This window comes from Faecalicoccus sp. LCP19S3_E2 (assembly GCF_052121255.1).
Classification (GTDB): domain Bacteria; phylum Bacillota_I; class Bacilli_A; order Erysipelotrichales; family Erysipelotrichaceae; genus Faecalicoccus.
The window spans coordinates 1-41,643 of sequence record NZ_JBQKEP010000015.1 but is presented as its reverse complement, the minus strand read 5'-3'; the positions used below and the strand labels follow the sequence as shown (position 1 = coordinate 41,643).

At 38.9% G+C, this 41,643-nt stretch carries 46 protein-coding genes and 4 tRNA genes; 42 read left to right on the top strand and 8 right to left on the bottom strand.

Translation table 11 applies throughout. The annotated features are described in order from the left end of the window. Positions 1-189 precede the first annotated feature (189 nt). Complete coding sequence (locus ACTQX6_RS11115; protein WP_441657521.1) at positions 190-1,035, top strand: class II fructose-bisphosphate aldolase; 846 nt, start codon at positions 190-192, stop codon at positions 1,033-1,035. 98 nt (positions 1,036-1,133) lie between these two features. Here ACTQX6_RS11115 and ACTQX6_RS11110 read toward each other — a convergent pair whose 3' ends face one another. Together ACTQX6_RS11110 and ACTQX6_RS11105 are read right to left on the bottom strand one after the other, a co-directional pair. After that, positions 1,134-1,379 carry a family 1 glycosylhydrolase gene (locus ACTQX6_RS11110; protein WP_320863517.1) on the bottom strand — a complete coding sequence of 82 codons (246 nt, stop codon included), beginning with the start codon at positions 1,377-1,379 and terminating at the stop codon, positions 1,134-1,136. After that, positions 1,380-1,631 (bottom strand): family 1 glycosylhydrolase, encoded by a 252-nt coding sequence (locus ACTQX6_RS11105; protein WP_320863516.1) that lies wholly within the window; start codon positions 1,629-1,631, stop codon positions 1,380-1,382. 152 nt (positions 1,632-1,783) lie between these two features. On the opposite strand from ACTQX6_RS11105, the gene ACTQX6_RS11100 reads away from it, so the two are divergent. The 7 genes from ACTQX6_RS11100 (at position 1,784) to ACTQX6_RS11070 (ending at position 6,273) form a co-directional block, all read left to right on the top strand. Beyond that, a tRNA-Pro gene (locus ACTQX6_RS11100) sits at positions 1,784-1,860 on the top strand. 72 nt (positions 1,861-1,932) lie between these two features. Next, the gene (locus ACTQX6_RS11095; protein WP_320863515.1) at positions 1,933-3,246 is read left to right on the top strand and encodes a CCA tRNA nucleotidyltransferase; all 1,314 of its coding nucleotides are present in this window, start codon (positions 1,933-1,935) and stop codon (positions 3,244-3,246) included. Beyond that, complete coding sequence (gene rmuC, locus ACTQX6_RS11090) at positions 3,247-4,197, top strand: DNA recombination protein RmuC (protein WP_320863514.1); 951 nt, start codon at positions 3,247-3,249, stop codon at positions 4,195-4,197. Continuing rightward, positions 4,194-4,733: a macro domain-containing protein gene (locus ACTQX6_RS11085; protein ID WP_117446605.1), complete on the top strand. Its 540-nt coding sequence runs from the start codon at positions 4,194-4,196 to the stop codon at positions 4,731-4,733. Before rmuC ends, ACTQX6_RS11085 begins: the two co-directional genes overlap by 4 nt. Next, entirely contained in the window at positions 4,714-5,259 is a 546-nt protein-coding gene (locus tag ACTQX6_RS11080) for a tRNA (mnm(5)s(2)U34)-methyltransferase (RefSeq protein WP_117446604.1), read from the top strand. Before ACTQX6_RS11085 ends, ACTQX6_RS11080 begins: the two co-directional genes overlap by 20 nt. After that, positions 5,252-5,743, top strand: coding sequence for a flavodoxin (locus ACTQX6_RS11075; protein ID WP_320863513.1), 492 nt, complete (start codon positions 5,252-5,254; stop codon positions 5,741-5,743). The genes ACTQX6_RS11080 and ACTQX6_RS11075 overlap by 8 nt, the downstream gene beginning before the upstream one ends. A gap of 14 nt (positions 5,744-5,757) precedes the next feature. After that, positions 5,758-6,273 (top strand): ferritin, encoded by a 516-nt coding sequence (locus ACTQX6_RS11070; RefSeq protein ID WP_303972108.1) that lies wholly within the window; start codon positions 5,758-5,760, stop codon positions 6,271-6,273. 8 nt (positions 6,274-6,281) lie between these two features. Here the strand turns inward: ACTQX6_RS11070 and ACTQX6_RS11065 are convergent, their stop codons facing one another. Both ACTQX6_RS11065 and ACTQX6_RS11060 read right to left on the bottom strand, forming a co-directional pair. Beyond that, the gene (locus tag ACTQX6_RS11065; RefSeq protein ID WP_022790326.1) at positions 6,282-6,881 is read right to left on the bottom strand and encodes a hypothetical protein; all 600 of its coding nucleotides are present in this window, start codon (positions 6,879-6,881) and stop codon (positions 6,282-6,284) included. A 1-nt stretch (position 6,882) separates the two neighbouring features. Beyond that, positions 6,883-7,272 carry an HIT family protein gene (locus ACTQX6_RS11060; RefSeq protein ID WP_195222552.1) on the bottom strand — a complete coding sequence of 130 codons (390 nt, stop codon included), beginning with the start codon at positions 7,270-7,272 and terminating at the stop codon, positions 6,883-6,885. A 399-nt stretch (positions 7,273-7,671) separates the two neighbouring features. Between ACTQX6_RS11060 and ACTQX6_RS11055 the strand changes: the two genes are divergently transcribed. The 22 genes from ACTQX6_RS11055 to ACTQX6_RS10950 all read left to right on the top strand — a co-directional run bounded on the left by ACTQX6_RS11055 (position 7,672) and on the right by ACTQX6_RS10950 (position 26,981). Further along, positions 7,672-9,033 carry a UDP-N-acetylmuramoyl-tripeptide--D-alanyl-D-alanine ligase gene (locus tag ACTQX6_RS11055; protein WP_300397951.1) on the top strand — a complete coding sequence of 454 codons (1,362 nt, stop codon included), beginning with the start codon at positions 7,672-7,674 and terminating at the stop codon, positions 9,031-9,033. A 2-nt stretch (positions 9,034-9,035) separates the two neighbouring features. Further along, positions 9,036-10,091: a D-alanine--D-alanine ligase family protein gene (locus ACTQX6_RS11050; protein ID WP_117446599.1), complete on the top strand. Its 1,056-nt coding sequence runs from the start codon at positions 9,036-9,038 to the stop codon at positions 10,089-10,091. Further along, a complete protein-coding gene (gene alr, locus ACTQX6_RS11045) occupies positions 10,085-11,239 on the top strand; it encodes an alanine racemase (RefSeq protein ID WP_117446598.1) in 1,155 nt (384 codons plus the stop codon). The genes ACTQX6_RS11050 and alr overlap by 7 nt, the downstream gene beginning before the upstream one ends. A 1-nt stretch (position 11,240) precedes the next feature. Further along, on the top strand, positions 11,241-12,251 hold the full coding sequence (locus ACTQX6_RS11040; protein ID WP_022790321.1) for an acyltransferase: 1,011 nt from the start codon (positions 11,241-11,243) through the stop codon (positions 12,249-12,251). Then, positions 12,248-13,813 (top strand): NAD(P)/FAD-dependent oxidoreductase, encoded by a 1,566-nt coding sequence (locus tag ACTQX6_RS11035; RefSeq protein WP_320863512.1) that lies wholly within the window; start codon positions 12,248-12,250, stop codon positions 13,811-13,813. The genes ACTQX6_RS11040 and ACTQX6_RS11035 overlap by 4 nt, the downstream gene beginning before the upstream one ends. 26 nt (positions 13,814-13,839) lie before the next feature. Further along, positions 13,840-14,361 (top strand): YqeG family HAD IIIA-type phosphatase, encoded by a 522-nt coding sequence (locus ACTQX6_RS11030; RefSeq protein ID WP_320863511.1) that lies wholly within the window; start codon positions 13,840-13,842, stop codon positions 14,359-14,361. Beyond that, on the top strand, positions 14,354-15,433 hold the full coding sequence (locus ACTQX6_RS11025; protein WP_320863510.1) for a GTPase: 1,080 nt from the start codon (positions 14,354-14,356) through the stop codon (positions 15,431-15,433). The genes ACTQX6_RS11030 and ACTQX6_RS11025 overlap by 8 nt, the downstream gene beginning before the upstream one ends. Further along, positions 15,433-15,723: a YhbY family RNA-binding protein gene (locus ACTQX6_RS11020; RefSeq protein WP_022790317.1), complete on the top strand. Its 291-nt coding sequence runs from the start codon at positions 15,433-15,435 to the stop codon at positions 15,721-15,723. The genes ACTQX6_RS11025 and ACTQX6_RS11020 overlap by 1 nt, the downstream gene beginning before the upstream one ends. Continuing rightward, positions 15,720-16,742, top strand: coding sequence for a nicotinate-nucleotide adenylyltransferase (locus ACTQX6_RS11015; RefSeq protein ID WP_320863509.1), 1,023 nt, complete (start codon positions 15,720-15,722; stop codon positions 16,740-16,742). The genes ACTQX6_RS11020 and ACTQX6_RS11015 overlap by 4 nt, the downstream gene beginning before the upstream one ends. Position 16,743: 1 nt before the next feature. Then, the gene (gene rsfS / locus ACTQX6_RS11010; protein WP_195222546.1) at positions 16,744-17,082 is read left to right on the top strand and encodes a ribosome silencing factor; all 339 of its coding nucleotides are present in this window, start codon (positions 16,744-16,746) and stop codon (positions 17,080-17,082) included. Then, a complete protein-coding gene (locus tag ACTQX6_RS11005; protein WP_320863508.1) occupies positions 17,072-17,773 on the top strand; it encodes a class I SAM-dependent DNA methyltransferase in 702 nt (233 codons plus the stop codon). The genes rsfS and ACTQX6_RS11005 overlap by 11 nt, the downstream gene beginning before the upstream one ends. 1 nt (position 17,774) lies before the next feature. Beyond that, on the top strand, positions 17,775-18,452 hold the full coding sequence (locus ACTQX6_RS11000; protein ID WP_300397971.1) for a 5'-methylthioadenosine/adenosylhomocysteine nucleosidase: 678 nt from the start codon (positions 17,775-17,777) through the stop codon (positions 18,450-18,452). Positions 18,453-18,559: 107 nt separating this feature from the next. Further along, complete coding sequence (locus ACTQX6_RS10995; protein WP_195222543.1) at positions 18,560-19,006, top strand: DUF3284 domain-containing protein; 447 nt, start codon at positions 18,560-18,562, stop codon at positions 19,004-19,006. Further along, positions 19,003-21,042, top strand: coding sequence for a BglG family transcription antiterminator (locus ACTQX6_RS10990; RefSeq protein WP_320863124.1), 2,040 nt, complete (start codon positions 19,003-19,005; stop codon positions 21,040-21,042). Before ACTQX6_RS10995 ends, ACTQX6_RS10990 begins: the two co-directional genes overlap by 4 nt. A gap of 138 nt (positions 21,043-21,180) precedes the next feature. After that, positions 21,181-21,621 carry a PTS sugar transporter subunit IIA gene (locus ACTQX6_RS10985; RefSeq protein ID WP_320863123.1) on the top strand — a complete coding sequence of 147 codons (441 nt, stop codon included), beginning with the start codon at positions 21,181-21,183 and terminating at the stop codon, positions 21,619-21,621. Between the two features lie 14 nt (positions 21,622-21,635). Further along, the gene (locus ACTQX6_RS10980) at positions 21,636-22,112 is read left to right on the top strand and encodes a PTS sugar transporter subunit IIA (RefSeq protein ID WP_320863122.1); all 477 of its coding nucleotides are present in this window, start codon (positions 21,636-21,638) and stop codon (positions 22,110-22,112) included. 13 nt (positions 22,113-22,125) lie between these two features. Next, on the top strand, positions 22,126-22,404 hold the full coding sequence (locus tag ACTQX6_RS10975; protein WP_022790308.1) for a PTS sugar transporter subunit IIB: 279 nt from the start codon (positions 22,126-22,128) through the stop codon (positions 22,402-22,404). 15 nt (positions 22,405-22,419) lie between these two features. Continuing rightward, on the top strand, positions 22,420-23,826 hold the full coding sequence (locus ACTQX6_RS10970; RefSeq protein ID WP_168966125.1) for a PTS galactitol transporter subunit IIC: 1,407 nt from the start codon (positions 22,420-22,422) through the stop codon (positions 23,824-23,826). A gap of 15 nt (positions 23,827-23,841) precedes the next feature. Next, positions 23,842-24,855 carry a Gfo/Idh/MocA family protein gene (locus tag ACTQX6_RS10965; protein ID WP_320863121.1) on the top strand — a complete coding sequence of 338 codons (1,014 nt, stop codon included), beginning with the start codon at positions 23,842-23,844 and terminating at the stop codon, positions 24,853-24,855. A gap of 18 nt (positions 24,856-24,873) precedes the next feature. Next, positions 24,874-25,758, top strand: a complete 885-nt coding sequence (locus ACTQX6_RS10960) for an aldose 1-epimerase family protein (protein WP_441657520.1) — start codon at positions 24,874-24,876, stop codon at positions 25,756-25,758. Between the two features lie 33 nt (positions 25,759-25,791). Beyond that, positions 25,792-26,463 carry a triose-phosphate isomerase gene (locus tag ACTQX6_RS10955; protein WP_320863120.1) on the top strand — a complete coding sequence of 224 codons (672 nt, stop codon included), beginning with the start codon at positions 25,792-25,794 and terminating at the stop codon, positions 26,461-26,463. Between the two features lie 11 nt (positions 26,464-26,474). Next, a complete protein-coding gene (locus tag ACTQX6_RS10950) occupies positions 26,475-26,981 on the top strand; it encodes a YjbQ family protein (RefSeq protein ID WP_320863119.1) in 507 nt (168 codons plus the stop codon). 46 nt (positions 26,982-27,027) lie between these two features. Here ACTQX6_RS10950 and ACTQX6_RS10945 read toward each other — a convergent pair whose 3' ends face one another. Then, entirely contained in the window at positions 27,028-28,236 is a 1,209-nt protein-coding gene (locus ACTQX6_RS10945) for a MalY/PatB family protein (protein ID WP_320863118.1), read from the bottom strand. A gap of 136 nt (positions 28,237-28,372) precedes the next feature. Here ACTQX6_RS10945 and nadA point away from each other — a divergent pair, with 136 nt between their 5' ends. Genes nadA through ACTQX6_RS10925 form a run of 4 tightly spaced genes read left to right on the top strand, consistent with a single transcriptional unit; the run spans position 28,373 to position 32,806 of the window. Next, entirely contained in the window at positions 28,373-29,281 is a 909-nt protein-coding gene (gene nadA / locus ACTQX6_RS10940) for a quinolinate synthase NadA (RefSeq protein ID WP_320863117.1), read from the top strand. Beyond that, the gene (locus tag ACTQX6_RS10935) at positions 29,278-31,410 is read left to right on the top strand and encodes an L-aspartate oxidase (protein WP_441657519.1); all 2,133 of its coding nucleotides are present in this window, start codon (positions 29,278-29,280) and stop codon (positions 31,408-31,410) included. Before nadA ends, ACTQX6_RS10935 begins: the two co-directional genes overlap by 4 nt. A 1-nt stretch (position 31,411) precedes the next feature. Beyond that, positions 31,412-31,912: a transcription repressor NadR gene (locus tag ACTQX6_RS10930; RefSeq protein WP_168966139.1), complete on the top strand. Its 501-nt coding sequence runs from the start codon at positions 31,412-31,414 to the stop codon at positions 31,910-31,912. A 9-nt stretch (positions 31,913-31,921) separates the two neighbouring features. Continuing rightward, positions 31,922-32,806, top strand: coding sequence for a CPBP family intramembrane glutamic endopeptidase (locus tag ACTQX6_RS10925; RefSeq protein WP_320863116.1), 885 nt, complete (start codon positions 31,922-31,924; stop codon positions 32,804-32,806). Positions 32,807-33,040: 234 nt separating this feature from the next. Here the strand turns inward: ACTQX6_RS10925 and ACTQX6_RS10920 are convergent. Together ACTQX6_RS10920 and ACTQX6_RS10915 are read right to left on the bottom strand one after the other, a co-directional pair. Next, positions 33,041-33,116, bottom strand: a tRNA-Ala gene (locus ACTQX6_RS10920). A 27-nt stretch (positions 33,117-33,143) separates the two neighbouring features. Continuing rightward, positions 33,144-33,220: transfer RNA gene (locus ACTQX6_RS10915), tRNA-Ile, on the bottom strand. A 412-nt stretch (positions 33,221-33,632) separates the two neighbouring features. On the opposite strand from ACTQX6_RS10915, the gene ftsX (ACTQX6_RS10910) reads away from it, so the two are divergent. The 6 genes from ftsX (ACTQX6_RS10910) (at position 33,633) to ACTQX6_RS10885 (ending at position 39,221) form a co-directional block, all read left to right on the top strand. Further along, complete coding sequence (ftsX, locus tag ACTQX6_RS10910) at positions 33,633-34,532, top strand: permease-like cell division protein FtsX (RefSeq protein ID WP_117446585.1); 900 nt, start codon at positions 33,633-33,635, stop codon at positions 34,530-34,532. Next, a complete protein-coding gene (locus ACTQX6_RS10905) occupies positions 34,529-35,896 on the top strand; it encodes a murein hydrolase activator EnvC family protein (protein ID WP_195222531.1) in 1,368 nt (455 codons plus the stop codon). Before ftsX (ACTQX6_RS10910) ends, ACTQX6_RS10905 begins: the two co-directional genes overlap by 4 nt. 12 nt (positions 35,897-35,908) lie before the next feature. After that, a complete protein-coding gene (ftsE, locus tag ACTQX6_RS10900; RefSeq protein ID WP_117446584.1) occupies positions 35,909-36,592 on the top strand; it encodes a cell division ATP-binding protein FtsE in 684 nt (227 codons plus the stop codon). Further along, the gene (gene ftsX / locus ACTQX6_RS10895) at positions 36,589-37,491 is read left to right on the top strand and encodes a permease-like cell division protein FtsX (protein ID WP_022790609.1); all 903 of its coding nucleotides are present in this window, start codon (positions 36,589-36,591) and stop codon (positions 37,489-37,491) included. The genes ftsE and ftsX (ACTQX6_RS10895) overlap by 4 nt, the downstream gene beginning before the upstream one ends. A gap of 15 nt (positions 37,492-37,506) precedes the next feature. Continuing rightward, on the top strand, positions 37,507-38,949 hold the full coding sequence (locus ACTQX6_RS10890; protein WP_441657518.1) for a S41 family peptidase: 1,443 nt from the start codon (positions 37,507-37,509) through the stop codon (positions 38,947-38,949). A gap of 89 nt (positions 38,950-39,038) precedes the next feature. Next, positions 39,039-39,221 (top strand): hypothetical protein, encoded by a 183-nt coding sequence (locus ACTQX6_RS10885; RefSeq protein WP_117446581.1) that lies wholly within the window; start codon positions 39,039-39,041, stop codon positions 39,219-39,221. Positions 39,222-39,263: 42 nt separating this feature from the next. Here ACTQX6_RS10885 and ACTQX6_RS10880 read toward each other — a convergent pair whose 3' ends face one another. Next, on the bottom strand, positions 39,264-39,578 hold the full coding sequence (locus ACTQX6_RS10880; RefSeq protein ID WP_117446580.1) for a hypothetical protein: 315 nt from the start codon (positions 39,576-39,578) through the stop codon (positions 39,264-39,266). Between the two features lie 173 nt (positions 39,579-39,751). Between ACTQX6_RS10880 and ACTQX6_RS10875 the strand changes: the two genes are divergently transcribed. Continuing rightward, complete coding sequence (locus tag ACTQX6_RS10875) at positions 39,752-41,002, top strand: peptidoglycan bridge formation glycyltransferase FemA/FemB family protein (RefSeq protein WP_181965631.1); 1,251 nt, start codon at positions 39,752-39,754, stop codon at positions 41,000-41,002. A 91-nt stretch (positions 41,003-41,093) separates the two neighbouring features. After that, positions 41,094-41,169 (top strand) — tRNA-Asn (locus ACTQX6_RS10870). Positions 41,170-41,643 lie beyond the last annotated feature (474 nt).

The window sequence follows — 41,643 nt, the reverse complement described above, 5'->3', positions numbered from 1 at the left end:
AAATACCGGGAGATCCCGTTTGGGACGGGACATACGGAATTTAAAGAAAACATCCGATGCCTGTATGAGATGGGAGTGTACCGGTTTGTGGGAGAATTCTGGTACACGGGTGATCCCAACTGGAAAGAAGATCTGTGCTTTGCCTCCCGCTTTTTAAGGGATAAATTAGATCAATAGAGGAAATCATATATGTTAGTGACAATGAAAGAAATCCTGGATCGTGCTAAAAAGGAAGGTTATGGAGTTACCGCACCAAACGTTCAAAGTGAAGATACGGTTCGAGCTGTGATTCATGTTGCGGAAGAACTAAGAGCACCTATGATCATTGATGTCAATGCGTTCATTCATCCCGATCTTCCATGGTTTGTTCATATGATTCGTGAATTGGTCAGCACTTCATCGGTGCCATTTGCGATCAATTTGGATCATGGAAAATCGTATGAGGACATCATGTTAGGAATTCGATCCGGTTTTACATCAATCATGGTGGATCGCTCCAGTCTTCCATATGAAGAAAATGTCAAGCAGACCAAAGAAGTCTTCAAGATGTGTAAACCTTTAGGCATCAGTGTGGAAGCGGAACTTGGTCATGTCGGACAAGGGGAAAACTATTCAGTCGATGGCACAAGCAATCTGACTGAGCCGGAAATGGCCGCTCGTTTTATCAAAGAAACAGGTGTAGATTGTTTGGCAGTGGCGATCGGTACGGCTCATGGTCGCTATAAAGGAACACCACATATTGATTTTGAGCGATTAGAACAAATCGTCAAGGCTTGCCCAGATACGCCGCTAGTCTTACATGGTGGCAGTGGTACCGGTAATGAAAATCTGGCAAAAGCAGTTCGTAACGGTATTCAAAAGGTCAATCTGGCAACAGAGCTTGTCGTGGCGGGTAAAGAAGAACTTGAAAAATTTATCCAAGATCCAAATTTTGATAAATGGAAGTTGATTCCCAGTTTCATCAAAGGATATGAAGATCGTTTAGCCCATTATGTCAAACTGTTTGGACAAGAAGGAAAAGCCTGGACAGAATAATAAAATGGATACAGTGGTTTAAACGATACTAAATCGAAAAAATGTCATAAAGTGAAAAAAAGCAGTCATTATCAAAATGGCTGCTTTTACCATGCGAGTTATTCTACAATTCCTTTTTCTATACAGTCTTTTAGCCAAAATAATGATTTTTTGGGTTTACGTTTGTATGTGTTTAAGTCCAGTTCCAAAAGACCGTAACGATTTTTAAAGGCATTGATGGCAGAGAGATGATCGATAAAAGACCAAATCAAATAGCCATGGCAATGACATCCTTCTTCTTTTGCCTTGATTGTATAGTATAGATATCGCTTGATGAAGTTGATGCGATAGTCATCTTCAATCAATCAGGCCCATTGTATGGTAAAGCGAAAGGTATTGAGTCCAAAGCTTGCCATAGTGGCAATATCTTCTTTGTATTGGTGATAAAAGTCACTGGCTTTTTGAGGACCGATTTGGTCATACCAGCGCGAAGGATCGCTTTGAAAAAACAAATCAGCCCAGCTTTCCTGTCCAGCTTCTTTTCCTGCTGTTCCTTCGATCTGCCAGGCACTGGAGCTTGTCCCTAACATAAAATTTTCAGGAATTTTTATTTTCATCACTACCGCCTCCTTACTTCAATTTTAAAATACAGAAAAAGGCAATACAATAACAAGTACAGCAAAAACGGAATTTATAAAAACTAGAAAGCATATTGAAAAATAAGGTTTATTCTTTTGTTTCCTATGCAAATGGAGTAGAATAAACATAGCGGGATGTAGCACAGCTTGGTAGTGCACTTGCATGGGGTGCAAGGGGTCGCAGGTTCAAATCCTGTCATCCCGACCATATCTGATGGGCCGGAAGGCTCTTTTTTTGTGGGGAAATATCGTATAAAATAAGAAGGAAAAGAGGTTTGTGATGGTACTCCCGGAAAATATTCTTGAAATTTTGAAGACTTTGAATCAGGCCGGTTATGAAGCCTATGTCGTGGGTGGCTGTGTGCGTGATTCCTTGTTGAAAAGAGATTGCGCCGATTATGATGTTTGTACCAGAGCTTTGCCGAGTGTGGTACAAAGCTTATTTACGCATGCGATCCCAACAGGAATCAAACATGGTACGATCACGGTCTTGACACCGCAGCCGGTAGAAATCACCACCTTTCGAAGTGAAACGACCTATAAAGATCATCGTCATCCGGATCGTGTAGAGTTTGTATCTTCCATTATCGAAGATTTAAGACGAAGAGATTTTACGATTAATGCGATGGCTTATCATCCAAATACCGGATTGATCGATCCCTTTGGCGGAAAAAAAGATCTTTCTTTAAAGATCGTTCGTTGTGTCGGAGATGCGAACCAACGATTTCAGGAAGATGCCCTGCGCATGATCCGCGCACATCGCTTTTGTGCTAAGCTGGGCTTTACGATGGATAAAACGACACAGGAAGCCTTGCATCAAAACAGCAAGCTGATTCAATGGATTGCCGTAGAGCGAATTGATAAAGAATTAAAAGAGATTTTGCGATATAATCCGTATGAAATTGAGAATATGACACAATTATTGTCAAAATGGATGCCAGAATTAGAGCTGTGTAAGAGCTGTGCACAAAATAGTCCATGGCATGATACGAACGTGCTCCATCATTCTTTACGTGCGATAACGTTTCTGACCCCCTTTGATGAAACCTTAGCTCTTGCACTTTTATTTCATGATTTAGGAAAACCGGCGACAAAAACTACAAAGGATGGAATCGATCATTTTTATGGTCATCCTTTAGAAAGTGCCAAAATCGCTGATAGAATTTGTAAGGCTTTAAAATTAAGCACATATCAACGCAAGCTGATTTGTTCGCTTGTCAAACATCATGATGAAAAGCTGCCGCTTCGGCTACGAACCATTTATCATTTTCGCATTCAAATGGGGTTTGATGATGCCTGGATGCAGAAGCTTTTTACGATTCGTATTTGTGATTTAAAGGCACATTCTTTAAAAGGCCAACAAAGCATGCAGAGTGTTTTAGATTTTATAGATTTTTATGAAAAGAACAAGAATCGACCGATGAGTTTTCACGATCTAAAGATCAATGGAAAAGATGTGTTGACGCATACATCTTTTACAGGAAAAGATGTTCGAAAGGTTCTTCAAAGGTGTTTGGATCTGGTTTTTTATGATCCAGGACAGAATACAAGAGAACATTTGATTGAAATGATACAAAGATGGCAGGTGATATAAATGGAAATGTTGATATTGATCTTGTTGGTATTATTGATCGTTTGTGTGTTGATCTTAATTAGCTTAGTTTATCTGCAGAACAGGAAACAAAATGATCATACTGTCTTGAAGAAAATGCAGGAACAGGATCAAAAGACCAGGGAAGAGCTGTATCAAAAACAGATGCGGGAAACCTTTCAAAACTTAAATGGGCAAATCCAAATCTTGCGAAAAGAAAACGCATTAAAAGCCCAATCCATTCAAAAGATGCAGACAGATCTATCAAGCATGAACAAAGTCATGACCAATACGAAAATGCGCGGAAACTGGGGTGAATATCAGCTGCAGTCTTTATTAGAGATTTATGCTGGACAAAATCCGGAAATCTTTTCTATGCAGTATGGATTAAAGAATGGAAAAGTGGCGGATGCGATCTTGCGGGTAGCCGGAACGGATAAAGTATTGTGTATCGATTCTAAGTTTCCTATGGAAAACTATCTGCGAATCGAAGAAGGAAAGAACCAGCAGGAGTTTATTCGTCTTTTTAAGATGAATGTGAAAAAACATATCGATGACATCGCATCGAAATATATCAATGAACAAACCGTGGATCAGGCAATCTTATTTATTCCCAGCGAATCCATTTATCAGTTTGTATGCGGTAAGTGTACAGACACGTTGAATTACGCTTTGGAAAGGCATGTATTAATGACTTCCCCAACAACGCTGGTAGGGGTGATCTTTACGCTTTTGGCAAGCACCAGAGATTTTTATCGCAGTGCACATATCGAAGAGATCGAGAAAAACATCATGGCTTTGCAGCAGGATGCCCATCGTTTGGAACAACGATCTCAAAAGGCAAAGCAGTCTTTGGAAAGCCTGGTACAGCAGTTCCATTCTATATCGGTAAGTGCTTCTAAGATCACAAAACGAATGGATACGATCATCGAAGGAAGGGAGGATCCAGAATGATCACAACGTTAAAGGGTGATATTACAGGTCTTGATTTTGACATTATTGTCAATGCCGCCAACAATCATCTGCTTCCAGGTTCAGGTGTATGTGGCGCTATCTTTAAAAAGGCCGGTCATCAATTAGAAACTGCTTGTCAAAAGATAGGGTATTGTCAAACCGGTGATGCCGTTATGACAGAGGCTTATGATCTTCCCAGTAAAGCTATTATTCATACCGTTGGTCCGATTTATCATCAGGATTCAAATGCGGCATACAGTCTAAAGGCATGTTACTGGAACTCGATGGTATTAGCTTTTGATTATATGCGATCCCATCATTTAGATTCTGTTTCCATTGCGTTTCCCTGTATTGCCACCGGTATTTATGGCTATCCGCATCAGGAAGCTTGTTCAATCGCAGTTAATACGATCTATCAGCTGATGCATGAATATCCTGATGCTCAAAAGATCAACGTGGTCTTTGTTTGTTACCAACAGGAAGATTATCTTCTCTACAAGGAGGAACTTGCCAAATATGCGTTCTATGGTCGATGAAAGTCATTTGTTTTTAAAGCCAGCCTTACATCGTCATGCCGCTTGTGTGGATGCCACCTTAGGGCATGGTAAAGATACTGCGTTCTTCTTATCGGAAGGTGTACAGAAAGTTTTTGCCTTTGAGATTCAGGAGAACATTCTTCAAAACACAATGAAAAAATTAAAGAATCCTAAAGTACAAGCCTTTTGCCAGGGACATGAAACGATGGATACGCTGATCTTTGAATCTATTGATGCGATGATCTTTAATTTTGGTTATTGTCCTCAAGAAGATCCATCCATTTGTACACAAGCTAATACAAGTGTTATAGCTATTCAAAAAGGCTTGAAATTATTAAAGCGAAAAGGTCGTATGGCTTTGGTTTTATATCCACATCCATCCGGAAAAGAAGAGGCAAAATGCATTGAAAAATATGTGCAAAGTTTAAGCGCTTCCTTATATACAGTGGTACAATATAAACAGTTGAATAAAGAAGATTCACCCTACCTGATAGGTATAGAAAAGAAAGAAGGTTACCATGAGTAAAAAAGCATTGATTGTGTATTATTCGCAAGGAAGCAGTGTAGCGCATTTAAAAGACTTGATCTTAAATGCTGTTGATGCCGATGTTTGCCGTATTGAAGCGTTAGAACCTTATCCTGAAGATTATGCGAGTTTAGTTAAAACTGTAAATGCACAGGTGCAAAAAGGGGTAGATCCTGCATACAAACTAGTATCGGTGGATATTTCATTCTATGATACGATTTTTGTGGGAACACCAAACTGGTCAGGAACCTTGGCTTTGCCTTTACGTACATTTTTGAAGGAACATGATTTCGCAAATAAGAAAGTCTTGCCATTTCTTTCTCATGGTGGAGCCGGTATTGAAAATATGGAGAAGGATCTGCATACTTTATGTCCGTCGGCAACAATTTGTGAACCGTTTATGATCCAGGGACAGACCGATGAGGAAACCGAGGCAGATTTAAATGTCTGGCTGTATGCCAATGCACCGGATTGTATGGAATAGAGAGGATGAAGAACATGTTAAGTGAAAAAGTTTCGGGTTTGTTGAATACACAGGTGAATAAAGAATTGTATTCGGCGTATCTATATTTAGATTTTGCCAATTACTATAAAGAAAAAGGACTGGATGGCTTTGCCAACTGGTACAATGTTCAGGTACAGGAAGAAGTGGCTCATGCCCAGATCATGATGCAGTATCTGCAGGATAATGACTGTTCGGTTGTGTTAGAGGCCATTGATAAACCAAATATCAAAATTCAGGATTTTAAGACACCTCTGGTGGAATCATTAAATCATGAGCGTTATGTGACCGGCTTGATTCATACCTTATATGATGCCGCTTATCAGGATAAGGATTTTAGAACGATGAAATTCTTAGACTGGTTTGTCTCCGAGCAGGGGGAAGAAGAAAAGAATGCCAGTGATATGATCACCAAATTTGAGTTGTTTGGAAACGATGCGAAGGCATTATATGATCTGGATGCCGAATACAAAAGCAGAACTTATACCGCACCATCCATCATGAATGAATAAAGGAATCCCTAAGCGGATTCCTTTTTTACAAATTCTTCATAATATTCTGCTTTTTTTATATTGTTGAGGGAGCGATATTGTTTGGCCAATAAATAGCCGACAATGGCTTTTTCTTGGGCGGTACACTGTGGAAACTGTTCTTCCATGATAGAAATATGATTGGATTTGTGATCGATTAAAATATCATACAACATATGTGCATGGTCCTTTAATCCCTGGTTTTCTCCCTGATCAATCGTATCTAAAAGATTTTTGGATTGTTCCTTATCTTCTTCATAGACATAATGTTCAAAGGCCATGGAGATGATTTCGTATCGCTGCTTTTTATTGCGGGCGATTCGTATCAGCTTTTGAAACTGTTCTTTGATCATGGCTGTATCATCGGCCATGATATAGCGATTCAGCTTCATAAACTCAACCATATATAATGGAAAGAATAATTTGGTGAAAGTGGATCGAATGTCTTTGTCAAATGCTTCAAAGTCTAAAGACTGTAACTCTTTTAATAATCTTTCCTGATGCACTTTTCGATACATACTGGAAAAGATGATGTATAAAAGAGCGAGTATGACAAAGACAAGGATCATCCGCATTGACCAATCCTGCATGTTATTGGAGCTTCTCCTTTAAGTCTTCAAAATCTATGTTGGGTGTTTCATGGAAAGCAACGATTTCCTGATCGTCTTTGTAGCGAGGGATCAGGTGTACATGAAAATGATGAACGCTTTGTCCGGCTGCTTCATGCATATTGGAAAGAAGATGAATTCCATCACAGTGTAAAGCGGTTTCCAGTTTCTTAGCTAATTGTTGAGCTACTTCAAACACGTGATCGCGTAAAGCCGGTGGACAATCCAGGAAAGAATCGCAGTGTTCTTTAGGGATCACTAGTGTATGGCCAACGGCCGTAGGGTTAATATCAAGAAATGCCAGAACCTGATCATCTTCATAAATGGTATGGCTGGGAATTTCTTTTTTGGCGATAGAGCAGAAAATACACATAATAAGACCTCCTTGTATTTGTTCTTATTATACGCTAAAAAAAGTGAAAAGTCAGGCTAAGGGGGTGCCTGACTTTTCAAAAAAATTAAGGGGATAGAAAATTAGTATGAATATCAAAACGATTTCATACCGGCAAGGTCTTCTATTCCTTGCTTGCATAAAGTATAGCATAGGTAAAAACAAAAAATGTGGGATTATTATGGGAAAATATGTGAAATTAGTCCAAAATGGTATTTAAGTGGGGAGAATCATACAAAAACGAGGTGATTTTAAAGACGAAAGACCATAAAAAAATGAAAAATAGAGAATTTGTTTAAAAAAAGTAAAGACGGACCAAATCTGTCCTCAAAGACGGTTTGGAATATGCTATAATAAACTTCAAATGGGGGTCATATTTGTATGATAAACAAAACCATTCAGGAAGTTGCAGCGTATTTAAATGCACCTTGTATCCAGGATGAGGATGATCTTAGGATCCATGGTGTTTGTATAGATTCAAGAGAAGTACGACCGGAGAGTCTTTATATTCCAATATTAGGGCAAAGAGTTGATGGTCATAGCTTTGTGGATAGTGTTCGCAAGGCTGGATGCAAAGCCAGTCTATGGCAAAAGGATCATAAGCCATATCCGGAAGATATGGCATTGGTTCTGGTAGAAGATACAACACAGGCTTTACAACAATTGGCCAAAGCCTATTTACAGTCTTTATCGTGTAAGGTGATTGCCGTGACCGGATCAAACGGGAAGACAAGTTGTAAAGATATGTTGTATTCTATTTTTTCGCAGGAGACGAAAACACAGAAGACTCAGGGAAATCGAAACAATGAGATCGGTCTGCCTTTAACGATTCTGGATTTTGATGCGGATATTGAAGTGGCCATTTTGGAAATGGGTATGGAAAATAAAGGAGAAATCGAGTTTTTATGCGCGATTGCTCCACCGGATATTTCCGTGATCACGACGATCGGCAGTGCTCATATGGAAAATCTGGGCGGGAAGAAACAAATTGCCCAGGCAAAACTGGAAATTCTGGAAAATTTAAAGCCAAACGGTTTGTTTTTGTATGATAAAACAAGCCCGGAAATCGATGAATGCTTACAGGAAATGCAGATCGATCCTTCCAAGAAAATCGTTTCTTTTGGATGTGGCGGTGATGTGATCCTGACATCAGATATTGTAACTAAGGAAGATCACATTGAATTTACCTGCTCCTGTTTGGATCAGAAAGTGATTCTTCATTCATTAGGTGCGATTCAGGCTTCCAATGCGTTACCGTGTATTTATATTGGACTGTATTGTGGTTTGAAACAAGAGTCAATCTTATATGGCCTTCAACATTTAACGATGACAAAGATGCGTATGCAGTTAGTTAAGGCCAATGGCTACATGATCCTGGATGATTCGTATAAATCCAATCCGGAGAGTGCCAAAGCCGCAATCGATGCACTAGAGAGTCTGCCGGTGTCTTTTCGCATTGCCTGTCTGGCGGATATGCTGGATTTAGGACCGACCGGAAAAGATCTCCATCTGCAAATTGGCGAATATGCCTCGATCAAGAATGTAGATGTGCTGTATGGATATGGGCCGTTAACGAAATTTACGGTAGAAGGCTTCCAGGGCAAAGAAAAAGCCTGGTTTGAAACCAAAGAAGAAATGATAGAAGCATTACGGAAATATAAAGATCAAGATTGTGCAATTTTAATCAAGGGCTCAAGAGCCATGGCTATGGACGAGGTTGTCAGTGCCTTGAAAGGGGAATAGAAATGAATAAATTAAATCTTGCGGTTTTATTTGGAGGACAGAGTTCGGAATATTCTGTTTCTTTACATTCGGCAGGTTCTTTTTTGCGTCAGATTCGTCAGGAGAACTATAATTTGATTTTGATTGGGATCGATCCCAATGGAATCTTTTATTTATATGATGGAAGCATTGAAGATATAGAACATGATACATGGAAAAAGGAAGGTTCCTGTACACCTTGTGCTTTTATTCATAAGGGTGTGATCAGTCTGGAACAGCCGGAGCAGAAGATCGATATCGATGTAGCCTTTCCAATTCTGCATGGAAAAAACGGAGAAGACGGCTGTATGCAGGGCTTGTTGGAGCTGATGAACATTCATTATGTTGGTTGCGATGTAATGAGTTCAGCTATCAGTATGGATAAAGAAATCATGCACATTTTGTGTAAGGAAGCCAACATTCCCTGTGCAGATTATATCTGTTTGAAAAAATGGGGTGATAATCCCAGCTTTGAGGAGATCGAAGCACAGATTCCATTACCTTGGATCATCAAACCATGTAATGCGGGAAGCAGCTACGGTGTGCATAAAGTAGAGAAAAAAGAAGATTTTGAAGATGCTTGTCAGGATGCGTTTTACTATGACGGCAGAGGAAAGATCCTGGTGGAAAAAGCTATTGAAGGCTTTGAAATTGGTTGTGCTGTCATGGGAAATGAAACGGTTTTTTGCGGCAGTGTCGATGAGATACAGATTGCCGGAAGCATCTTTGATTTTGAAGGTAAGTACGAAGATAAAGGCGCTGATATCATCTGTCCGGCAAGGATCGATGAAAAGCAGTTTAAAGAAGCCCAGGCGCTTGCGTATCGTACCTATCGTGCGATGAATTGTACCGGTCTGGCTCGTGTCGATATGTTTTTGACAACCGAAGGTGAAGTCATCTTAAACGAATTGAATACGATTCCGGGCTTTACGGCAACCAGTCGTTATCCTTCCATGATGAAAGAAGCCGGGCTTGCATTTCCAGATCTGATCGATCGTTTGATTGAACTGGCCATGCAAAGGAAGGTCGGCGTATGTTAGAAAGCTACAGCCGGTGCTGGACAGAAATTGATTATGATGCGATTGCACACAATGTCGAAGAAATTCAAAAGCTTGTGGGCGATACAAAGATCATGGGCATCGTCAAAGCCAATGCGTATGGACATGGTGATGTGGAATGTGCTAAGGCTCTACAAAAGGTCGGTGTTGATTTTTTCGGGGTAAGCAGTGTGGATGAAGCGCTTCATTTACGTCAAAACGGGATTCATGATTCTATCTTGATCCTTGGCTATACACCGCCGGAGCATTTTCATTACCTCATAGAACAAAACATCATTCAGTCGTTAGTATCGTATGACTATGCACAAAAGCTGGATGCCTATGCCAAAGAGGCCGGCACAAAGATCCGCTGTCATTGTAAGGTGGATACCGGTATGTGTCGAACGGGTGTGATTTATCAGGTACAAGAAAAGAATATGGATCAGATTCTTGCCGAATATCGAATGGAGCACCTTATAGTCGAAGGAATCTTCTCGCATTTTCCGGTCAGTGATGATCTGGGACAGGAAAGTGCCGCTTTTACCAAGAAACAGATCGAACTGTTTGAAGAAGTGTGCAGCAATTTAAGAAAAGAAGGAATCGATCCGGGAATCCGTCATATCCAGAATAGCTATGGGATATTGAATTATGGGGACCTAAAGATGGATTATTGTCGTCCGGGGTTATTATATATGGGCGTTACAAGTGATGATGCGATTCCAATTGCCTCTAAACCGGATTTTATTCCGATTCTTAGCTGGTATGCCAATGTCAGTTTGGTCAAGTGGATCCAAAAAGGGCAGAGTGTCAGCTATGGGCGACATTTTATCGCCACGAAACCAACGAAGGTTGCGACGGTTTCTGTCGGCTATGCCGATGGACTGCATCGTTTAGCATCGAATTGTGGTTTAGAAGTTTTGATTCATGGACAGAAATGTCCGATTATCGGCAATATATGCATGGATCAGTGCATGGTCGATGCGACACAGGTAGATGACGTGAAAGAGGGGGATGTTGTCGTACTTGTGGGTAAACAAGGTGATCATCGAGTTACGATTGATGAGATTTCAAGAAAATCGCAGTCCATCAACAATGAAACTTTGTCAGATATTGCCGGAAGAGTTCCCCGATTAAGAAGGAGAGAAAAATAAAATGGTGAAGAAGCAGTACGCTGCTGTTGATATCGCAAAGTATGTCAGTGCTTTATTAGTTGTATGTATCCATACGTTTCCTTTCATTGATATCAATGAAATGCTGAATACGTATTTTATTCAGACGATCTGTCGTCTGGCCGTTCCTTTCTTCTTTATGATCAGTGGATATTTTCTATTTCGTAAAATTCATAATGAGGAAGAAGATAAGGATGTTTTAAAAAAGTATTTATTTCGCTTATTAAAAATTTATTTGATCTGGACCGTAATCTATTTGCCTTATACGATCTACAATTATGTACAGGCGCAATCGGGCTGGATGGGAATCTTTTCGTATTTACGTGATTTTCTTTTAAACGGTTCGTATTATCATTTATGGTTTTTACCGGCCTTAATGACAGGAACGTTGATCGTGTATTACCTGTATCATAAAAAGGGTATGTTGTTTACCTTGAAGATTGCGTTATTGTTGTATGGAATCGGCTATCTTTTAAATATCTATGCGCCTTTGTGGGAACAGATTCCGTTTATCAGTTTTTTATTCAGTTTTTTCACAAAGACCATGACAACCGCAAGAAACGGCTTCTTCTTTGCACCGATCTTTATCGGCATCGGAATGTTGTTGGCCAAGACAAGACGAATTCCATGTCGTGTGGCACAGTTGGCATTTGTGATCAGCTTTGCGTTGTTGGTGATCGAAGTGACCCTGTATATCCTGACCGGCATGATGCATGATTTGGCCTGCATGTATTTAAGCTTGATCCCGGCTACTTTCTTTTTGGGAAATTGCCTGTTGACATCCAAGATCGCCTATAAGCCATCGTATCGAAGCTTGCGGGAAGATTCCTTATTGATCTATACGGTGCATATTTTATTTGCCCAGCCGTTGTTGTCGCTTTTACCAAATGCACATATCGTTGTCTATTTTCTGACGATTGCCTGCTCGCAAATCTTTGCGACTTTAGTGATCCGATATAAAGAAAGGGTGCCGCTGTTAGAGCATTTAGTATGATACGAATTACTCAAATCAAGTGTCTTAATGAAAATGAGATTGAGACACAGATCTTAAAAAAACTTCATATTTCAAAAAAAGATCTTTTATCGTGGCAGATTCATCGAAGAAGCATCGATGCTCGCCATCAAAAGATCCTTTTTTCGTATATTGTCGATGCCTGTGTGCGAAAAGAAGAGCGCTTTTTAAAGCTGAGGGATGTGAGTGTGACACCGGATGAAACGTATGTCAATGTCCCTTGTGGAACCATGCCTCTAAAACATCGTCCCGTAGTGGTCGGCTTTGGTCCATCCGGAATGTTTGCGGCTTTACTGTTGGCAAGACAAGGCTATAAGCCAATCGTGTTGGAACGAGGCAGTCAGATCGATCGCAGGCAAAAAGTCGTACAGGCATTTTGGAATGGAGATGATCTTGATCCGGAGTGCAATGTACAGTTTGGTCAGGGAGGTGCCGGTGCCTTTAGTGACGGAAAACTGACAACAAGGTCAAAAGATGCCAGAGCCAGAAAGGTACTGGAAGAGCTGGTTGAAATGGGGGCTGATCCGGATATTTTGATCGATGCGCATCCACATATAGGAACTGATGGTTTCGTACCAGTATTAAAGAAGCTGCAAGAGACGATCGAAACTTTGGGTGGTACTTTCTATTATGATACTGCTTTACAAGATTTGATCGTAGAAGATGGAAAACTGCATGCGATAGAAACATCAAAAGGAAGAATTCTCTGTGAACAGCTGATCTTATGTATAGGCCATAGTGCCACAGATACAGTACGCATGTGTGCCAAAAGAGGAATGCTTATTGAAAATAAACCGTTTGCCGTTGGTGTGCGTATCGAGCATAAACAATCCTTTATCGATCAGTCTATCTTACGTGAAATGGCCGAAGACAATCGTTTTCGACCGGCCCGTTATCAGCTTTCCATGACGGCACAAAATCAAAAAGGTGTTTATTCCTTCTGTATGTGTCCGGGCGGTTATGTGATCCCAAGTTCTTCATCGATCGGACAATTGGTGATCAATGGCATGAGCTATGCCGATCGAAGTGGTGAAAATGCCAACAGTGCATTGTTGGTTCAAGTCAATGCATCCGATTATGGAACGCATTTGTTTGCCGGTCTGGAGTATCAGGAGCAATTAGAGAAAAAAGCCTTTGCGATGGCCAAGGACTATCAAGCCTGTGTGCAGCTCAGCAAGGATTATCTGGCCAATCGAATTTCCACCGGTTTTGGAAATGTGCTTCCGACTTATCAAAGAAAGACGACTTTTGTGGATCTGAATCAGCTGTTTAGTCCGGCCGTCAATGCCGCTTTACATGAGGGTTTATTATATTTTGAAAAACGAATGCCGGGCTTCAGCCTGCAGGATGCCGTTTTAAGTGCTGTCGAATCCAGAAGCAGCTCCAGTGTAAGACTTGTCAGGGATGCCTCTTTGCAGTCTAATATTCAAGGTATCTATCCCTGCGGAGAAGGATCGGGCTATGCCGGAGGAATCATGACCAGTGCCATTGATGGGATCAAATGTGCGGAAAAGATGATTGAATCTTTTGCGAAACCACTATAAAATAGGTAAGAAAAAAAGGAGGCACTATGTCATTATTTAAACCGGATTACTATATTTCCAGCTTTCAGGCAATGGATATAGATCGATTGAAAAGAGCAGGGATCCGATTGTTGCTATGCGATATTGATAATACGCTGATGGCCTATAATGAAGCAGTGCCGAATGCCAAAGTGGTGGCGTTTATCGATCGCATTAAGGCACATGGCATTGAAGTCGCATTGTATTCCAATGCTTCTAAAAAAAGAGCGTTTCGCTTTGCCAGGGATCTTCATGTTTCACAAGTCTATTATTTGTCTTTAAAGCCGCTGCCTTTTAAATTCTGGAGGGTCATTAAGGCACATGGCTATACCAAAAAAGAAGTCGCGATTTTAGGCGATCAGCTGTTTACCGATATGTTAGGCGGCCATTTGGCCGGAATCTATACGATCTTGACAGCGCCGATTTCTAAAATCGATCGATCTTCAACCAAATTTACACGAAAATTTGAAAATTTAGTTTTTAAGCATTTAGAAAAAAGTGGTTTCCGGAAAGGAGGATTTGATGGCTAAATACTGTAAAGGATGCGGTGTAGCACTGCAGAATGAGGATCCAAACGGGTTGGGCTATGTTCCGACATTAGACGCCAATTTTTGTCAACGTTGTTATAAGATTCGCCATTATGGAGAAGTTACGATCAACATGCAGCAGGGAATTGAATCCAATCATACTTTGGAAAAGATCAACAAGATCGAGGGAACGGTTTTCTGGATCGTGGATTTGTTTACCTTTGAAGCCAGCATGATCTCTCGATTAAATCAAAAGCTTCCCGGCAAGGATATCATCATGATCTTGACCAAAAGAGATGTACTTCCTAGTACGCTCAGCGATGAAAAAATCCTGGCTTTTGTACAGGAGCGTTTGAAAGAAGAAGGTATCCAGGTCAAGGAGATACTGATCTGTGGTTATCTTTTAAAACATGATGAGGAAAGTACACGAAATCTTTCTCGTATCGTAACAGCCATTCAAAAGTACAGATGTGGAAAAAATGTAATTTTTATGGGTGTGGCCAATGCCGGAAAATCAACCATCTTAAATCGTTTGATGGCTTCGAAAGATCTAACGATTTCAAGAAATCCGGGAACGACACTGGATCTGGTTCCGCTGGTACAGGAAGATTATACGATCTATGATTCGCCGGGCATTGAAAATAAACACAGTATTTTGACCATATTACAGCCAAAAGACTTAAAAACCGTGATACCGGTCAAACCGATTCGTCCTTTAGTGTCGCAGATCTTTGAAGATCAAAGCTATGCGGTAGGCGGCCTGGCAAGATTGGATGTTGTGGTCAAAGGAAAGGCAACGGTGGTCGGCTATTTTTCCAGAAGTCTTCCGATTCATCGAGGAAAGCTTTCCAATGCCGATTCCTTATGGCAGAAACATTTAAATGGAATGCTCGTACCTTGTGTGGATACCTCGCTTTTGACTATGCATACTTTCCATTCACCGATGAAAGAAGACGGTAAGATGGATGTGGTCATTCATGGTTTAGGCTGGTTTTGTGTCAGTGGTGCCATACAAGATGTGTATGTACGTGTTCATAAAGGAATTCAAGTAACATTTAGAAAGGCGATGATTTAATGATCAGTGCACAAAATAAAAAAACACTTCGTAAATTAAGTATGTCGTATCGTCCGCTTTTTCAAATCGGAAAGGATGGACTTAGCTATAATATGATCAAATCCCTAAATGATTCTTTAGAGGCGCATGAGCTTGTCAAATGCTCTTTGTTGAAGACAAGTCCGATCGATGTTCGAGAGGCAGCGATTGAATGCTCTTCGCAAACACACAGTGAGATCATTCATATCGTAGGGCGTACTTTTGTTCTGTATCGCAGAAGCAAAGAAAATAAGTTAGGTTTAAAGAAATGAAAATCGCATTATTAGGCGGCAGCTTTGACCCGGTTCACTATGGACATCTGCAAATGGCAAAAGAGGCCATGCAGGTCTTAAAGGTGGATGAAGTTTGGTTTATTCCTGCCAAGAAAACGCCGCTAAAGGATCGTATTTTGACATCGGATACGGATCGTCTTGCGATGTTAAAGATCGCATTAGCCGATTTTCCACAATTTAAAGTCAATCCGATCGAGATGCAAAGAGAAGGAATCAGCTATACGATCGATACGCTGGAAGCTTTGCACAGGCAGTATCCATCTTATACGTTTTACTGGCTGATTGGTAATGACCAGTTGGAACAGTTTGATCTTTGGAAGGATCCGGATCGTTTAGTACAGCTGGCATACTTTGTCTGCTTTGATCGTGATGGTAAGCTTGCCCAGACAAAATATCCGATTCAACAGTTTCATATGGAGCCGATGCCGGTTTCCAGCAGTGAAATACGAAAAGGAAATAAATTAAATTACCTGGATGCAGGAGTCTTGCGATATATCTATCAACATCGTTTGTACGTTAAAGACTTTATCAAGGAAAGAGTGAGTCCAAAACGATTCTCGCACAGTGTTTCTGTTGCGCATCTTTGTGAGGAGTTTGCCAAAGCCCATGATCTGGATACACAAAAAGCATATTACATTGGCCTGTTTCACGATGTGGCCAAAAATCTTTCCAAAGAGGTCATGGAGCCATGGATGGATTGTATCTGTCAGGAAAACAAGAAATATCCGGTTGCGGTATGGCATGGGTTTGTCGGCAGTGAGATCATTAAACGTGTTTTCTACATTTACGATGATCAAATCAGTCATGCGATCTACCATCATGTCTTGGGAACGAGTCATGATCCCTATGCGATGATTATATTTTGTGCGGATAAGCTCGATCCTTTACGAGGTTATCCGGTCAAAGATTCTATTGCCTGTGTCAAACAGGATCTGACAAAAGGATTTGAAATGGTTCAGGAAGAAAACCGAAAATATTTGAAGGGAAAGGGAAACTAACTTGGAAATCAGAGAAGTTATTTTAAAGGCAATCAGTGAGAAAAAAGGATATGGTATCAAAGATTATGATACAACCAGTCTTACTCCTTTTATGGATCATATGATCATTGCCTCCACCAACAATACACGTCAGAATTATTCGATTTGTCAAAATATCAAAGATCGTTTAAAGGAAAACGGATATAAACTGGATTTTAAAGTCGAGGGTGATGCCGATTCCCGCTGGCTTTTGATCGACCTGAAGGATATCGTAGTTCATTTGTTTGTTCGTGAAGAAAGGCAGGTGTATCAGCTGGATCGCCTGTATGCCGATGTTCCGGTTGAAACCTATGATCTATGATACTTTAGCATCGTACTATGATGCTCTGGTCAAAGATGAAGAAGCGACTTTATCATGGGTACATTGGATCGAATCCTTTCAAAAGCCATGTTCCATGTTGGAGTTAGCCTGCGGCAGTGCCGAGATCACACAGGTTTTATCCCATCACGGATTTCAGATGACGGCCCTGGATCTCAGTCAGGGAATGATCGATCAGGCAAAATGTAAAGACAAGGAACAAAAGATTCAGTTTTTATGTCAGGATATGCGAAATTTATCAAATTTGACAAGCTTTGAATCAATTGCGTGCCTATGTGACAGCTTTAACTATATTTTAGAAAAAGAGGAAATAGTTTCCTTTTTTAAAGAAGTTCATGACCATTTACAACCAGAGGGCATCTTTTTCTTTGATAGCCATTCGTTAGATCGATTGGATGAGTTTTCTGAAGAATTCAATGAAACCGGTCATATCGAAGATGTGGATTACCAATGGTCGATTACCAGTGAAGAAGAGATAATCTATCAGGATTTTGCCTTCTATAAAGAAAATGGGGAAGTTATACAGGAGCATCATATGCAAAGAGTATATGATTCTGAATGGCTAAAGGAAGCTTTACATCCCTACTTTTACATTGAATCGATCAAGACTGATTTTGATTTAGAAGGCATACAACCGGGAGAAAAGTATTTTTTTGTATGCAGGAGGAAATAAAATGATTGGTATTGTGGCAGCGATGGATGTAGAAGTACAGGCGATCATGGAGCTTTGTGAGATCACCCAGGAAAAAACGATTGGAAATGTAGCTTTTCATTATGGAAAGCTGGCTTCTAAGGATGTTGTGATATGTAAAAGTGGAGTGGGAAAAGTAGGAGCTGCCATGGTGACTACGATTCTTTGTCTGCATCATTCGTTGGATGCCCTTATCAATATTGGAACCGCCGGCGGTCTAAAGGAGCAGCAAAAAGTGTTGGATATCGTCATCAGTAAGGATGTCCTTCAGGCAGATTTTGATACCAGTGCCCTGGATGGGCCGGAAGGTTTGGGTCTTCGTTTTCATGCGGATGATCATTTATTGGTCAAAGCGCAGGTAGCGGCCAGGGAAAACAACATTTGTTATCACATAGGAACGATCGCATCGCAGGATTTATTCATGTCTCGAAAAGAGGACTTTGATAAGCTGATGTCTAATTTCCCGGATTCCATCTGTTCGGAAATGGAGGCCGGGGCCTTGGCACAGGTTGCGACTTCTTTTCAAGTTCCATTTGTGATTGTACGCTCTTTAAGCGATGTTGCGCTGCATCATGATAATCCCATGGAATTTTCAACGTATGTAAAACATGCCAGCAGGCAATCGAGCCTGATGGTGCGCTCATTTGTGCAAAAAATTTAACACTTCTAAGGAAGTGTTTATTTTTTTGCACTTTTTGTTGAGGTTTTCGAGTTTTTCATTTAATTTATAATAAGATAAATAAAAAATAGTTTGAAAAGAGGGATATTATGGTTGTAGAAAAAGAATTAAAAGTCAGTGCGGAGGCATTTTTTAATGAGATTACGAAGTCGATCTTAGGAGATATTCGCCGACAAACGGGTAAAAAAGTACATGCCAGTCAATTAAAGACAGGAACTAATTATAAAAAGAAAATACCAGGTCGTCCATCTTCAAATGCTGAGGTAAAAGTAAAAATTTTGGCATGCGAACCTAATACTTTGTATAGCTCCAGCTTTACCAGTTCTATCGATGAGACGATTACAACATATGAAATTTTTTCTTTAGATACAGATCGTATTCTAGTACGTTATACAGAAGAATATCGATTGTTACGTAAAACATCTAGATTGTTTGATGAAAGCCGATATATGGAAAAACGTTCTCAGAAGCGAGGATTAAAGCTTCTCAAAAAGATAGAAGATACTATACTTAATGATCAACAGGAGTCTGTATGATCAATATTGATGAAAAACAGAAGCGAATCTTGCAGTTGTTATGTCAAAATGATGAATATGTGTCTTTAGAATGGTTGCAAGAAACTTTATCGGTTAGTAAAAGAACCGTTTATTATCTGATCAATAAGATTAATGATACTTTAGCCGTATATCAAATTGCCCCAATTCAGAATAAGCGTGGAGCCGGTTATTATATTGAAAATGAACAAAAGAAACAAATTCAATCGCTTTTTACAGAATCATTAGTTGAATCTTCTTTGAAAGCAGAAGATCGTATTCAGTTTTTGATTTGTTGGTTACTCTATCCGGACAAAGTTATTCATGTTGAAACTATTATGGAATGCTTTGGAATCTCAAGAAATTCTGTGTTTTCAGATTTGAAAAAGCTAAAAACAGAGATTCAAAAATACCATTTGGATTTGGTGTATAGTCCAAAGGAAGGATATAGACTGCAAGGAATTCCGGCTAATTTCCATGCGATATTTTTGCACTATATCACGATTTTGTTACAAAAAGTGTCATATCGAGAAATTTTCTTTTTGAATGTTTCAGAAGTTGAATTATACTATAGAAGACTTCTTAGTATTTCAGATCAATTAGGAAATGAATATAAAGGCGATAATTACTTATTGGCAATTTCTTGTTTGTTATCGATTACACATCATACAAATGAAAAATTTGATTTTTCTTTACTGGAATTAAAAGATTTAGGAAAAACGAAAGAATTAAATCTAATTGATGAGATGTTTCAGGATTTCAATGTACATGAACGATTGTATCTTGCTATTTATTTACTTGGTTCGAAAGCTGGAAATACTGTTGCATACAAAGATGATGAAAAAGACATTGAATTATTCGAACTGGCTCAAGTATTAACGGAGAAGTTCGAAAAAGTCTCTAGAATACGTTTTTCAGATAAAAATGAACTGATTAATTCATTGTATCTTCATTTCAAGCTATCTTTATATTATTATAAAATTTCTATACAGATAATGAATCCATTTACGGTAGATGTGAAGAAAAATTATCCAGATCTTTATGAAATCGTAAATACATTATGTATAGAAAATGAAGATGTATTTCCTTTTCCCTTATCAGAAGGTGAAATTGTCTATATTACAATTCATTTTGGTGGACATATTCGAAACGAATCTAGTTATCTTTATCGCAAGATGAGAGTTTTAATTGTATGCCCAAGTGGTATATCGACTTCTGTTCTTTTGCGAAAAGAGATTGAGAACTCATTTGCAAATATACAAGTTGTGGATTCCATTGCCGTTGCGGATATACCGGATACGGTAAAAGATATTGATTTTATTATTTCAACAGTTGATATCCAGGCTCAAGTTCCATGTATTAAAGTACATACCATTTTATCAAGAGAAGATAAATCAAGAATTGCTTCTTTAATTTCATTAAATGAAAACACATATAGTAATAATCCTAATGGTATAGAGGAACTTTTGAACATTGTGTATCGTTATGTAGATCCTAAAGACCATGAAAATGTAAAAACAGATATTATACAATTTCTACAGAATGGAAATCCTCTTCTGCAAATCAATGAAACTTCACAATATAGGCTTTGTGAAGTGCTGAATGTTGATGATATCATATTGGCAAATAAGCAAATGGGGTGGGAAGAAGGCATTAAGATTGCAAGTCGTCCACTTTTAAACAATGGATATATTAAACCCAATTACATAAAGTCAATGATTAATTTGGTTTGTGATTATGGTCCTTATTTTGTATTAAGAAATGGTGTAGCTTTAGCTCATGGAAAGTCTAATGAAGGGGCTAATATGTTAGGCTTGTCTCTTTTGGTGAACAAATCAGGTGTTCTTTTTGAAGACCTGGAAGTAAAGCTTTTGTTTGTTTTATCAAGTCCAGATCAAAATAAGCACCTTCGCCTTTTACGAGATATTATGGTGCTCTCTGAAAATGAAAGGATCGTTCAGAAAATTTTAGAACAAACTACAACAGCTCTCGTACATGAAAAAATTGAATTGTTGTATCATGATATTGCAAAGAAGTGAATTATAAAATTTAAGAGTCCAGGAGATTGCACTTTTAAGTTCAATCCTCTTGGACTTCTTTTGCACTTTAGAGGTTGCTAGAATAGAGACTGTAAATAGGTGCATCTTTTACAAATAATGGGAAGGGGATTGATAAGAATGGATGATTGCTTATTTGATTCAAATACGATTCAAGTTATGGATCATATTGATTCCTTATCGAAAGGTATTGAATTAGGGGCAAAACTGTTGTTGGACAATGGTTATACCGAAAGCAGTTATTCGGCTGCTTTATTGCGAAATTTCGAAGAATACGGAAGCAAGTTTATGGTGTCCCCCTTTATCATTTTGCCCCACGCTAGGCCTGAACAAGGAGTTTTAAAAAGTGGAATATCTATAATACTCTTGCAACAGTCATTTTATTATAGAGAATGTTACGAGCCGATTCGTCTTATCGTCATATTAGCTGCTCAGGATTCGAAAACACATTTGCGTTTTCTAAAAACATTATCAGAAATCTTTATGAATGAACAAAAATTAAAACGAGTCTTGAGTTCTCATACAAAAGAACAGCTTTATATGGAACTGACGGATTGCTGATGATGAGGAAATGTATGGAAAAGTTAGAAAAATTTAGTTTTATTCCGGAGTTGATTCAAACAAATCTAAAAGCAAAGAATTCGGATGAAGTCATTGACAGTTTGTCAAAAAAGATGGAAGAAAGAGGCACTGTGCAAGAGGGGTATGCAGACTTAGTAAAAGAAAGGGAAATTGAATTTCCTACAGGACTTAGAACCCCAGGTGCAGTTATAGCAATGCCTCATGCATTCGATAAAAGAAATCATGCCAGTTATGTTGCTGTCGGTGTCCTTGAAAAACCGGTACACTTTCGAAATATGGAAGATTTTGAAGAAGAGCTTTCAGTTGAAGTCGTCTTTTTATTGGCAATTGATGAAAAAAAAGAACAGATGTCTATGCTTCAAGTTTTGATGAAGATATTCCAGGATAAGGAATTACTGGAAGAAATAAAGAGTATCAAGACCAGTGAGGAAATCTGTCAAAAATTGAATGCATTTTTACAAAAGATTTAAAAGGAGAGTGCTTATGAAAACTGTTATTGTAGCTTGTGGTGCTGGATTGGCAACTTCCAGCATGGTAAAACAGAAAATTCAAGACATTTTTAAAAAGAATGGAATTTCTGCAAACATCATTCAATGTACGCTAAATGAAGTAGAAACATATGATGATAAAGCAGATTTAATTATTACAACAATGCGTGTCAGAAAAAAATTTAAAGCACCTGTTATTTCGGGAAGTGCTTATCTATCCGGAGTTAATGAAGAACAGGTGACACAACAAATAGTAGATGCATTGAAATCATAATAGCAGGAGGAGTATATGCAAGTCGTAATGGACGTTATTGCCTATATAGTTAATCTAGGCAGTTATATTTTCGTACCAATGCTCATGTGTGTAATCGGACTTTTATTTGGATTAAAAATTCCAAAAGCGATCAAAGCCGGTGCTACAGTTGGTATTGGTTTGGTTGGTGTCAGTATTGTTGCTACATTAACATCAGATTCTTTAGGACCAGTGATCAATATTGCCATCGAAAGATTAAATTTGCACTTAACTAGTATTGATGTTGGTGGTTCTCCAGCAGCAGCTGTTGGTTTTGGTGGATTGATTGCAGCTACTTTGATTGTATTGATCATTGTAACAAATATCGTTTTGGTTGCCTTAAAACTGACAAATACTGTAAATGTTGATATTTACAATTTCTGGTATTTTGCCATTACTGCAGGTTTCGTTAATATTTTGACAGGAAGCTTCTGGTTAGGTATCTTAGCCGGTGTTTCACATGCAATCCTTGGCTTAAAAGTTGCGGATATCATGGCGCATCGAACCCAGGAAATCATAGGTATTGAGGCTATTTCAATTCCGCATGGATTTGCCGCAGCCAGTGCCCCTTTGTTCCTGTTGTTGGATAAAGTTTATGATCATATTCCATTCTTGGCACATCGTCCAATTGATGAAAATAGTTTTGACACTGAAGAAAAGAAGAGTGTTGCAAGCTACATTGGAGCAATCTTTGGTGATCGTATTTATCTAGGTTTGATTATGGGGTTGTTTTTTGGTATCGTTGCTGGATATGATTTCAAGGGAATTGCTGATGTAACAATTAAGACAGCAGCTATCATGGAATTATTCCCAACGGTTGTTAAGATGCTGGTTAATGGTTTGATTCCGATTTCTAATCAAGCAAAAGCATTCTTTACAAAACACTTCCCGGATCGTGAATTGTATATTGGTTTGGATTCCGCAGTAACAATTGGTCATCCCGTTACAATTTCTGTTGGGTTCTTAATGATTCCAGTATTCTTGATTGTTGCGGCTATCTTGCCAGGAAATACAACATTGCCATTAGGAGAACTTCCATTTGCTGCATTCTATGTATGTTTCGCAACAATTGTACATCGTGCCAACAAACGTCGTACGATTATCTCTAGTTTGATTTTTATTCCAATCGTACTGTTAGTATCTAGTTGGGCTGCTCCATTATTTACACAACTCGCAACAGGTGCAGGTTTAGATCTTGTTGCTCAGGGACAGCAGGCTACAACTATGGCTTTAGGAAACTTATTTATCTTTATTCCAACTTTACTTGCTGAGATTCCGATGGCTGGACCAATCATTCTTGTCGTTGTCGATCTATTGGCTATTTTTGGCGGAAAGAAACTGGAAAAGTATTACGCAAAAGAAGATCAGAAATTTGAAGAAACAATTGGAACTGAATCAGCTTAATAAGAGGGTGAGTGTATGTCTAAAATTAAAATTGGCGTTGTAGGTGCCGGAATTTATGGAAACTATCATATTCATACTTATACATGTGATAAAAATGTAGAAAAAGTTGTATTTTGCGATTTGAATGAAGAACGTAAAAAAGCAACTGCTGAAAAATATAATGTAACTGGATACAGTACAGTAAAGGAAATGATTCAAAATGAAGAATTGGATGCTATTAGTATCGCAACTCCAGATCCATATCATTTCGAACCTCTAAAAGATGCTATTGAAGCAGGTATCAAAAATATTTTAGTGGAAAAGCCGCTGGCAACTTCTGTTGAAGAATGTGAAGAAATTGTTCATCTGGCAAAGGAAAATAATGTCAAAATTTCTGTTGATTTCCATAAGAGATGGGATCCTGCCTATAATTGTATTCGTGATGAAATTAAAAAAGATGGTGACCGAATCATTCGTGGATACATGTCTTTGGATGATATCATCGATGTACCGGAAAAATGGTTTACATGGACAAATAAATCATCACCGGTGTGGTTCTTAGGTGTTCATTGCTACGATTTGATTCGTTACATTACCGGCAGTGAAGTAAAAACAGTTTATGCAGTAGGCAATAAGACGGTTTTAAAAGAAAAAGGCTATGAAACATGGGATAGCATTCAGGCTACATTGACTATGGAAGATGGAAGTCACTGGGTTGTTGAAACTGGATGGATCTTGCCAAATACCTTCCCTAAATCAAATGACGGACAGCTGATTGTTTTAACGGAAAAGAAATATTTCAAGAATGAATCTTATCGAGGTGTAAAACAATATACAGATGTGAAGGAAAGCCTGCCAAATTATATCTTTATGAACTTTGGTGAAAATTCCGCAAGCGGATTTGGATTGGAGCCTATGCAGGAGTTTGTACAGGATATAGTAGATGGTAATGAGTTTAGAACCAGTGCCTATGATGGATTACAAGCTTCTAGAATCGCAGCTGCTGTACATCAATCAGCTGAAACTGGTGAAATTGTAACATTAGATTAATAAAAAGGGAGCAGAAATATGATTACGATTGAATCTGATGTTTTAAGAATACAGATTGATCCAATGGGTGCACAATTATCCTCCATTTATCATAAGCAACATAAGCTGGAATATTTGTGGCAAAAAGATCCAAGTTACTGGAAAAGCTCTGCTCCCGTTGTTTTTCCAGTCATTGGAAAGTTGACAGAAGGTAAGTATCGTTATCGCGGAAAGGAATATGAATTAAAGTCGAATGGATTGATTCGATATAAAATGATTGATGTAAAAGATCAGGGAAGTGATTTTGTTGAGTTTATTTATGAACCGGACGAGGAAGATTTAAAACGGTTTCCATTTCCCTGCCAAGTGCTTTTGCGCTATCAGGTTGAAAAAAATAAATTGATTGTACGCGCAAAAATAACGAATACCGGTGATGGAGACTTGCATTATTTTTATGCAGGACATCCAGGTTTCAATGTTCCATTATATGATCATGAATCTTGTGACGATTATTATGTGGAATTTGAAAAGAAAGAAAACATGGATATATATGAAGTTTGCGAAACTGGACAGCTTTTAAATAAGAAAGAACAGTTCTTTGCACATGAGAATCGTTTCTTTGTCCGCAAGAACCTCTTTCTGAAAGAAGCGCTTGCGTTTGTTCATCCATCATCAGATAGTTTGATGATTAAAAGCATTAAAAATGATCATTTTATAAACGTAAACTTTTCTGGATTTGATAATGTAGCTGTTTGGTCCCCCTATATTCCTGATAAAGATCTTCGATTTATCTGTATAGAGCCATGGATCGGACATACTGAATTTAAAGGATTTCAAAAAGATTGGGATGAACATGAAGAAATAGCGGTTTTACATCCACGAAAATCGAACACACATGTTTTTTCCATTGAAATTGATGAATAAGGGGATTGTAAGATCTCCTTTTTTGGAGGTATTATGCGAAGAATCTTTAGTATTAATCCAAAATCTTATTTATATGGGGAAGAATTATTGGAACTAGCTTTGTATGCAGATAAATTAGCCGAAGGGAAAAATTTAGATGTTTTCTTTACAGTGCCTTATGTCCATATACAACAGCTTGTGCAAAATACAAAACATTTGATCATTACTGCACAAGCAATGGATCCCATTCAGCCAGGACAAAGCATGGGAAAGATTCTTCCAGAATCACTTGTCGAAGTAGGATGTAGAGCTGTGGTTTTAAACCATGCGGATAAGCCTATGACAACTTCTGAATTGGTTAAAGCGGTAAAGATTACCCGTCGCCTGCATTTAAAAACAATGATATGTGCTGGGGATCCGGAAGAAGTAGAGATGATATCCACTTTACGTCCGGATATCATGATTTGTGAAACAGAGGATCGTATAGGGCAGCAAGTATCTGCATCTGCGACATATATGGCAGAAACTAAACGTATTATCTCCAAACATAGTCCGCACACAAGAATTATTCAGGGTGCAGGTATGACAGATAAAAAAGATATCTTAAAAGCAATTGTCAATGGTGCAGATGGAGTAGGCTTAACTTCTGGAATCATAAAAGCAGTGAATCCTTTTGCTCGTTTAAAAGAGTTGATGGATTGTTTAGCCACCGTAGGATTAGAATAGAGGAATTTAATATGTTTATAAAAAAGGTTTCTTTAAAGACAGAATGGAATCGAGTTACTTTCGTGAATTTGACAGAACAGATAGAAAGCTTTATTAAAGAAGCAGGTGTAAAAGACGGCATGCTTCTTGTACAATCTCTACATACGACATGTTCTGTATTTTATGAGGAAATGGTACATGATTTGGATGGCTTAGGATATGATTTTTTACAACATGATTTAATTAGAGGGTTAAATAAAATTTTTCCCAAACAGCTTTTGTACGATGCAGATTATAAATATCCAGGTCCAAAGCACAGAAAACTTTCTTATGAGCAACATGAGGAATATCGAGCCAATCCAGCCATTTTACTAAATGCTGATGCACATTTAAAGGCTACCTTATTAGGCTCTAGTATTATGGTAACGATTGAAGATGGTAAAATGTTGACCGGTGAATTTGGAGATATATATTTTGTGGATTGGGACACTAACAGAGAGCGAAACAGGACTTGTGTTCTGTCTATAATTGCACAATGAGAAAAGAGTATTTGTATGAAAACTTGTACAAATACTCTTCTTTTACTTATAGAGAATTTTCTTCTGAGAACACGAAATCCGATAATCGCTGCATGGCTTCTTTGACTTTAGAAAGCGGTAATGCCAGATTCATACGAATCGTATTTTCTTTCTGGAAAGGTCTTCCATCCTGCCATAACACACCGACTTCTATTCCTTTTCTGAGCAGCTCATCAAGACTGATTTCCTGTTCCTCTAAATACTCTGTGCAATCCAGATACAACATATAGGTTCCTTGTGGCCTGGCCACTTTAATTCCTTTAAAGTGGGATTGGATATAATCGAGTGCATAGTCAATATTGTTTTGGATCGTTTCGCAAAGCTCTTTTACCCATTCTTTTCCTTCTTGGCTATAAGCACCTAACAATGCATAAATGGAAAAAATGTTTGGTGAATTATAATGAGATGCGTTTTCTACACGTAAAACTTCTTCTTTGATGATAGGATTATAAATAATATGGTAGGAGCCTACAAGGCCGGCCAAGTTAAAGGTTTTAGATGGTGCGTATAAGGCAACCGTTCTTCCTCGTGCATCTCTTGAAATCGATTGTGTTGGGATATGTTGATGACCCGGCAAAATCAAATCGCTCCATATTTCATCACTGATGACAATACACTGATTGTTTCGATAAACCTCCATGGCCTTTTCAATTTCTTCTTTTTCCCAAACACGACCGGTTGGATTGTGTGGTGAACAAAAGATACAAACTTTAATTTGATGGGCTTTGATCTTACGATCCATATCTTCATAATCCATACGCCAAATTCCATTTTCATCCTGAATCAAATCGGAGTGAATGATCGTTCGATCTAAATTCTTTAAAGTCTTGGTGAAACCAATATAGGTGGGCGCATGAACCAAAACGGGTTCTTTTTTAGCGGTATAAGCTTGAACAACACTGCTGAGGCCGCCTAATACACCATTTTCATAGCCAATATGTTCTTTCTTTACAAGCAGGTTATTTTGTGATTTCTGCCAGGAGATAATGGCATCATAATAAGCATCCGGAATCGTAAAATAACCAAAGTGAGGTTCATTTAAACGTGAAAAAATGGATTCTTGAATGGCAGGAAGTACCGGAAAGTTCATGTCGGCTACCCACATCGGAATCTTTGAAAAGCCCTCTTTGACTGTCGCATCCGAGATAGGCAAGCTGTCAACGGCCAAGGCATCGTGTCCTTCTCGATCAAGGATCGTTGTAAAATCATATTTCATTTTCATCTCCCCCTTTATGATTAAGTGTATCATGTTTTCTTTGATTCGAATCAAAGTATTCTTTTAAATTTACTGTCTTGTCAGTTGACTTTACACATTGTATAATGTCCTAGACAATCTTTAGGAGGATACCAACATGTCAATGAAGGAAGATATACAAAAGCTAAAACAAGAGAAGAATGCGATTATTTTAGCTCATTATTATGTTGAAGGAGATGTGCAGGATGTTGCGGATTTTGTCGGTGATTCATTTGCACTGGCAAAAAAGGCAAAGGAAACCGATGCACAAATTATCGTTTTTGCCGGTGTTCGCTTTATGGGAGAGAGTGCCAAGATCTTAAATCCAGATAAAAAGGTACTGATGCCGGATATGAATGCCGATTGTCCTATGGCACATATGGCGGTTGTTTCCAATATTCGTAAGATGCGAAAAGAAGTTGATGATCTTGCGGTCGTCTGTTACGTCAATTCAACGGCTGAACTAAAAACATTGAGTGATGTCTGTGTGACCAGTTCCAATGCGGTAAAGATCGTCAGGAACTTACCACAAAAGAATATTTATTTTATCCCGGATCAGCATTTGGCCTCTTTTGTAAAGGAACAGGTTCCGGAAAAGAATGTGATCTTAAATGATGGTTATTGTATTACACATCATCGCATGTCTAAAGAGGATGTTTTACAAGCAAAAGAAAAGTATCCAAAGGCATTGGTCTTAGTGCATCCCGAATGTAAAAAGGAAGTGGTTGAGCTGGCCGATTATGCCGGCAGCACGGCAGGGATTTTACAGTATGCGACTAAGAGTGAGCATACCGAATTTATCATCGGTACCGAGATGGGTGTGCTCTACGAACTGAAAAGACAAAATCCGAACAAAAAATTTCATATTATGAGCGATAAGCTTGTCTGTGTCAATATGAAAAAAGTGACTCTGGATAAAGTGTATGATGTCTTATCGAATGAAAAAAATGAAATCGTGTTAGATGAAGAAGTTATGGTTAAAGCTAAAAAGTCCATGGATGCGATGTTGGAGATGGCCAAGGCATGAATGTGATTCAAACCGATATTTTGATCGTAGGAACAGGATGCAGTGGACTCTTTGCGGCTTTACATGCGCCCAAGTATAAAAAAGTGCTTTTGATCTGTAAGACGACTTTGGAAGAAAGTGATTCGTTTTTGGCACAGGGTGGTATATGTGTACTGAAGGATCCATCGGATTATGAAAGTTTTTTTAAGGATACGATCAGAGCCGGTCATTATAAGAACCGCAGACAGTCTGTGGATATCATGATTCAATCCTCGCCGGATGTCATTGCCGAGCTGGAAAGCTATGGTGTTCGATTCACAAAAGATGCGCAGGGAAATTTTGTCTATACCAAAGAAGGCTGTCATTCACATCCTCGCATCTTGTTTCATGAAGATATTACAGGTAAAGAGATCACTTCTCATTTATTAGAGGAAGCAAAGAAACGTAAAAATCTGACGTTTATGGAAAATACTACGATGTTGGATATCTTGGAAGAAGACAATACTTGTTATGGCATAGTTGCGAAGAAAGAAGAAGAGTTGTTTGCGATACAAAGTAATTTTACCCTTTTGGCAACCGGAGGAATCGGCGGACTCTTTAACAATTCAACAAATTATCCGCATTTGACCGGAGATTCGTTAGCCATTAGCCTTCGTCATCATATCGCACTGGAGAATCCGGATTATATTCAGATCCATCCGACAACGCTGTATTCCAAGAAAAAAGGAAGACGTTTCTTGATCAGTGAAAGTGTGCGCGGGGAAGGGGCAAAGCTCTATGATAAATACGGCAAACGGTTTGCCGACGAGGTTTTGCCAAGGGATCTTTTAACACAGAAAATCTATCAGCAGATGAAAAAAGATGATACGCCCTTTGTATGGTTGGATATGACCGTGTTGGGTAAAGAACAAATCCTTTCTCACTTTCCGCATATCTATCAACATTGCCTGCAGGAAGGCTTTGACTGCACAAAAGAATGGATTCCCGTTGTGCCGGGACAGCATTATTTTATGGGCGGTATTCATGTCGATGCGTATTCCAGAACGACGATGGATCAATTGTATGCGATCGGCGAAACCGCATGTAATGGTGTGCACGGGGAAAATCGTTTAGCCAGCAATTCCTTACTGGAGTCTTTGGTCTTTGCCCGAAGAGCTATGAAGGATCTAAGCATCAAAACAGCGAAAATATGTTTAAATTTTGAGAAGCTGATTCAAACGACCATGAAAGATCTGGATGTTACAAAATATGCATCGATGGTACGAGAGGTCATAAAAAGGAAGAAAGAAGGTAGAAAAATGAATTCCATTACTATGTCCATGAATGTGGATACTTTGATCTTACAGGCATTGCGTGAAGATGTGACAAGTGAAGATATTACCACCAATGCGATCATGAAAGGCTATCAATCAGGAAGTGTACAGTTGATTTGTAAGGAAGATGGCATCATTGCCGGACTTCCGGTTTTTGAAAGAGTTTTTCAGTTGGTGGATTCTAAGACAGAAGTGTCTTTCTTTTTCAATGATGGGGATCATGTACACAAAGGAGAGGTCGTTGCGGAAATCTATGGGGATATTCGCTCTTTATTGACGTCAGAAAGAACAGCATTAAATTATCTGCAGAGAATGTCAGGCATTGCGACCTATACAAGACAGACGGCCGATCTTTTAAAAGGAACGGGCATTCGTTTGTTGGATACCAGAAAAACAACGCCGAATATGCGTGTATTTGAAAAATATGCGGTAAAAGTCGGTGGAGGTTATAATCATCGTTATAACTTGAGCGATGGAATTCTTTTAAAAGATAATCATATCGCTGCAGCCGGAGGAATTCGTCAAGCGGTAGAGCTGGCCAAAGAATATGCCTCCTTTGTGCGAAAGATTGAAGTTGAAGTTGAAAATATGGACATGGTCAAAGAAGCCGTAGAGGCTGGTGCGGATATCATCATGTTGGATAATATGAGCATTGATCAAATGAAAGAGGCTGTACAGTATATTCAGGGTAGGGCCTTAACAGAATGCAGCGGAAATGTCACAAAAGAAAACATCGCCGCTTTAGCATCTACCGGTGTGGATTATATCTCCAGTGGGGCTTTGACACATTCCTCTAAGATCCTTGATCTTTCTTTAAAGAATCTAAAAGCGGTGTAATATGAAAAAAGAAGAACGATTAAAAGCTTTGGAACAGAAGCTGAAGGAAAGCCCGCAGCCTTTATCCGGGGACAAGCTTGCGAAAAGTCTTCATGTATCCAGACAGGTCATCGTGCAGGATATCGCTTTACTTAGGGCATTGAACATGCCAATCATTTCCACAAACAGAGGCTATATCTTGCCCAATCAGGAATATTCGATGGTAGTCAAGGTCAATCATTCGATGGAGCAGATGCAGCAGGAGCTTGAAACGATCGTAGATTGTGGGGCGACAGTTCATGATGTATTTGTGGAACATGCGACATACGGAAAACTGGAAGCCAAACTTTCTCTTTCCAGCCGCCGAGATGTCAAAGAGTTTCTAAACCAGATTCAGCAGGGAAAAAGCCAGCCTTTGAACAATTTAACGCAAGGCATTCATTATCATACCATTACCGCTCGTTCGCAAGATATTTTGGATGAGGTCAAAAAGTCTTTAGACAAAATGGGCATACTTTGTTAGAATGAGCCTATGCAGATAGAACTTTTTACAAGGGCAAAAAAAGAATTTCGCAATATCTCCGCTTTGATGTTGATGCATGGGATCTTACCCTATATTTGTTTAGCGGTATTTTCCTTTCTGATGCGTTTTTTGCCTCTTCCATTTTACGGAAGGTATCAAATCATGATTTTATTAGCTTATCTTATTCCGATGTTCTTGACAGCTTTCATGGCCGGGATAGGGGCAGTGTGGTTGCGTCCTTCTTTTGATGGATTGTCAAAGAAAGTAAAAGGAATGGGAAAATATCTGGTTTTTCTATTGGGGTTGAATTTCTTTTGTTCAATCACATATTCTTTGATTCATGCGATTCTAGGCATGATACATGGCTCTGTTGGCAGTGGAATACAGACTTTTTTTACCGGAAACATACTCTTTGATGGTTTGATCCTTCTCTATATTGTTCTTCTGGGGCCTTTTTTTGAAGAGATCTTATTTAGAGGTATCATACTGAGAACTTTAGATCAATATCATAGAGTGTTTGCGATATTGGTCAGTTCCATGTTGTTTGCGATGATGCACTTAAACCTTCAACAAGGCATTACTTCATTTTTTATCGGATGTTTTTTGGGGTATGTAAGTTTAAAAGAGAATTCTATGCGTATTCCTATTCTTTTGCACATCTTAAATAATTTGGTCGCCTTACTGATGAGTGTTCCTATTCTTTCAATTTTATGTTTATTGGGAATGTTTGCCTGCTTTGTCGGAATGGTTTATCTATTATATAAATATGGAAACCGAATTTCAGAATTGTTTAAACAGGAATATTGCACGTACAGATACGGAAAGATGTTTTTTACCAGATGGACGACCATCTTGTATATAATCTTCTTTGCAGGGGTTGTTATGTTCTTGTAAGGTGATGAAGTTTATCTTATAAGATAGAAATGATAAAAATCTATGAATGGATCACAGCATTAAAAAGCTGGTGATATCAAAGGGAGAACTAGAATTGGCTCTCCCTTTTTTGATGGTATGATTTGAATTTCTTAACGAAAAAGATTTCTAAAGAAGGATAAGGTCTTACGAATTATTACTTGATAAAACATTATAAATAAAAAAAGTCCTTTATCTAAAGGACTTATTGACATATGGTGGAGCGTAGGAGGATCGAACTCCTGACCCCCTGCGTGCAAAGCAGGTGCTCTCCCAGCTGAGCTAACACCCCACAAAAGTGGTTTTGCAGAAAACAAAATGGTGGGCCTGAATGGATTTGAACCAGCGACCTCACCCTTATCAGGGGTGCGCTCTAACCAACTGAGCTACAGGCCCATTTGCTGACTGCTCAATAATAATAGCATTTGCTACTGTATGTGTCAAACATTTTTTCAAAAAATTTATAAAAATTTTTAAGCGTGTTTTCATGGTGTAATTTCATTTTATAGCCTATAGAACAACTGTGTTAAGTGTGCTATGATGGACGAAGGTAAAATCAAAACAAACAAAAATAACATCTCTGACTAAGATGTTATCCTTGTTTCATATTTATTGTTTTTTAGGAGAGAGATATGAAGGGTTTTTAACGTGTTCCCTGAACACACTTATACTATAAGGGAAAGTTTTCAAATAAATAATAGATTATCATGTGAAAGTATGTGAGGCAAAAGCGTATTTTGTAAAATTATGGACTTTTTTTGGTTTTTTTTCAAGTATGATATAATGTCAAAGATTGGATGTGGGATAGATGCTTTTATTCTTTAAATGTTTACCACGATTGTTCCGTCAGGCTAATAAAGATATGCGGCGTCATTTTGCGCTGACCTTTTCTTCGATCTTGGTGATTGGGATTGCGTTGTTGATCTCTATGCTGATGATCGTACTGGCATGGAATGTTTCGGGTTTTACAAAAAATATAGAAGAACAGCTGGTCATTCAGGTTTCTATCAATCCGACAATGAGTGAAGAGAATATTCAATCCTTGGAAGCTGAACTGAAGGATATAAAAGGGGTAGATAGCGTTCGGTTCAGCGATAAGGATGAAGAGCTGGATCAGCTGATCGAAGATTATGGCGAAACCTTTGAACAATATGCAGGCGACAAAAATCCACTCTATGATGTATTTATCATCGAGTTAAGCGATAATACACAAATCGATTCCATCACCGGCAAAATCAGTAAGATGGATGGTGTTGTGGAAGCTACTTACGGAACTGGTGCCGTTAATACGATGGTGCATTTATTCGCAAGTCTTCGTTATGGGGGATTGATCTTTATTGTAGCACTGATCTTTTTGTCCATTTTCCTGATTCGCAATACGATCAAGATGACCATTCAGGTGCGAAAAGATGAAATTCGCATCATGCGACAGGTGGGAGCGGCTAACTGGTACATTACATTTCCTTTTATGCTGCAGGGAATGTTAAACGGTTTTATCGGTGCTTTAGGTCCTTGTTTATTATGTGTATTTGGATATACTGCGTTATATCAGTCCTTTGGTGGAATGTTTATGTCGGATATGTTTGTTTTGATCAAACCATTTCCGTTTACTTTAATTATCAGTGCCATACTACTGGCCATCGGTGTATTTGTAGGGATGATCGGTAGTTATTTGGCAAGTCGAAAGTATTTGAGGTGGACACGATGAAAAAAAGAAATCTAATCAGTCTTTTATCCGCAGGTGCTTGTGCATTGGCTTTTGCGATGCCGGTTCATGCGGAGGATTATTCAAATACCGATGCGTGGGTCGCACGTTGTTCGCAGCCGCAATCATCTGCAGATGGTGTGAAAGCATGCCAGGCTTTTCAGGATTATCAGCAGCAGCGCTATGATCAGCTGCAGGAAGATATAAAACAATATAGTAAAGATATCGCTTCTTTAGAAGAAGATACAGATAAGATGGAGCAGCTGGCCAAAACGCAAAAGGAACTGCAGGAACAGCTGGAAGGACAGATCCAGGAAAAGGAAAGTGCCATTCAGAAGATTGAAGAAGAGATCAAGGCTCTGGAACAAAAGATTCAGGAGAAGCAGGAAGAAATTGATGCCTGGGATGAACAGATCAAATCCAGAATGCAAAATGAGCAGTCCAGCACGGGTACGAATATGTTGATCGATCTGGTGATGGGTTCGCAGGACTTAAATGATATGCTTCGTCGTCTTTCCGGTATTGAAAGAATTACGGAAGATGATCAACATCAGATTGAACAGCTGAATGAATTAAAGGAACAGCTGGACCTGCAAAAATCAGAACAGGTGCGTTTAGAAGAAGAGACCAAATCGCAGCAGGATCAGTTAAAATCGCAACAGCAGCAGGCTAAAGAGCTTGAAGAATCGTATAATCAGCTTGTTGAGCAGTATGAGCAGCAAATGGCACAGTTGCAGGCGGCCAAGCGGGCGGCGTTCAACGATATTGAATCCATTCGCTCTAATATGATTTCCGTAAGCTATTCGGGAACGTTGGTCAATGTAGCCGGCTTTGTTTCACCGATCACCGGTGGTCGTATGTCGGCCGGTACATGGGCATATCCGGGAGGCGGATTGCATTTAGGTATGGATTATGCGGTACCGATTGGAACACAGGTCGTAGCACCGGCCGATGGAGTTATTTTATATGCCAACAATCCTGCTCCCAGCAACGGAGGCTATCTGGGAAACTGGACAGGTTATCCATATGGTGGAGGAAATACTGTTGAGATGGTCTGTATGGTTAATGGAACAACATATGCGGTAAGCTTTGCACATTTGTCACGCGAAGGCTTTGCGGTTAGTGCCGGACAAAGCGTCAGTCAGGGCCAGGCTATCGCATTGACGGGAAATTCAGGAAACTCCAGTGGCCCTCATTGTCATATTGAAGTCTATAATTTAGGAAATATGAGTTTGGAAGAGGCGGTATCTCGCTTCTCTTCATCCGCTGATTTCGCATGGGGTACCGGTTGGAATTCGACGGCGACTGCCTGTGAAAATGGATATAGTACGCCGTGCAGGGAAAGACCGGAGAAATTCTTTGGATAAGGAGTCGTGTTTATGATTGAATTAAAAAATGTCACAAAATCATATCCCAATGGAGTTCATGCGTTAAATCGAGTGTCTTTGACAATTGAAGATGGCGAATTCATCTATATCATCGGTCCTACCGGATCGGGAAAAAGTACGATCATTAAGATCTTGAATGGTGAAGAGGTGACGGATTCTGGTCTTGTATTGGTCGATGGAGTCGATGTGGGATCTTTAAAACACAGAAAGGTTCCGTATTATCGTCGAAATATCGGCTGTGTATTTCAGGATTATCGTCTTCTTCCTACCTTGACAGTACAGGAGAATATTGCCTTTGCCTTAGAGGTATTGGGTATTTCTAAAAAAGAAATTCGATCTCGTGTCGATGAGGTTTTGGAGCTGGTCGATCTTAAAAACAAGGCCAGAGCCTATCCCAATGAGCTTTCCGGAGGGCAGCAGCAGCGTGTTACGATCGGCAGAGCGATTGCGAACAACCCAAAACTGTTGATTGCCGATGAACCAACAGGGAATCTGGATCCGGAAAAATCACTGGAGATCATTGCCCTGCTGGAAAAGATCAATCAATTGGGAACGACGGTTTTGATGGTTACTCATGATATCGTACTGGTTGAAAAGTTTAAAAAAAGGACAGTGACACTGGATCAAGGTTATGTTGTGAAGGATTCTAAGAAGGGTGGATATATCAGCTTATGAAACGCTTGTTGAATCTGTTTTGGTATGAACTGAAATATGCGTTTCGCGGCATTCGAAAACATCTTCTTTTAACTTTGTCTGCCATCAGCGCTATGGCAGTTTCTACATTATTGATCGGTTGTTTTTTATTGATCGGTTTGCATGTAGATCACTTCGCCACCAATGTGGAACAGGACATGAGCGTGCATGTGGTTTTAGATTCTGAAGTAAGTGACGACGATCAAATCGATGCCGTTGAAAAAGAGATTCAAAAGCTATCCAATGTGGCCTCCGTCCGATTTTCCAGTAAAGATGAGGAGCTGGAACTGATGATTCAGGAAAAAGGAGAAGCCTTTAGCTTATATAGAGGGGAAGAGAATCCTTTATCCCATGCCTTTTTTGTGGAGGTAAAAGACAGCTCTGCGATTGAAAAAACAGCTGCCAGTATTGAGAAAATCGATGGCGTCAGTTCGGTTGCCTATGGTGGTTCCAGCGTGACGCGTTTGGTTGATTTATTGGATATGGTTCGAAAAATTGGATATGGTGTGGCGGTTTTATTGTTGATTCTGTCACTTTATCTGATATACAATACGATACGTACAACAATTTATTCACGACAGGATGAAATCAAGATCATGCGTACAGTCGGTGCTACCAATGCTTTTATTCGCATTCCCTTTGAAGTCCAGGGAATTTTGATTGGTCTGATTGGAGCTTTGATTCCGTTTCTGTTGATCTTTTTTGGATATCCGGTCGTATATGAACAAATGGATGGCGTATTGTTTGCCAGTGTTTTCTCATTGGTAAGCGTAACGCAGGTACGATGGCTTTTGGGACTTGCGATGCTTGGCTGCGGGCTTGTCATTGGTATTCTTGCCAGTTTGCTGGCAGTTGGTAAAAGCTTGAAAGCCAAACGTTAAACAAGGGGGAACGATATGAAAAAGGCAGCCAAAAAAGAATACACCCTGACGATCGTCATTGTGGTTCTTTGTTTATTATTCTTTGGCTTGGGTGTTTCGGTTCCTTTGATCTTTGATCGAAGCTCGAAACAAGAAAATACATCGGAAAAAGAAAAGTTTGATGCGATTTATTCCTTGTTGACAAACGAGTGGTATTTTTCAAAGGATGTAGAAGATCTTGATCAAAAGCTCGTGGAAAAAGCCATTGAAGGTATGACAGACTTAGAAGAAGATCCGCATACACAATACTTTGATTTAGAGAGCGCCAAAGCATTTTCTGATACGTTAGAAGGATCGAATGTAGGATTAGGTATTTCCTATTTTTTAAACGATCAGGATCAATTTGTGATTCGAGACGTATTTTTGAATTCTCCGGCAGAGCAGGCCGGTTTGAAAAAAGGAGATATCATTACGGATGTAGATGGACTTTCCTGCGCAGAAAGTGACTCTCAAAAGATTCTCAAGCGCATCCAGAGCAAGGAAGGAAAAAGTATCGAGATTGTCTATTTACGTGATGGTCAATCCAATACGGTAAAGATCACACCAACAGAATATGATCAGACTGTTGTTTGTATGCTTCATGAAGACCAAGGCTATGGCGAGATCATCTTGACAAGCTTTTCCGAGCATAGCGGAGAAGACTTCTCCAAAGCTATGGCAAGATTACAGAAAGCCGGAATCAAGAAGGTTGTTTTAGATTTAAGAGGGAACACAGGCGGCTATTTGAGCGCTGCGGTAGATATTGCCAGTTCCTTATTGCCTGGTGGTAGTGTGATTTTTCAGGAGGAACAAAAGGATGGCACGACAACAAGCCAAAGTACGAATGATGACTATGGCTATGTACCAATGGATCAGATCGTTATTCTTCAAAATGATACAACAGCCAGTGCCAGTGAAGCTTTGATTGGCGCTTTGCGGGATAACTTAGCGGATAAGGTTGTAACGATTGGAACTACTTCCTATGGAAAAGGAACCGAGCAGACGACCGATCCGTTTAGTGATGGAACCAGCATCAAATATACGATTGCCAAGTGGCTGACACCTAACGGCGATTCGATTCATGAAAAAGGCTTTACGCCGGATATAGAAGTACAACCGGAGGATGTATCAAAGATCAGCTATACGACATCTTTAGAAGAGGAAACCATCACAAAAGATACAGTGCATGCCAATGCGAGCGCTCTACAGCAGTTTTTAAAGTATCTGGGATATTCCGTTGATCGAACCGATGAATATTTCAGTCCGGCATCCAGTGAAGCATTAAAACAGTTTCAATCCGATAACGGACTTTCTCCAACCGGCGATTGTGATCCGGATACCTGGCAGGCACTAAAGCAGAAGGCATTATTAAAATATAATGAAGAAACATTAGTTTCGGATGTGCAGCGAGATCGCGCTATTCAGGAAATTACAAAGTAAGGCAGTTGTTTAGATGACTGTCTTTTTTTATTGTGACATAAATCATGTTTCTTTTTAGAGGATAATCTAAGTCAGAAACGAGGTATATGATGTTACGATTACGATTTAAGATTCGTTTATTGTTGGTTGGCATGAGTTCATTGGCACTTTATACCGGTGTGCGTATTGGCTTGGAAGCCCATGGAAACGGACTGTATTTTTTATTATGCATATTTCCATGGATATGTGTTCTTGGCTGGTCTGCCATCGGAGGTCCATTAAAAATCAAATAAAAAGCCGATTGTATTTAAAATACTTTATCGGCTTTTTACAAGTTATTCTAACCATCCAAGCGGTGTTGTATAGATATATTGCCATGTATCATAATCATGGTCATATTCTTCATAGCTGGCTTCGTAAACGATACGAACGTTAAAATCTTTATTAAAAGATAAATTCTGGTAAATCACATTGTGTCCTACGTTTTTATCATCCAGCTTCATTCCTGTCAAATCGATCATTTCATCGGATAGATCCATTTTCTCAATAGCTTGTGCAATCTCTCTTTCACTCATATCCGATTTTAATGGAGAATCTACACCATTTTTTGATAAATATTCAGGAAGCTCTTCAAATTTTTTATATTGCATATATTTTACCTCATTTCACGTATGCTATGGTAAAACGACAGGTTTAGTGATGTCAATCTTAATGCATATCCTTTTATTCTTATGGATCTTAGTTTGTTGATTTAATGTTCTAAATAGACTCTGAGACAAAAATCATTTATAATAAAGTGTATACCTAAAAAATGGAGGGTAAAATGAAGTTAATTTCTCTAACAAAAGAAGAATATCAAATATACACAGAACAAAACTGCAATCCGGATTTTCTACAGTCTGTCTATGCCGCCAATAAAATGTTACACGACGGATGGATCGTTGAATATTACAAGGCGGTCGAAAATGAACAGATCGTTGCGGTATTCATGATTGGTTATGTACACCTTTTGCGTTTTTTCTATTATGCCTATATCCCAAGAGGTTTCTTTATTGACTATGAAGATCAACAGGCTTTGAAAAAAGTAACGGCAGAAATCAAAAAAATGTTGAAAAAGAAAAAAGTGATCTATTTAGAGATAGATCCTAAGATTCCTTTGTACCAGCATGATAAAAATGGTGATCTTGTTCCAAATGGTTTTAACAATGAACATATCATTGAGAACATCAAGCAGGCCGGCTTTGATCATTATCCTTTAAAACAAGGCTATGATGTTTCCAAACAATGCCGATGGATCTCATTGATTGATTTAAGAGGAAAGACTAAGGAAGAAGTTTTTGCCGACTTTAGTACAAGAACCAGAAATGACATACGTACTGCACAAAAATATGGAGTAAAGGTTAGAGCTCTAAAAGAAGATGAATTGTCGATCTTAAATTATATGGAGCAGGAAGCCGGACAGCGCCATGATTTTGAGACAGTATCCATGGATACTTTTAAGACGATGCATGAAAGTTATAAAGGACACATACAAACACTCTATGCATATTTAGATTTAGATGTCTATGAACAAAGTCTGGAAACAGAAAAAGAGCCGTTAGAAAAAGAAATCAGCGAATTACATGTATTCTTAGAAAAGAATCCAAACTCCAAGAAAAAACAAAATCGCTTAAAAGTAGCGATGGAATATTATGAGTCGCTGCAAAAGAAATCTGAAGAAATTACTACACTCAGAGAAAAGTATGATAAAGAAGTTCCTTTAGCCGGATCAATGTTTGTGAAGTTTGGACGTGAGGTAGTGTATTTGTATAGCGGTATGGATTACCAGTTTAGAACTTTTAGAGGTGCTTATGCGATACAATGGGCTATGATCCAGCAAGCCATTGATGAAGGATACAGTTACTACAATATGTTAGGCATCAGCGGTTTCTTTAAAAAAGGGGAAGATGGCTACGGTGTCTTTGATTTTAAACGAGGCTTTAACGCCTGTGTTGTTGAGTATATCGGTAACTTTACCCTTCCTGTTTGTAATCTTCTTTATAAAATTGGTATGCGCAAACAAAATAAAGAATAGAGTCAAAATCACAACTCTATTCTTTTTTTGTAATTTTTTAAATTTTAGTATTGCAAATAGGGGGATGTCATGCTAATATAATTAAGCAGTTGCCTGAATAGCTCAGTCGGTAGAGCATCCGGCTGTTAACCGGCAGGTCACAAGTTCGAGTCTTGTTTCAGGCGCCATTGCAAGTAAACACTTTCACTAAAATCTGCTTTATATAAAGCATCGTGTGGTTGCGAATTTAGGAAAGTGTTTTTATTTGGGCTATTTTAGACACCCGTTCGACACCCGAGCATTTTTTTGCGGTGATTGTCTTAAATACGGAGTCTAGAGTGGCCTTTTTTTCTTCGTCTTCCAGATGTGTGTAAAGACTTAAAGTGGTATTGATATTGACATGGCGCATCAAAATAGGATCAATCCATAAAAATAGAAACAAAGAGGGTCTATGAAGATTAAATTCGATATCATATCCTATTTTATTGATGTATTTTATAAGAAAACAATTGAATCAAATACTACTATTTTGATAAGATATGCTTAACTGCGTCGCTTAACCTTCAATTTGTTGATATGACATAAATAGTGTCGAATCAGACAGTATTTTATAAGTACAGAGAAACGAGGTACTTATATGTTGATGAATACTAGTTCTGATT

Coding starts and splice junctions, on each gene's coding strand:
- ftsX (WP_117446585.1), top strand. CDS start 33,633: ATGCTTTTATTCTTTAAATGTTTACCACGATTGTTCCGTCAGGCTAAT.
- ACTQX6_RS11035 (WP_320863512.1), top strand. CDS start 12,248: ATGATACGAATTACTCAAATCAAGTGTCTTAATGAAAATGAGATTGAG.
- ACTQX6_RS10970 (WP_168966125.1), top strand. CDS start 22,420: ATGCAAGTCGTAATGGACGTTATTGCCTATATAGTTAATCTAGGCAGT.
- ACTQX6_RS11070 (WP_303972108.1), top strand. CDS start 5,758: ATGTTAAGTGAAAAAGTTTCGGGTTTGTTGAATACACAGGTGAATAAA.
- alr (WP_117446598.1), top strand. CDS start 10,085: ATGTTAGAAAGCTACAGCCGGTGCTGGACAGAAATTGATTATGATGCG.
- ACTQX6_RS10995 (WP_195222543.1), top strand. CDS start 18,560: ATGGTTGTAGAAAAAGAATTAAAAGTCAGTGCGGAGGCATTTTTTAAT.
- ACTQX6_RS10975 (WP_022790308.1), top strand. CDS start 22,126: ATGAAAACTGTTATTGTAGCTTGTGGTGCTGGATTGGCAACTTCCAGC.
- ACTQX6_RS10985 (WP_320863123.1), top strand. CDS start 21,181: ATGGATGATTGCTTATTTGATTCAAATACGATTCAAGTTATGGATCAT.
- ACTQX6_RS10890 (WP_441657518.1), top strand. CDS start 37,507: ATGAAAAAGGCAGCCAAAAAAGAATACACCCTGACGATCGTCATTGTG.
- ACTQX6_RS11060 (WP_195222552.1), bottom strand. CDS start 7,272: ATGTGTATTTTCTGCTCTATCGCCAAAAAAGAAATTCCCAGCCATACC.
- ACTQX6_RS11030 (WP_320863511.1), top strand. CDS start 13,840: ATGTCATTATTTAAACCGGATTACTATATTTCCAGCTTTCAGGCAATG.
- ACTQX6_RS11040 (WP_022790321.1), top strand. CDS start 11,241: ATGGTGAAGAAGCAGTACGCTGCTGTTGATATCGCAAAGTATGTCAGT.
- ACTQX6_RS11050 (WP_117446599.1), top strand. CDS start 9,036: ATGAATAAATTAAATCTTGCGGTTTTATTTGGAGGACAGAGTTCGGAA.
- ACTQX6_RS10925 (WP_320863116.1), top strand. CDS start 31,922: ATGCAGATAGAACTTTTTACAAGGGCAAAAAAAGAATTTCGCAATATC.
- ACTQX6_RS11115 (WP_441657521.1), top strand. CDS start 190: ATGTTAGTGACAATGAAAGAAATCCTGGATCGTGCTAAAAAGGAAGGT.
- ACTQX6_RS11080 (WP_117446604.1), top strand. CDS start 4,714: ATGCGTTCTATGGTCGATGAAAGTCATTTGTTTTTAAAGCCAGCCTTA.
- ACTQX6_RS11055 (WP_300397951.1), top strand. CDS start 7,672: ATGATAAACAAAACCATTCAGGAAGTTGCAGCGTATTTAAATGCACCT.
- ACTQX6_RS10880 (WP_117446580.1), bottom strand. CDS start 39,578: ATGCAATATAAAAAATTTGAAGAGCTTCCTGAATATTTATCAAAAAAT.
- ACTQX6_RS11015 (WP_320863509.1), top strand. CDS start 15,720: ATGAAAATCGCATTATTAGGCGGCAGCTTTGACCCGGTTCACTATGGA.
- ACTQX6_RS10935 (WP_441657519.1), top strand. CDS start 29,278: ATGAATGTGATTCAAACCGATATTTTGATCGTAGGAACAGGATGCAGT.
- ACTQX6_RS11085 (WP_117446605.1), top strand. CDS start 4,194: ATGATCACAACGTTAAAGGGTGATATTACAGGTCTTGATTTTGACATT.
- nadA (WP_320863117.1), top strand. CDS start 28,373: ATGTCAATGAAGGAAGATATACAAAAGCTAAAACAAGAGAAGAATGCG.
- ACTQX6_RS10905 (WP_195222531.1), top strand. CDS start 34,529: ATGAAAAAAAGAAATCTAATCAGTCTTTTATCCGCAGGTGCTTGTGCA.
- ACTQX6_RS11000 (WP_300397971.1), top strand. CDS start 17,775: ATGATTGGTATTGTGGCAGCGATGGATGTAGAAGTACAGGCGATCATG.
- ACTQX6_RS11105 (WP_320863516.1), bottom strand. CDS start 1,631: ATGAAAATAAAAATTCCTGAAAATTTTATGTTAGGGACAAGCTCCAGT.
- ACTQX6_RS10955 (WP_320863120.1), top strand. CDS start 25,792: ATGCGAAGAATCTTTAGTATTAATCCAAAATCTTATTTATATGGGGAA.
- ACTQX6_RS10960 (WP_441657520.1), top strand. CDS start 24,874: ATGATTACGATTGAATCTGATGTTTTAAGAATACAGATTGATCCAATG.
- ACTQX6_RS10965 (WP_320863121.1), top strand. CDS start 23,842: ATGTCTAAAATTAAAATTGGCGTTGTAGGTGCCGGAATTTATGGAAAC.
- ACTQX6_RS10930 (WP_168966139.1), top strand. CDS start 31,412: ATGAAAAAAGAAGAACGATTAAAAGCTTTGGAACAGAAGCTGAAGGAA.
- ACTQX6_RS11020 (WP_022790317.1), top strand. CDS start 15,433: ATGATCAGTGCACAAAATAAAAAAACACTTCGTAAATTAAGTATGTCG.
- ACTQX6_RS11075 (WP_320863513.1), top strand. CDS start 5,252: ATGAGTAAAAAAGCATTGATTGTGTATTATTCGCAAGGAAGCAGTGTA.
- ftsE (WP_117446584.1), top strand. CDS start 35,909: ATGATTGAATTAAAAAATGTCACAAAATCATATCCCAATGGAGTTCAT.
- ACTQX6_RS10945 (WP_320863118.1), bottom strand. CDS start 28,236: ATGAAATATGATTTTACAACGATCCTTGATCGAGAAGGACACGATGCC.
- rmuC (WP_320863514.1), top strand. CDS start 3,247: ATGGAAATGTTGATATTGATCTTGTTGGTATTATTGATCGTTTGTGTG.
- ACTQX6_RS11005 (WP_320863508.1), top strand. CDS start 17,072: ATGATCTATGATACTTTAGCATCGTACTATGATGCTCTGGTCAAAGAT.
- ACTQX6_RS11065 (WP_022790326.1), bottom strand. CDS start 6,881: ATGCAGGATTGGTCAATGCGGATGATCCTTGTCTTTGTCATACTCGCT.
- ACTQX6_RS10950 (WP_320863119.1), top strand. CDS start 26,475: ATGTTTATAAAAAAGGTTTCTTTAAAGACAGAATGGAATCGAGTTACT.
- ACTQX6_RS10980 (WP_320863122.1), top strand. CDS start 21,636: ATGGAAAAGTTAGAAAAATTTAGTTTTATTCCGGAGTTGATTCAAACA.
- ACTQX6_RS10875 (WP_181965631.1), top strand. CDS start 39,752: ATGAAGTTAATTTCTCTAACAAAAGAAGAATATCAAATATACACAGAA.
- ACTQX6_RS11025 (WP_320863510.1), top strand. CDS start 14,354: ATGGCTAAATACTGTAAAGGATGCGGTGTAGCACTGCAGAATGAGGAT.
- ftsX (WP_022790609.1), top strand. CDS start 36,589: ATGAAACGCTTGTTGAATCTGTTTTGGTATGAACTGAAATATGCGTTT.
- ACTQX6_RS11095 (WP_320863515.1), top strand. CDS start 1,933: ATGGTACTCCCGGAAAATATTCTTGAAATTTTGAAGACTTTGAATCAG.
- ACTQX6_RS10885 (WP_117446581.1), top strand. CDS start 39,039: ATGTTACGATTACGATTTAAGATTCGTTTATTGTTGGTTGGCATGAGT.
- ACTQX6_RS10990 (WP_320863124.1), top strand. CDS start 19,003: ATGATCAATATTGATGAAAAACAGAAGCGAATCTTGCAGTTGTTATGT.